This window comes from Paracoccus sp. FO-3, assembly GCF_006386455.1.
Taxonomy (GTDB): domain Bacteria; phylum Pseudomonadota; class Alphaproteobacteria; order Rhodobacterales; family Rhodobacteraceae; genus Paracoccus; species Paracoccus versutus.
In genome coordinates, this window is record NZ_VCBQ01000025.1 from 1 (window position 1) to 55,536 (window position 55,536).

Genomic DNA, 55,536 nt, shown 5'->3' on the forward strand with positions numbered 1-55,536 from the left:
TGAGCCTGGTGATGCATCGCGCCGCACCGCAGGTGCGGCGGCATCGAGGACGCAGGCATGGAAAACCCGCGCGCCAATTGCCGGCGGCGCCATTGTCTTTTTGCAGCGTGGTGATTTATCCGGCGATGCCGGCGGTCATCGCATTCAAGGATTATAATGTTGATGCGTGGCCATGTTTCCCCCGTTGGCGGCTGTCGCCGTTGTTATTCTTCGCGAATCTGACGGACGCGTTCTTTCCTGATAGGCGGGCGGGGGAATTGGCGTCAAACCAAACCTGCCTTTTACCGGGCGGGTCAAAGCCGTCCCCTATTCGACCCATAGGGCGCGGCTATCCGCAAGCCGGCGGATTCGGGAATAGCCAATGCCTATGCGCCCGCCGCGCTTTCCGATGCATGAAAAAACCCGCTGTAACCTTGGGGCGGGGCGGAAAAGACTGGGGCGACGAACCTTGGATATGCGGGCGAAAGATGGACGGCAGCACCTCCAGCACGAACCCTGTCGCTGCCGGCGCGCCGATGCGCCCGGCAGCGGATCCGCCGCCTGCCGCGCATCTTCACGCGACCTTCCTGATTGCCGGATTGTGCTGTTCGACGCTGATGACGGCCCGGCTGGTATTGCCCAGCATGGCGCTGGAGCAGGGCGCGGGGGCTGCGCTGACGGGATTGCTGGCGGCGCTGTTCACGCTGGCGCCGATGCTGCTGAACCTGCGCTTCGGCCGCTGGGCCGATCGCGTCGGCACCCTGCGGCCGGCCATGGTCTCGGCGGGGCTGATCGCGGGGGCAAGCATTCCCGGACTGCTTCGGCCCGGACTGGCGCAGCTGCTGCTGGCGGCGGGGCTGATCGGGGCGGGCACCATGTTCGCCCATGCGGTCGCCACCCGCGCCGTGGCCCAGTCCAGCCCGACCGAGGCGGCCAGGGCGCGCAACCTGGGCACCATGTTGCTGTTCTATGCGCTGTTCCAGTTCCTGGGCCCCATCGCCGGGGCCGTCGCCCTTGAGCAGGGCGGCGCAAGGCCGGCCCTGGCCGTCACCTGCCTGCCCGGCGCGCTGGCGCTGCTGCTGCTTGGCCGGGGGCGGCATGTCTTTCGCGGCCCGGCGGGGGCGACGCGCGCCATGCCGCGGCGGCGGGGCGACCTGGTGATGCTGCCGGACTTGCGGCGCTGGCTTGTGACCGGCAGCATGTTCGGGGCGGTGCTGACCGTCTATCCCTTCGTCGTCTCGGTCCATGCCGCCATGATCGGCCTGTCCACGACGCAGGCCAGCCTGGTGCTGGGCGCCTGTTCGGCGGGCACCATCGTCGCGCGGCTTTGCGTGGCGCCCGTCGTGCGGCTGGTCCGGTTGCCGCTGGCGCTGGCGGCGGCGCTGATGCTGGGCGCGCTGGTCTATGCGCTGCTGCCCGCCATGACGGGCCTTGGCCTGTTCCTGGCGGGCAGCGCGGTGCTGGGGCTGTCGCTGGGCATGGGAGTGCCCATCGCGCTGAGCCTGCTGATGGGCACCACGCCCGAAGGGCGGGCCAACGAGACCATGGGCCTGTCCATGACCCTGACCAATTTCATCCAGACGCTGTTGCCGCTGCTGCTGGGCACCACGGGCGAGCATCTGGGCGTGGCGGGCATGGTCTGGGCCATGGCCGCGGGCATGGCGGCATGCGCGGTGCTGGCCGCGCGCGGGCGCTAGGGCGGGCCGCGCGTGTTGACAGCCGGCGGGTGCGGCGCGATACCCGGACGCAGAAAATCCCCGGTTCCGCGCGGTATTCCATGGCCTTCAATCGCCTGCACCTGATCCGACAGGTCGATCTGTTCTCGCTGAAGCTGTTTCTGTCGGCGGTCGAGGAGCGACAGATCGGCCGCGCGGCCATGCGCGAGAACATCTCGGCCTCGACCGCGACGAAACGGATCCAGGATCTCGAGGAGATCGCCGACGTCAAGCTGTTCGAGCGGACTCCCTCGGGGGTGGTGCCGACCCCGGCGGGGCGCGTGCTGGAACGCTACCTGCGCGCGATCTTCGGCCAGCTGGACGATCTGCGCAACGAGATCTCGGCTTTCTCGGAAGGCGTGCGGGGCGATCTGGTGGTCGCCTCGGCGCGTTCGATCATCGCGCCCTTCCTCGCCAAGGAACTGGGCGATTTCAGCCGCGAGTTTCCCATGGTCGACCTGGTCGTGCAGGAGGTCGAGAACGCCCGCATCGTGCAGGCCGTGCTGGGGGGCGAGGCCGAGATCGGCGTCTTTGCCGCCGCGGCCGGGCTGGATCTTTCGGGCGCCGACGTGGTGCCCTATCGCGAGGACCGCATCGTCGCCGTGGTGCCGCGCGACCATGCGCTGGCCGGGCGCGAGTCGGTGCGGTTCAAGGACCTGATCGCGGAACGCTTCATCCCGGTGGCCGGCCTGCGCGAGGCGCTGGAGGCGGCGGCGGCCCGCAACCATGTCGAGTTCGCGCCGAAATACATGGTGCGCAGCGGCGGGGTGGCGACCAGCCTGGTGCAGGCCGGGCTGGGCGTGACCATCCAGCCCGAATGCCTGATCTATCGCGACATGCTCGACCAGGTCGCGGTCGTGCGGCTGGACGAGCCCTGGGCCAAGCGCCAGATCCTGATCGCCACCGCCCAGGGCAGGGTGCCGGGGCGCGCGGCCTCGGTGCTGATGGCGCAGCTTCTGGATCGCCCGCCCGCCTCGGCCTGATCGCGGCCTGGTCGGGGCCACAGGTTTTTCCGATAGCCTGCATCGCTTCGGCCTGCCGAGATTGTTCTGGCCTGCCGCCCGGCATTTGCATGAAAATCGGTGGCGATACCAGACGCAGGGACGGGATCGGCCCCTGCGCGTGAAAATCGCGATGATCCGCGAAATGGGAGGAAACGACATGAAACCGATCAGCCTGGCGCTGGCCGCCGCTTTCGGCCTAGCCACGATGGCGCAACCCGGCGCGGCGCAGGATGCCGTGCATCTGAAGCTCGCCCATGGTTATCCGGCGACGCATTTCCTGTGGGAACACGGGGTGGCGCGCTTCGTGGACCGCGTGGCCGAGCAGACCGGCGGCAAGGTGACGTTCGAGGTCTTTCCCAACAGTCAGCTGGGCAAGGACCAGCTTGCGCTGCTGTCCAGCGGGCTGGCCGATGTCGCGCTGCTGACCCCGGCGATCGCGGGCGGAAAGCTGCCCCTGACCTCGGTGACCGAGCTTCCCGGCCTGTTCGGCACCTCTTGCGAGGCGACCCGGAAGTTCTCGGAAATCGCCAAGGAGGGCGGGCCGCTCAACGAAGCCGAATACAAGCCGCTCAAGCTGCATGTGCTCTATGTGCTGACCGTCCCGCCCTATACGGTCATCACCACGAAAAAGCCGGTCGCCTCGCTTGCCGACATGTCGGGGCTCAAGATCCGGGTGGCGGGCAACGCCATGACCAAGACCGTCGGCGCGCTTGGCGGCGTGCCGGTGCAGATCCCCGGCCCCGAGATGTTCGACGCCCTGACCCGCGGCACGGTCGATGGCGCGCTTTATTCGCACATGGCGCTGCCCTCGCTGAAGCTCGATCAGCTGTTCAAGTATTCGGTCGGCGGCATGTCGCTGGGCGGCGGCAGCGTCGTGCTGGCCATGTCGGACCGGGCCTGGGAAGCGCTGCCCGAGGATGTGAAGGCCGCGATGAACGAGGCCGGCCCGATCACCGAGATCGAAAGCTGCAGCTGGCAGGACGAGCAGGAGGCGAGCTTCAGCAAGGAGCTGGCCGAAGAGCGCGACTGGCAGATCGCCACGCTTTCCCCCGAGGAAAAGGCGCAATGGGAGGCGCGGATCACCGAGGTCGCCAAGGACTGGGCGGCCGAGATGGAATCCACCGGCAAGCCCGGCGACGCCATCCTCGAGGCGTTCCGCAACGCCAAGGGGACCGAGTAGGCCGTGGCGCCGCCCGTGCTTTCCGTCGGCCGCGCCGGCGCCGTGGGCGTCCTTGAACTGGCCCGCCCGGACAAGTTCAACGCCATCACCCACGAGGTGTTTCGCCTGATGGCCGAGGCGCTGGACGCCTTCGAGGCGGAAGGCTCGGGCATCCGCGCGGTGCTGGTCTGCGCGCAGGGCCGGCATTTCTGCACCGGCGGCGACCTGGCCGAAGCGCAGTCGATGGAGGGCGACCCGGCGGCGCTCGCGCGCTACCTGGAGGACATGAACCGGGGGCTGTGCCGGCTCGAGGCCAGCCTGCTGCCGGTCGTGGTGGCCTGTCAGGGGCTGGCGCTGGCGGGCGGGCTGGAGCTGGCGCTTTGCTGCGACGTGGTCTTTGCCGCCGGCGATGCCCGTTTCGGCGACCAGCATGCGCAATACGGGCTGGTGCCGGCCTGGGGCGCGACCCAGCGCCTGCCGCGGCTGGTCGGCATGAAGCGGGCGCTGGACCTGATGTATTCCGGCCGCTGGATCGACGCGGCGACCGCCGAAGGCTGGGGCGTGGTGAACCATGTCGTCGCGGCAGAGGGGCTGCGCCAGGCGGCGCTGGACTATTGCGCGGATCTGGCGGGGAAAAGCCGGCCCGGACTGCGCGCCATGAAGGAGCTGGCGCGGGCCTCGGAAAGCCTGCCGCTGGAGCAGGGCTTGCGCTCCGAACAGGCCAGGGTGGTCGCCGTCATGCAGGGCCCGGACCCGCAAGAGGGGATCGCGGCCTTCCTGGAAAAGCGCGCGCCGCGCTTTAGCGGCTGACCAGCGCGCCGGGGTGTTCCGCCCTGGCGCCGCCCTGCCCCTGCCGCCCCAGCCCGCCGTCCAGGCAGGTCGTTATGATGAGATGGCAGACATCGTCGATGCTCATGCGGCTGGGGCGATACCATTCGATGCTGCGGCTCATCGTGCCGATCAGGAAGGGCACCACCAGGCGAATGTCCATGTCGTTGCGAATCTCGCCCTCGCGCATGCCTTCGGCGACAAGGTCGTGCCAGATCCGGGCATAGGCGCGGCGCTCCTCGCGCTTGCGGCGCTTGAGCGTCGGCGGCAGATGCTCCCACACGCGCATGAACGAGGCCGAGTTGTTGTCGCCGGACAGGAAGGCGGTGATATGCGCCCGCATCGCTGCTGCGATCCGGTCCCGCACCGGCGCCGAGGCGCCCAGTTCCGCCACCGCCTGCGTCACCGCATCCGAGACCATGGCGATGCTGGCGCTGAGCAATTCGTCGAGGATCTGTTCCTTGGACTTGAAGTGGTAGTAGAAGCTTCCCGCCTTCATGCCCACGCGGTCGGCCAGTTCCCGCAGGTTGCATTCGCCATAGCCCTTTTCGGCGAAAAGCCGGGCGGCGGCGGCCAGGATCTCGCCCCGAGTGGTCTCGGCCTTGCGGGGCTTCGGACGGCGCTTTGGTTCGGGGGGCGTTTCCGGCATGGTCCTGGCTTTGCTTGTCCTGTTCGGCCCTATTGATCAGCCGCGCGGAAACGGGTTTGTCAACCGCGGTCGTTGCGCCTTGGCATAGGCGTATCCTATGGCCGCGGCGGATCGCGCCGCCGTCGCGGGCCCAACCCGGCCGCCTGCCCCGATCAGCTCATCCCTGGCGGCTTCTTGCGGCGGGGTCGGGTCGCCGCTGGGCATCCACGCCGCGCGCGCCGACCCACACGCCGGTCGCGATCAGCTGCTCGACCTCGGCGCGCAGCAGATCCTGCACCGATTGCGCGGCCCGGCCCAGCGGCCGGGCGGCGTTCCAGGCCAGGTTGGCGCGCCGCCACAGCCGGGGTCGCGCAAAGCGGCGCACGGACACCAGGCCCTTCGCCGCCTCTTCGGCCACCGCATGCCAGGGCAGGACCGAACAGCCATAGCCATCCGCCACCAGCCGCTTGATGCAGGGATAGGAGTCGATCTCGATGGCGGGATCGACCTGCAGGCTCTCGGCGCGCAGGCTGTGCTCGACCATGCGGCGCAGGCCGTGGGCCTCGCTGGGCAGGATCAGCGGGCTGTCCGCCAGGATCGCCAGCCCCGCCTCGTCCGCCGGCGCGCCCGGCGGGGCAAGCAGGACCAGTTCTTCCTCGAGCAGGGGGGACGAGCGCAGGCCGGCTTCCCCGATCTCGCCGTAAAGCACGCCCAGTTCGATCCTGCCCTCGCGCAGCCAGTCGCGGACAAAGCCGCTCATCGCCTCGGCGACGACGATCTTGATGCGCGGATATTGCGCGCGCGCCCTGGCGATCAGCGGCACCGACAGGATCACGCTGATCGTGCCCGGCAGGCCGATGCGCACCACCCCCGAAGGCTGGTCGCCCAGGCCCCGCAACTCTTCCTCCAGGCTGTGCATCTCGGCCAGCAGGCCCCTGGCCCGCGCGGCCAGATGCAGCCCCGCCTCGGTCGGGGTCACGCCGCCTGCGCTGCGCAGCAGAAGCGTGGTGCCCAGTTCCTCTTCCATCTTGCGCACATGCAGCGACAGGGCCGGCTGGGCGACGCCCAGGCTGGCCGCGGCGCGCGAAAACGCGCCCTCGTCCACGATGGCAACGAAATAGCGCATTTGTCGCAGATCCACGTCGGCCTCATCGGTTGGCGGCTGGCGGGCATAGAAGCATGTCTTGCGCCGGATGGCGAGGCGGGGGCGGCCGCCTCAGCGCGGCATCCCGGCGGCGGCCGGGGCTGCCGCCTGCCGCCGATACTGCGTGGGCGAGCAGGCCATGATCCGCTTGAACGCCGTGCTGAACGAGCTTTCGGATTCGTAGCCCAGCGAAAAGGCGATGGCGGCGACGTTCTCGTTGCCGCTGCGCAGCCGGTCCGCCGCCATCAGCATCCGCCAGCGCGCCAGGTAGTCCATGGCCGTGCTGCCCACCAGCGCCTTGAAGCGCTGCGCAAAGACGGTGCGCGAGATCCCGGCGACGCGCGCCAGGTCCTCCAGCGTCCAGCGGCGGGCGGGCTGGGCATGGATGGCGGCGATGGCGGGGCTGATCTGCGGATCGGTCAGCGCCAGCAACCATCCCGGCGGCAGTTCGGTGGCGCTGTCCAGGAACAGCCGCAGCACCTGGACCAGCATCAGATGCGCCAGGTGGGTGGACATCAGCGCGCTGCCCGGCTGCCGGCCGCGCAGCTCGGCGGCCCATTGATCCAGCAGCCAGCGCAGCACCTCGGCCTGGGCCGAGGCCCTGGGAATGTTGACGATGGGCGGCAGCGCGTCGAACAGCACGGCGGCATGGCTGCCGGAAAAGGAAAAGCGGCCGCTGATCAGGAACACCTCGCCACCGCCGTCATGGACGGCGATCCCGTCGCGGGCGGCCGCCTCGAGGATGGCCTTGCCGCTTGCCGCCGGCAGGGCGAGGTCGGAGGACAGCACGAAGCCGTGGCCGCTGTTCAGCAGGAAGCAATCGCCCTCGTTCAGGCGGATCGGCTGTTGCTGCCCCTCGACCACGCCCCAGCAGCCGCCGCGCATGACGGCGGTGAACTTGATCCCCGCGTGCGGGGGGAAGGCGAAGGACCAGTCCCCTGCGGCATCGAAGCCGGCATAGAACTGACCTTGCGGCCGCAGCAGCGACAGCACGTCCGAAAGCGGGTCCATCCTGAAATCCGTACGATCGAATAAGAATAGCGGACTTTCTAGCATGGGTCGTTCGCAGATCAATCCCTATCTATGCCCTCGACCGAACGCCTTGCGCGTTCAGCCGCCCGTGGATGGGCGGTCCGGTCCCGTCATTCAAAGGAAAACCGACATGAAACGCTTGCAGGACAAGGTCGCCATCGTCACCGGCGCGGGCAGCGGCACCGGCATGGGCGCGGTGATCGCCCGCGTCTTCGCCGAGGAAGGCGCGACCGTCGTCGTGACCGCCAATGCCAACCGGCAGGAGAACATGGACCGGCTGGTCGCCGAGATCACGGCCAAGGGGCAGCGCGCCTCTGCGGCGGTGCTGGACGTGACGCGGCAGGACCAATGGGCCGCGGTCGTGGCCGATACCATCGACCGCCATGGCCGCATCGACATCCTGATCAACAACGCCGGCACGCCGGGGCCGCGCGACGGCAGCTGGGACAAGGCCACGGCCGAGGATTTCCACCATGTCATCGACGTGAACCTGAACAGCCAGTTCTACGGCATCAAGGCCGTCGCGCCGCAGATGGAGCGGCAGGGCGGCGGCGCCATCGTCAACATCTCCTCGGCCGCGGGCATCATCGTGTTCCCGGACGTGCCACCGGGCTACAGCGCCTCGAAAGGGGCAAGCCGCCACCTGACCAAGGCCGCGGCGGTGGATTTCGCCCGCCGCGGCATCCGCGTCAACGGCATCTATCCCGGCCTGATCGACACGCCCATGGCCACCCATTTCACCGAAGACCCCGAGATGCTGGAGGGCCTGCTGAGGGGCATTCCCATCGGCCGCGTCGGCACCTCCGAGGAAATCGCCAGGGCGGCGCTGTTCCTGGCCAGCGACGAAGCCTCCTACGTCATCGGCGCCGAGCTGGTGGTCGATGGCGGCCTGACCATCATCTGAGCGAAAGAAAGAACATGAGCTACCAACCGAAAACCTGGCTGATCACCGGCGCCTCGTCCGGCTTCGGCAAGGCGCTGGCCGAGGCGGTCGTCGCCCATGGCGACAATGCGGTGATCACCGCCCGCCGCCTCGACCGGCTGCAAGAGATCGCGCGCGGCCACGAGGATCGCGTGCTGCCGCTGGCCCTGGACGTGACCGATGCGGCTGCGCGCGACAGGGCGGTGGCCAAGACGCTGGCGCGCTTTGGCCGCATCGACGTTCTGGCCAATGTCGCCGGGCGCGGCGTGGCGGGCGCTTGCGAGGAGTTCAGCCTTGACCAGCTGCGCGAGCAGATGGAGCTGAACTTCTTCGCCGCGGCCGAGATGACCCGCGCCGTGCTGCCGCAGATGCGGGCGCAGGGCGCGGGCAACATCCTGACCGTCAGCTCCATCGCCGGGCTGGTGGCGATGAACGCGGCCGGCCCCTATTGCGCGGCGAAATTCGCCATCGAGGGCTGGACGGAATCGCTGGCCATCGAGGCCAAGCCCCTGGGCATCCACGTCACCCTGGTCGAGCCCGGCGCCTTCCGCACCGAATTCGCCGGCGACGCGAACATGCGCCCGGTCCATCGCATCGACGCCTGGCGCCCGATGGTCGAGACCTTCGAGGGCTATCTGGAAAGCTCGGCCGGCAAGCAGATGGGCGACCCGGCGAAGGCCGCGCAGCGGATGCTGGAGGTGGTGGCCAGCGACGCCCCGCCCACGCGCCTGATGCTGGGCCGCGACGCCTGGTCGATCTGGGACGCCACCATCGCCGGGCGCCTGGAAGACATGAACGCCTGGCGCGTGCGCGGCGAGGACACGGCTTTCGACGGTGCCGACGTCGTCGAGATCGCGCTTTAGGCAACTGCGCAACCCGCCGCCCATCGCGGCACTGACAATCTTTTCGTAAAGGACAATGACATGAGCAAGATCTGGTTCATCACCGGCGCCTCCTCGGGCTTCGGCAAGGCGCTGGCCGAGGCGGTTCTGGCGCGCGGCGACAGCGCCGTGCTGACCGCCCGCCGCGCCGCCCCGCTGCAAGAGATCGCGGCCGGCCACGGCGACCGCGCCCTTGCGCTGCAACTGGACGTGACCGACGCCGCCGCCCGCGGCCGGGCGCTGGCGCAGGCGACCGGGCAATTCGGCCGCATCGATGTGCTGGCCAATATCGCCGGCGCAGGCTCCTATGGCGCGCTCGAGGAATTCACCCCCGAGCAGATCCGCGCCCAGATGGAGCTGAACTTCTTTGCCGCCGCGGAACTGTCGCGCGCGGTGCTGCCGCAGATGCGTGCGCGGAAGTCGGGCCATATCCTGAACCTGACCAGCATCGCGGGCCTCGTGGCTTTCCCCGGCAGCGGCCTCTACAACGCGTCCAAGTTCGCGCTGGAAGGCTTTACCGAGGCGCTGCATCACGAGGTCAAGCCGCTGGGCATCCGGGTGACGCTGATCGAGCCGGGTGCCTTCCGCACCGGCTTCGCCGGCAGCGCGGCGATGAAGGCCGAGGGCCGGATCCAGGATTACGCGGCGCTGAATGCGGGGATGGAGGACTATTACGCCACCCAGGACGGCCAGCAGATGGGCGATCCGGTCAAGGCCGCGCAGGTCATCATCGACATGGTGGACGGCGACACGGCCCCGGTGCGGCTGATGCTGGGCGAGGACGCATACCAGCTGTGGGAAGGCGCCGTCGCCTCGCGCGCCCGCGACCTGGCGACCTGGCGCCAGCGCGGCGAGGATACGGCCATTCCCGGCGCGCTGAAGAACACCGCCCAGGCGCTGTAGGATCGGCCCCTGCGCCCAGGGCCCGGCGGATGGCATGACGGACGCCGCCTCCCGCGCGGGGGCGGCGTTCTTGCTGTCCGGCCGCCGGCCGCCGGCGACGGCATCGGCGAAGAAAGCTTCCCGTTGCGCGCCCCGCCGCGGCCCCGTCCGCGTCACATCCCGTCGAGGTAGCGTTCCGCGTCCAGGGCGGCCTGGCAGCCGCTTGCGGCGCTGGTGACGGCCTGGCGATAGATCTGGTCCTGCACGTCGCCCGCGGCGAAGACGCCGGGGATCGAGGTCTGGGTCGCCATGCCGTGCCGCCCGCCCTGGGTGACGATATAGCCGCCGTCCATCTCGATCTGCCCGGCGAAGAGGTCGGTGTTGGGATGATGGCCGATGGCGATGAAGACGCCGTCCACCGCGATCTCGTCGACGGTCCCGTCCGCGGTGCTGCGCAGCCGGACATGGGTCACGCCGCGGTCGTCGCCCAGAACCTCGTCGATCTGGCTGTTCCAGCGCAGGGTGATCTTGCCGGCGGCGACCTTCTCCATCAGCTTGTCCTGCATGATCTTTTCGCAGCGCAGCTTGTCGCGGCGGTGGACCAGCGTGACATGGCTGGCGATATTGGCCAGATACAGCGCCTCTTCGACGGCGGTATTGCCGCCGCCGACCACGGCGACCGGCCTGCCCTTGTAGAAGAAGCCGTCGCAGGTCGCGCAGGCCGAGACGCCGCGGCCCATCATCGCCTGTTCGGACGCCAGTCCCAGGTATTTCGCCGAGGCGCCGGTGGCGATGATCAGCGCGTCGCAGGTGTAGCTGCCATTGTCGCCCTGCAGCCGGATCGGCCGGGCGGCCAGGTCGGCTGCGTTGATGTGGTCGTGGACATAGTCCGTCTCGAAGCGCTCGGCATGTTGCTGGAAGCGGACCATCAGGTCGGGGCCCTGCACGCCCTCGGCATCGGCGGGCCAATTGTCTACGTCGGTGGTGGTCATCAGCTGCCCGCCATGCGCCATCCCGGCGATGAGCATGGGCCTGAGATTGGCGCGGGCGGCATAGATCGCGGCGGTATTGCCGGCCGGGCCCGAGCCCAGGATGATCAGTTTCGAATGGCGTTCCGTCATGGCAGTTCCTTGGTTGGGGTTGGTTCGGCCAGCAGCGCGGCAAGGCCGGGCAGTTGCTCGACCAGCGGCTGCGGATCGTCGAGGCAGCGCAGGTCCAGCCAGACCGCGCCCTCGGCGATCCGCCCGATCACCGGCAGCGGCAGGCGGCGCAGCGCCCGCGCGATCCGCTCGGCGCTGGCGCCCGGCGCGGGGATGCGCAAGGCCAGGCTCGGCAGCTTTTCCAGCGGCAGCGCGCCCGAGCCGATCTGCGCCTGCGAGGCCGCGATCTCGGGCGCATGGCCGGCCGGCAGGGCGGCGGCCAGCGCGGGCAGGATCGCCTGGGCCATGGCCTGCATCTCGTCGGGCCGCCGGGCCAGGTGGCGCAGGGTCGGCAGCCGGTCCGCCAGCCGGTCGGGGTCGCGGTAAAGCGCCAGCGTCGCCTCCAGCGCCGCCAGCCGCACCTTGTCGAGCCGCAGGGCGCGTTTCAGCGGATGTTTCGCGCACCGTTCCACCAGGTCGCGGCGCCCGGCGATGAAGCCCGCCTGCGGCCCGCCGAGCAGCTTGTCGCCGGAAAACGTCACCAGGTCCACGCCCTCGGCCAGCGCGTCCTGCACGCTGCGTTCATGCGGCAGGCCCCAGCGCGACAGGTCGACCAGCGTGCCCGAGCCCAGGTCGTCGACCAGCGGCAAGCCGTGCCTGCGCGCCACCGGCAGCAGGTCCGGGCAGCGCGTCTCATGCGTGAAGCCTAGCACCTGGTAGTTCGAGGGATGCACCTTCAGCAGCAGCGCGGTGTCGGGGCCGATGGCGCCTTCGTAGTCGCGCAGATGGGTGCGGTTGGTGGTGCCGACCTCGCGCAGGCGGGTGCCGGCGCTTTCCATGATCTGCGGCATGCGGAACGAGCCGCCGATCTCGATCAGCTCGCCGCGCGAGACGATGGTCTCGCGCCCCTGGGCCAGCGCCGCCAGCACCAGCAGGATGGCGGCGGCGTTGTTGTTGACGATGCAGGCGGCCTCGGCGCCGGTGATCTCGGCGACCAGCGCCTGCACGGCATCGTCGCGCTGGCCGCGCCGGCCGGCGTCGAGGTCGTATTCCAGCGCCAGCGGCCCGGTCATGGCGCGGTTGGCGGCCTCGACCGCTCGCGGGGCGTAGATCGCGCGGCCGAGATTGGTGTGCAGCACCGTGCCGGTCATGTTGAGCACGCGCCTCATCGCCGGCGCGTTGCGGCTGTCGAGCCTTTCCAGCGCGGCCCCGGCCACCCTCCGGGCGGCGCTTTCCCGGTCCTCGGCCTCTGCGGTGCCGGCCAGAAGCTGCTGGCGGTATTCGTCCAGCAATTCGCGGATGCAGGCCAGGCTGGCGGCATGGCCATGCGCCTCGACGCAGGCGCGGCCGGCGGGCGTTTGCACGATCTCGTGCAGGGGCGGCAGGGTGGAAAGCTTGGATTGCATCTGTCAGTCCTTTGGGTGCCGGGTTGCTGCGGCCATGATGCGCGGCCCGGCGGCGATGCGACAGGGTCTTGGCGAGGTCACCGGAACCTCGCCGCGGCCTGGGCGATGGCGGCGATCTTGTCGCAGGCGAGGTCGCCGCAGCAGATCGGGTTGTCGGCGAAGGTGGCGAAGCCGCAATCTGGATGCAGCAGCACCCGTTCGCGCCCGAAGAGCGCGATGGCGCGCGCGATGCGGGCGGCGATATCGTCCACCGCCTCGGCCGCCTGCAGCTTCTGGTTCAACACGCCCACGCCGATGCGCGCGTCCTCGGGCAGGGCCGTCAGGATCGACATGTCGCCCGCGCGCGGCGTCGCGGCTTCCAGCAGATAGGCGCCCGCGCGGACCTGGGCCAGGGTGTCGATCAACGGCGCATAGCTGCCGCTCAGCGCCACCGACTCGTCGGGGGTCCAGTTGCCGCGGCAGACATGCAGCGCGATGCGGTCGCGGTCGAAGCCGTCGAAGACCGCGTTCAGCAGGTCGCGGGCAAAGCCCAGCTCATGCTCGGGCGCCAGCGTTTCCGACAGCGCGCCGCACATGAAGCTGCGCTTGTTCTTGGCGCCGGAAAAGACCACGTCCGACAGCACCGGCTCGTCGAACTGGATCAGCGCGGCGCCGGCCTCGACCAGCTCGGCCAGTTCCTCGCGCAGGACGCGCACGATGTCGGCGGCGATCTCTTCGCGGCTGGCATAGGCGCGGTCCGAGATGCATTCCATCCACATGGTCCGGGTCAGCAGATAGGGGCCGGGCAGGGCGACCTTGACCGGCCTGTCGGTCAGCGCGCGGGCGAAATCGACCTCATGCGCGACGATGGGGCGGGTGCGGCGCAGCCGGCCGAAGACCGCCGGGTGGCGCACATCGCCGGCGGGGATGTCGAGCGCGCGCAGCTCGGCCTCGAACTCCTCGGGGTGGTCGACCAGGGGCAGCAGGTCGGTCAGCGGGATCAGCTGGCAGTTTTCCAGCCGGGTGGCGACGAAACTGGCATAGCTGTCGCGGCGCTGTTCGCCGTCGGTGACGACATCGGCGCCGGCGCGTTCCTGCGCGGCGACGGCCAGCCGCACCGCGTCGTCTGCGGTCTGGTGAAAGGCGGCCTCGGACAGGCGGCCCTCGACATGGGCGTGCATGGCCTCGACCATCCAGCGCGGCCGCGGCCACGAGCCCATGCCCATCACCGCCAGCGGCGGCACCGGCGGGACGGGGCGCGCTACCCGCGGCGGCAGGGGGGCCGGTTCGGCGGGAACGGCGGGCGGCGGCTCGGCCCGGCGTTCCGACAGCGCGCCCTTGCAGATCAGGAAGGATCGCTGCCTTCCCTCGCGATGGACCGACAGGAACGCGTTGCCGGTCATCCGGCACCAGGCCGGCAGATCCTCGTCGACCGAGATCTCGGTCGAGAGGATCTCCAGCAGGCCGCCGCGCGGCAGCGGGTCGATATGCTTGCGGATCAGCAGCAAAAGGCCGTTGCCGCAATCCAGGTCGCCGCCGTCGAAGGACACGTCGGGCGGCAGCGGATGGGGGGTGGTCATGGGCGGTTCCTCCGGCGAAAGGGGGCCGCCGGCTGCCCGGCGGGCCATGGGTCAGCCGCGGCGGCGGCGGGCCAGTTCATAGCCGATCGCGCCCGAGGCGATCACCGCCACGGCAAGCGTCAGCAACAGCGCGGGCGACAGCGGCGCCCCGGCCGGGACCGGCACCACCGAGGCGGTCATCGGCGCAGCCGCCGGGGCCGGGGCCACGCCGCCCTCGGGCCTGGCCAGCGTTTCCAGCGCGACCTGGGTGCCGTAGCTGCGCGCCAGCAGCACCCGGCCCAGATCCTTGAAGATCGACTGGCCGGTGACGCGGCCCTGTCCCAGCACCAGGTCCACATTGGCGATCTGCGGCCCGCCCAGATCGGCCGAGCGGTTGCCCTGCCTGTCCTCGACATGCCAGGAGGTGACGTGATCGCCCTCGACGCTGTTGACCACGACCTTGAAATAGCCCTCGGGCCCGTCGACGGACTGGCCGGGTTTCAGGCGGATTTCCTGCTTGTTGGTCAGCATGAAGCCGAAGGCGTGGCCGGTCGGGCAGGTCACGGGCCAGACCGCGAAACGCGGGTCGCGGGCGAAATCGGCGCCGTAGTCGAAGGCGAAGGCATCGCCGTAGACCTTGAGACTGACCTTGCCGCCCTCGAACGCCGCGGGCCAGGGCGACAGGAACGCCACCACGTCGCCATGCTCGAACACCAGCGCCTTGCGGGCGTCGTGGTCCTCGATCAGCCGGTCGGACAGCACCGGGCCGAGGGTCTTGGCGGCGACGACCGCGCCGCCCTCGACCAGTTCCACCGTCGCGGTGCCGGCGGCCTCATCCACCGCGGCGACGCGCAGGGTCTGCCCGCCCATGGTCCAGGCGTCGCCCGGCGCGGCGAGGCCCTTGAACACCTCGGTCTCGGCATAGGTCATGCGGTCCATCCGCACCCCGGCCAGCCAGTCGAACACCAGCGCCTCGCGGCTCATCTCGCGCAGCTTGCCCTGGTTGTAGAGCTGGGCGAAGGAATTGCCCCACCAGTTCGGTTCCGTGGTGGAAAAGGCGGGCGAGCCGAAGGCCCATTCCCAGTCGAGGCCGGAAATGGTGCGCACATGCAGGGTGTGGTTCACCATCTGCTCGTGCCCGATGCTGGCGTAGTAGTGATAGACGGTGCCGCCCACCGCCACCGCCTGGCCGGCGGGGATGGTCACGTCCTTCTGCATCACCACGGTCATGTCGTAGTCGATATAGGTCGCGGTCCGGCCCAGGATCGGCACCTTCTCGCCGCGCAGGGCGACCTCGCCGCCCCAGCTGTCCTCCAGATAGGCCAGCCCGCCCGGCGGGATGACGACCTCGCCGTTCTCGACCCGGCTCTGGCGGATCAGCACGCTGTCGTGCTTCAGCGAGCGGCGGTCGAAGTCGTCGAAGGTCTCGAGCCCCTGATGCAACCCCGGCAGGCCCGCGACATAGGCCGGGTTCACCCCGCGCTCGGTCGGCAATGAGAACGGTGGCGGGGCGATCTCGGCCGCGGCCATGGGGTTGGCCAGGGGCCAGCCGTCCCTGGGTGGGATCAGCAGGGCGGAATCCTCGGCATGGACGGGGGTGGCAAGGGCGGCCGCGCAGGCGAGGGAAAGGAAGATGCGTTTCATGGCCATCCCCTATGGATTCACGCGCCGCGCGGGCAGCGCGCAGGATCCGGCCCGGCGCGAGAGGAACAGCATCCCCCAGCCGGTCAGGGCCAGCGTGTTCACCAGCAACAACCATTTCGGCACGCCCGCCAACGCCGATCCGATGACGCCGAGGCCCACCACCGACAGCACCGGGGCAAGGCAGGACACGCAGACCGCGCCAAGCGCCATCAGCCCGCCGCCCGCCGCGATGGCGCCGCCGCCCTTGCGCCCGGTCCGCAGCGCAAAGACGGCGAAGGCCACCGCCACGCCCACCGTGGCCGCCGTCAGATATTCCTGCTTGCGCAGGAAACTGACGGCGAAGGCGCGGTTGCGGTCGAAGGTCAGGGTGCCGGAGGCGACGAACTCTTCCGGCAGGAAGCCGCAGTCGAGCGCGTCGGCGACCGACCTGGGCATCTCGAACAGCAGGAACGACAGGCCGACATAGGCGGCGCAGGCCAGCACGAAGGCCGCGAGCATGGGTTTCCAGCGGGTCATGTCAGTAGCAGATCGAGGGGGCGCCGTCGGACATGAACTCGACCAGCTTGGCACCGCCCACCACCTTGGCCCCCGCGATCAGGCTGTCCTCGTCCAGCCCGCGCTTCTTGAAGCAGGGCGAGCAGACGTAGATCTCGCCCCCGGCCTCGGCAAAGCTGGCCATCAACTCGGCAAGCGGCGCGAAGCCTTCCTCGTGGATGCCGTCGGCATAGCCTTTCTGCGACAGCCGGGTGCCCTCGATGGACAGGAAGACGACGGCCTCCTTGTCCGAGGCGACGGCGGCATTGGCCACCACGAAGCCGACGGTGGCCTTGTCGGTATTGTCGCGGGCGCAGCTGATCGAGACGACGAATTTTCCGGGCATGGGTTTCTCCTGATTGATGCGGGTCGGGTTCAGCTCCAGTCGTCGCGCGACCGGATCCAGAACGAATGGGTGGCCGGGTCGTGGCGCAGCAGGTCGCAACGCGTCATGCGGCACCAGGCGGGAATGTCCTCGGGCGCGCCGGGATCGGTGGCGACGACGCGCAGCACCCGCCCCGGCATCTTGCGCAAGCGGATGCGCAACAGCACCACCAGCTCGCCGCAGCCGAGCGCGCCGGCATCGAAGACGGTTTCGTCGGTCATTCCGGCTGGTCCTCGGCCAAGGCCCGGCTGCCGGATCGGGGCGATCCGGGGTTCGGGGCGGGATGGGGATGATGGAACGGCGCAGGCCGGCCTTTGCGGCACCGCGCGCGGTCAGGGCGTGTCCAGCTAATCCATCTGCAAGGCTCCTCCCTCGCATTGTCGCCTGCAGCTTGGTCGGGCCGGGCAAGGCTGTCAACCAAGGGCACAGCCCCGCCTATGAATGGCATAGGGGCGGCTGTTTGTTGCGCCCCGGCCTTGCGCCGTGGTTGGGTTCATGCATGCCCGCCCGCATCGGCGGGCGCGACCAGGAACGGAGAGACCCATGATCGAGACGCTGGAGCTGCGCGGTGACTTCCCGATCCTTGCGCGCAGGGTGAACGGCAAGCCGCTGTGCTATCTGGACAGCGCCTCTTCGGCGCAGAAGCCGCGGGCGGTGCTGGATGCGGTGATGTCCGCCTATGCCGAGGATTATTCCAACGTGCATCGCGGGCTGCACCACCTGTCCGCCGTGATGACCGAGCGCTACGAATCCGTGCGCGGCATCGTCGCCGATTTCCTGAACGCCGACGAGGACGAGGTGATCTTCACCTCGGGCGCGACCGAGGGGATCAACCTGGTCTCTGCCGCCTGGGCCGCGCCGCGGCTGGGGCCGGGCGACGAGATCGTGCTGACCGCGGCCGAGCATCACGCCAATGTCGTGCCCTGGCATTTCCTGCGCGAACGCCAGGGCGTCGTGCTGAAATGGGTCGATTTCGATGCCGGCGGCTGGCTCGACCCGCAGGCGGTGATCGACGCCATCGGACCGCGGACGCGGCTGGTCGCGGTCACGCAGATGTCGAACGTGCTGGGGGTCGAGGTCGACCTGGCCGCCATCTGCGCCGGCGCGCGGGCGCGGGGCGTGCCGGTGCTGGTCGATGGCGCGCAGGGCGCGGTGCATGCGCCGGTGGACGTAAAGGCCATCGGCTGCGATTTCTATGCGCTGGCGGGGCACAAGCTCTATGGCCCCTCGGGCTCGGGCGCGCTCTGGGTCCGGCGCGAGCGGGCGGCCGAGATGCAGCCCTATCGCGGCGGAGGCGACATGATCCGCGAGGTCACGCGCGAGGCCGTGACCTATGCCGCGCCGCCCCTGCGGTTCGAGGCCGGCACGCCGGCGATCGTCGCCCAGATCGGCCTGGGCGCCGCGCTGCGCTATCTCGGCGGCATCGGCATGGCGCGCATCCGCGCGCATGAGCAGGCCCTGGTCGCCCATGCGCAGGCGGAACTGGCCAAGGTGCCGGGGATCGAGCTGTTCGGCATGGCGCCGGGCAAGGGGCCGCTGTTCTCGTTCCGGCTGGAGCGGGTGGGATCGCCGCAGTGCCTGGCGGCGCTGCTGGACCAGGAGGGCATCGCCGTGCGCGCCGGCTCCTTCTGCTCGCAGCCGCTGATGGCGGCGCTGGGGGTCACGGCGCTGTGCCGCGCCAGCCTGGGCCTTTATACCACGCGCGAGGACATCGACCGGCTTTGCGCCGCGCTCTGCGCCCTGTAGCCATTGGCCCGACATGCCGCTGTGGCGACAGGCGGCGGCGCAGCAAAGCCGAAAGTCGCTGCGCCGCCCCTGTCGCGGCCCCTCGGGCAGGCATCCGGGACCGGAACGCCTGCCCGAGGGGCTTGCTCAGACCTCTTGCGCGGTCATCTCGTAGGAGAATGCCTTGGCGTCCAGCTCGTCCAGCCGTCCCTGGGCGTTCAGGCCCTGCGGATACATCAGGAAGGGCAGGGCCGGGGCGCCGTTCGCGCCGGGCAGGGTCACGTCGCTGGCGGTGTTATAGGCGACCCAGTTGCCTTCCCAATTGCCGAAAAGCGCCGCGTTGACGGGTGCGACCAGCGGGTCGGCCGGATCCTTGATCCAGCGGTCCGTCTCGGCCCGCATCACCTTCAGCACGTCCGCCGGGTCCATCGCCACCCAGCCGTGGCCCGCCAGCCAGACCTCGGCCCGGCAATGCTGCGCGCCGGTCACGTCGGGGCTGTTTGCGCCCAGCTGCTTGTAGCCGAAGGCCGAGGGCGCCACCCGCACGCCGTAGATGTCGCGCGCCGGCATGTCCGAGGCGCGGGCCAGCCCCACGAAAAGCCCGTTCAGGTCGGCGCATTTGCCGCCGAGCCCGGCCGAGGTCAGCGTGGCCTGGATGTCGCCCGGTCCGCAGCCGGGCGTGTCCAGGTTGCGATAGCAATGGTTGACGATCCAGGCATAGATCGCGGCGATTTTCTCGCGGTCGGTGGTGGCGCCCTGGGTGATCTCGCGCGCGCGGTCCAGCACCACGCCGTCCAGCGGCTTGAGGCTGGAGCCCTTCAGCGCGGCTTCCAGCACCGCCGGGTCTTCCTGCACCTCCGAGGTGCGGCTCCAGTCCACGGTGCGGTTGCGGGTCTGGATGCGGCTGACCAGCTCGACCGTGGGCTCGGCGACCGAGGCGTCGAAGCGCGCGTGCAGCATCCGCGCCCCGCTGGCCGGATCGGTGACGAAGGCGGCTTCGCTGGCATTGCCGGTCACGCTGTCGTCCAGCGAGCGCTGGTAGTCCGACTGGGCCGAGGGCACCGGCAGCCAGATCTGCGCGGGGCCCTGCGGCGCAAGCCTGACCCGCGTGCGCAGCTCGAAGCTGCGCCAGTCGCCGGGCGCGGGGGCGAAGCCGCGGGGTTCGGGCGCCGCCCGCAGCAGGCCCGGCACCGCGGGGATCGCGGCGGCGGCCAAGGCGAGTTTCAACATGTTGCGTCGGCTGGTGCTGGGCATGGTCTGGTCCTCTGGTTGCGGGAGGATGCCGGGATGATGCGGGGTGCTGCCGCAACTGCCATCGGAACCTCCGACGTTGCACGGGGTCGCGTTCGGCTGGACAGCCACGACACATGCAGCCTAGTCGGCGGCGGCCGGCACCGTCAACGAATCTGAAGCGGGCCTATGAATGCCATAGGAGCCAGGGGAGGCCGTTCCGGCACGTCGCCGGCCTTGCCCCATGCGAGCGCCCGCGCCGCGCCGACCCAGGGCCGGGCCTGTCCCCCCGCCATGCCTAGGCGCGCCGCGGCTTTGGCATAGGGGGCGCCTATGCGGCCGGGTCGGCGATTGCCTCACGGGCCGTTCTGCCGGATCATCCAGGGCACCAGGGCCATCGCGCCCCCCGCGTTTTCAGGAGGGAACCATGACGGAACGACTGTTTATCCATGATCCGCGCGCCAAGGCCCGCGATGCCGCGGCGCAGCTTTATCCCAAGATCAACGGCTTGCAGGGCAAGACAATGGTGGTGCTGAACAACCACTGGACCTGCATGGACGAGATGATCGACCATCTGGGCGCCGCGCTGAAGTCGCGCTATGGCGTCAAGGACGTGATCCAGTTCGACGTCCCGGTCAGCACCGCCGTCGACGAGGCCGTGATCGCCGAGGCCGCTCGGCTGGGCGATTTTGCCGTCGTCGGCCTGGCCAACTGAGGCTCATGCACGTCGTGGAGTGTCCATGACTGCATCGAATTGACCAAACGCGGAATCCCCTCGGTCGTCTTTGTCACCGAACGCTTCACCGCGCTTGCCAGGATGGCGCGCACGGGACGGGGAATGCCGGATCTGCCCACCATCGTCTTTCCGCTCAACCCGCAATTCTATGCGGAGGGAGAGGTGGCGCGCGTCACCGAAACCATCGTCGAGACCTATGTCGGCCTGATCGCACCGGGCGCTGTCGGGGCGGGGCGGCAAGGCGGGGGAGATACGGAATGAACCAGCAGAACGCCGCCATGATCGAGGCGCCGGCCGATCCGGCCGAGCTGTTCGACACGCTCTATCGCATGGGACTGACCGACGGCATGCCGGTCATCCCGCCCACCGACGACCTGGTGCAGCGGTTCATCGCCGCATCGGGCCGGCCCGGCTCGGACGAGATCGCCGTGATCCCGCCGGCCAACCATCTGGCCACCGTGACCGGGATCGCGGTCAACGCCGTCATGGCCGGCTGCCTGCCGGAATACATGCCGGTGCTGATCGCGGCGGTCGAGGCGCTGGTCGAGCCGCAGTTCAACCTGTTCGGCGTCGCCACCACCACCAACCCGGTCGGGCCGCTGATCCTGGTCAACGGCCCGGTCCGGCAGCAGCTGAACCTGAACTGCGGGCGCAATGCGCTGGGTCCGGGGCGGCGGGCGAATGCCACCATCGGCCGGGCGATCCGGCTGATCATGCTCAACATCGGCGGCGCCATCCCCGAAGAGGTGGACAAGGCCACCCTGGGCCAGCCGGGCAAATACACCATGTGCCTGGGCGAGGCCGAGGAGGAAAGCCCCTGGGTGCCCTTGCATGTCGAGCGCGGCTTCGAGCCGGAGGACAGCACCGTCACCGTGGTCGGCGTGCAGGACATCGGCAACATGTTCGTGTGCTTCCAGCAGGCCGAGAGCATCCTGCGCACGCTGGCCAGCGGCATGGTGTCCTTTGCCGCCAACAACATGCTGCTGGGCGAAGGCAACCCGATCCTGTTCCTCAATCCCGGCCATGCCGACCTGCTGGCCAAGCAGGGCTACGACAAGCCGCGCATCCGCGAGGAGCTGTTCCGCCGCGCCACCTTTCCGGCCAGCGAACTGCCCCAGGAGGTCAGCGCGGTCGAGCAGAACTCGCGCAACATCATCGACGGCAGGAACATGGTCACGGCCAGGGCCGAGGACATCCTGATCGCGGTGGCGGGGGGCCCCGAGGCCTATCACAACTCGTATTGCGCGACCTTCGGCAACATGGCGGTGACGAAGAAGATCCGGCTGCCCTGAACCAGGCGCGGGGTGCGCCCCGGCGCACCCTGACACGTCCCCGAACAAGGTTATGAAAACGTGTCCCTACTGGGCGCGTCCCGGCGCACCCTGACGCGCCTCAGTCGCCGGCCGGTTTCAGCAGCCGCGCCTTCAGGCGATAGCGGGCGATCATCTCGGCCAGCACCGACAGGATCATCCGCTCGACCAGCAGGCTGGCCGAGGAAACCGGCCGATCGCGCCGGCGCAGCAGATAGGCGGTATGGGTTGGCGCCGGCTCGCGGAAGGGGACCAGCACCAGCGTCCCGTTCGCCACCTCCTTGACCACCGCGGCATGGGACAGGACGATATGCGCGCTGGCCCGGCTGGCGAATGTCACCAGGCTCAGCAGCGAATCCAGCTCCAGCAGCGGTTTCAGTTCGCATTTATGCGCCTTGGCCAGGCGATCCAGCATCAGTCGCATCGGGTTCTGCTTTGCCGGCAGGACCAGCGGCAGATCCGCCAGGCGATCGAAGGCGATGGCCTTCTGAGCCAGGCCGTCGATGACCGGGCTTTCGCTCCAGTTGTCCGAGGCGGCGACCAGGAACAGCTCTTCCTCGAAGATCGGCTGCGCGGCGAAGGCGTCGAAATCCGCCCCGCCATAGCAGACCGCAAGGTCCAGCGCGCCGCTGGCCAGCTGCTCCAGCAGGACCGTGGTGGTCGCCTCGGTGATCTGCACGCGGATGTCGGGATGCTCGTGGGCGATGCTGTCGGCCAGCGGCACCGCCATCAGCCCGGTCAGCGTCATCGGCAGGCCGACCGCGATCTCGCGCCGGCTCTGGTGGCCCAGCTTCTGGACCTGCTCCAGCGCGGTGTCGATGGTGTCCAGCACCTGCCGCCCGGTCTCGGCCAGGGTGGCGCCGGCCTCGGTCAGGATCACGCCATGCTTGCCGCGCACCAGCAGCGCGGTGTCGAGATCCTGTTCAAGCCGGGACAGCGCCTCGGACAGCGAGGGCTGGGCGATGCCCAGCCGGGCGGCGGCGCGGGTGATGCTGCCGCATTCCGCCACCATGGCCACGTAGCGCAGCTGCCGCAGCTCCAGCCGCGGCGGCTTGTTGTCCACGGCCGTCATGGCCGGGCATGTCCGGCAAGCGCCGGTATGGCTGGTCGGGACATGCCGCGCCTCCTCCGCCCGCAACGGTCAGGCGAGCATTTGCAGGTCGCCGTCGATGCTGATCGCCTGCCCCGAGATCGAGCGCCCCCGCGGCGAGGCCAGATAAGCGATCATGTCAGCCACCTCCCCGGCCTTCAACATCCTTTTGATCGAGGCATGGGCCAGCCAATCCTGCGCCACCGCCTCGGGGCTGCGGCCCTGCGCCTGGGCATTCGCCGCCAGCACGCGCTGCAGCCGGTCGCCGTCGATGATGCCGGGCAGCACCGCGTTGCAGCGGACCCCAGCCGGTCCCAGCTCGCGCGAGAGCGTGCGGGTCAGGCCCAGGATGCCCGATTTCGCCGCGGCATAGGCCGAGCGGTTGGTAAAGCCGAACTTCCCCGCCGCCGAGGACAGGTTGACGATCGAGCCGTTCGCCGAGCGCCGAAGATGCGGCACGGCAAAGCGGCAGCAGTAATACTGCCCGAACAGGCAGACCCGCAGGCAATGTTCCCAGGCCGCGATCTCGGTTTCCTCGACCGGGGCCAGCGGCCCCGAGACGGCGGCATTGTTGGCGAGACAGTCGAGCCCGCCCATGGCCTGCACCGCCGCGGCCAGCATCCGCTCGACCGATTGCGGGTCGGCCACGTCGCAGGCGCCCAGCGACAGCCCGTCCTGCCGGCCAAGCCGGCCAAGCGCCGCCTCGTCGATGTCGCAGGCATGGACGCGCGCGCCCTCTGCCAGGAAACGGCGCACGATTTCCGCGCCCAGCCCCAGGGCGCCCCCGGTGACGACGACGCGCAACCCCTTGATGTCCAGATCCATTGCCGCCCCTCCCCTCGTCATGGCCCGGTCCCCCGCAAGCCTAGCGGCCTGGCCGTGGCGGGGAATACCGGCGCGGCCCGATGTCGATCATAGGCGGTGCCTATGCAGGTGCTTTCGTCGTAGGTGCGCGCTGGAAATTGCCGCATCATCCCTGCGTCCGGGTGGAGGAGACGCCCGATCGCCAGGCCCCGGCCGGCGAAGACAGATCAGGGAGGACATCATGATTTCATGGAAAGCCGTGTTCCGACAGGGCAGCCGCCTCGCCGGTCCCGCCGCGGCGCTGGCGCTGCTGGCCGGGCCCGCGATGGCGGAGGACACGATCACGCTGAAGGTCGCGCATCTGCTGCCGGCGGATGTCTATATCTGGAAGCAGGGCGGCCAGGTCATGACGGACGAGATCACCGCCAGGACCGGCGGCCGCGTCCGCTTCGAGGTCTATCCGGCGGGCCAGCTGGGCAAGGACATGCTGTCGGTGCTGTCCTCGGGCATCGCCGACATCGCCTTCTTCGTCCCGCAATATTCCCCCGACAAGCTGCCGCTTTCGACCGCGGGCGAGCTGCCGGGGCTTTACGATTCGTCCTGCGAAGGCACGCATATGGTCTGGGACATCGTGAAGCCCGGCGGCCTTCTGGGCGACAGCGAATACAAGGCGCAGGGCATGCGCGTGCTTTTCGCCAACGTGATCCCGCCCAACGTGCTGATGACCACCAGGGTCCGGCCCGAGGGGATCGAGGCGATCAAGGGGCTGAAGATCCGCGCGAACGGCAATGCCGTCGGCAAGACCGCCAGCCAGCTGGGCGCCGTGCCGATCCAGGCCCCGGTGGGCGAGCTTTACGATTCGCTCAGCCGCGGGACCATCGACGGGACGTTCTATCTCTATGTCAGCCTGCCCGACTTCGACCTGGAGAACCTGCTGAAATACTCGGTCCACGGCCCGCGCTTCGGCGGCAACCTGGTCGGCTTCGCCATCAGCGAGGCCAGCTGGAACAAGCTGCCCGAGGACGTGCGGCAGATCGTGGCCGAGGCCGGGCTGAAGGCGCAGGACCAGCTTTGCAGCTACGAGGATCGCGAAACCCTGGTGATCCGCGACCGGATCGTGGCCGAGAACGGCCATAGCGTCGTCGAGCTGACCCCCGAGCAGATCGTCCAGTTCGAGGAGAAATTCGAGGGCGTGGTCGCCGCCTGGGCGCAGGACATGACCAAGGCCGGGCTGGACGCGCAATCCGTGCTGGATGCGCTGAAGCAATAGCCCTGGGGGCGCGGTCCCCGTGCGGGATGGGCCAGGGGTGGCCGCGATGCCCCCGTGGCCCGCGCGGCCCGCCGGGGCCGGACGCAAGCCGGATCATCGACAACAATGGAGCGTGCCATGGTTTCCCGCAGCGCCATCTTTCTGCGCAACGGCCTGCCGCATCGGGCCCGGCCCGTGGCGGGGCGGCCATGATCGTCGCCACGGCCGGCCATATCGACCACGGCAAGACCACGCTGGTCCGTGCCTTGACCGGGATGGAGACCGACAGGCTGAAAGAGGAAAAGGCCCGCGGCATCTCGATCGAGGTCGGCTTTGCCCATCTGCCGCTGGACGACGGCCGCATGCTGAGCTTCATCGACGTGCCGGGGCACGAGCGCTTCATCCGCAACATGCTGGGCGGGGTCTATGCCGTGGGCCATGCCCTGCTGGTGGTGGCGGCCGACGACGGGGTGATGCCGCAGACCCGCGAGCATCTGCATATCCTCGGCCTGCTCCGGCTGCGCGACGGCACGGTGGTCATCACCAAATGCGACCGGGCCGGCCCCGACAGGATCGCGCAGGTCCGCGCCGAGGTCGACGAGCTGCTGGAAAGCGCGGGCTTCCCGCCCATTCCGCAGATCGCCGTCTCGGCACCGACCGGCGCGGGGATCGGGGCGCTGCGGCATCGGCTGGCCGAGGTCGCCGCCCTGGAAAGCCCGCCGGAACGGCAGGATGGTGCCTGGCCGCGCTTTGTCGTGGACCGCGTCTTCGTCGCCGCCGGCAGCGGCACGGTCCTGCGCGGCACCCTGCTGGCGGGAGAGGTGCGGATCGGCGACAGCCTGCAGGTCAGCCCCGCCGGCATCCGCGGCCGGGTGCGCAAGCTGCAGCGCCACGGCCAGCCGGTCGAGCTGGTCCGCGCGGGCGAGCGTTGCGCGATCAACCTGGCCAATCTCGACCATGCCTCGGTGGCGCGTGGCGATTGGCTGGTTCACCCCGAGGCCGATCACGTGACCGACCGCATCGACGTGCGCATCCGGGTTCTGCGGGGCGAGGCGCGGGCCCTGGCGCATTGGACGCCGCTGCATCTGCATATCGGCGCCGCCGACATCCCGGCCCGGCTGGCGCTGCGCCGCGGCGGCGCCATCGAGGCCGGGCAGGAGGCGCTGGCGCAGCTGCGGCTGGATCGCCCGGTCCATGCCGCGCATGGCGACCGGCTGATCATCCGCGACCAATCGGCCAGCCGGACCATCGGCGGCGGCTTCGTGGTCAATCCCTTTCCGCCCTCTCGCCGCAGCCGGCGGATCGCGGTTTTGCAGGCGCTGGACGGCCGCGACCGGCGGGCGGGCTTGCTGGCGCTTCTGGACGGCCTGCCGGACGGGGTGCCGATGGACTGGTTCGCCCGCATCCACACCATGCCGCTGCCGCAGGCGCTGGAGCTGCTGCCCCAGGGGGCGCCGCTGACCAGGACGCGCATCCCCACCGCCTTTTCCTTCCTGCGCGCCGAGCGGCTGGGCCTGCGCGCTGCCGAGGCGGTGGCGCGCTTTCACGCCGCCCGGCAGGATGCCAAGGGGATCGAGTTGAGCCGGCTGCACAAGGAAATCGCGCCCGGACAGGAGGCCGAGGTCTTTGCCGACCTGGTCCGGCAATGCGCCGCGGGTTGGGGGCTGGAACTGGTCGGCTCGCAATTGCGGCTGGCCGGCTTCGATTCCACGGCAAACCCGCAGGACAAGCAAAGCTGGTCGCTGATCTGGCCGATCCTGGAAGATGCCGGCTTCCAGATCCCCAGCGCCCGCGAACTGTCGGTCCAGACCAGCATCCCCTTGCAGAAGGTCCGCGACCTGCTTCACCGCAAGGCCGCCCTGGGCGAGGCGGTAAAGATCACGCCCGAGCGCTTTGCCCTGCCCGAAACCGTCGAGACGCTTGCCCGCAAGGCGGCCGAGACGGCGCGGCGGTCCGCGGACGGGCTGTTCAGCGCTGCGGACTACCGCGACGTGATCGGGACCGGGCGCGCCCTTGCCATCGAGATCCTGGAATGCCTGGACCGGCAGGGGGTCACGCTTCGCCAGGGCAATGTCCGCTTGCTGCGGGCCGGGCATGACGCGACGGCCGCGGCCGCGGCCGGGCCGGCGCATCCACCCCGCATCCAGAACAGGAGAACGAGATGAGCAATCCCTACGACATCTTCATCATCGGCTCCGGCGTCGCCGGCATGGCGGCGGCCGGGCAGGCCGCGCAACGGGGGCTCAGGGTCGCGCTGGCCGAAGGCGGCATGTTCGGCGGGCTGGTGCTGAACATCAACAGGCTCTGGCCCGGCCCCGAGGGCATGCCGGAATCCGGCGTCGACCTGTCGGCCGAGCTGATGATGCGCGCCACCGAGCTGGGGGTGGAAAACATCCCCGAACATGTGACCGCCATCGAGGCGGGCGAAGGCGGCGGCTGGACCGTCGTCACCGGCGCCGCACGCCACGCCGCGCGCAGCGTGATCGTCGCCAGCGGCGCCAGCCACCGCGCGCTCGGCATCCCCGGCGAGGCCGAGTTCGAGCATCGCGGCGTCTCGCATTGCGCCGATTGCGACGGCCCGATGGTGCGCGGCAAGCCCGGCATGGTGGTGGGCGGCGGCGATTCCGCCCTGCAGGAGGCGCTGATCCTGGCCGAATACTGCCCGGTCGTGCATCTGGTCCATCGCGGCGACCGCTTTACCGCGCGGCCGGATTTCGTCGAGGCGGTCGGGGCCGCTGCGCCGATCTCGGTCCGCTTCGGCACCGTGGTCGAGGCGCTGGAGGGCGCGGGCGGGCTTTCCCATGCCCGGCTGCGCGACCTGCGCAGCGGCGCCCAGGACCGGGTCGAGGTGCAGGGCTTCTTCGCCATGGTCGGGCTGGTGCCGAATACGGGCTTCCTGCCGCCGGGCGCGGTGCAGGGCCAGGAACCGCTGGCCGTCGACGACCATCTCGAGACATCGTTGCCGGGTATGTATGCCATAGGTGCGGTGCGCGCGGGGTTTGGCGGCGAGGTCGGCCATGCGCTGGAAGATGCGAACCGGGCCGTGGCGGCGATCTGCGCCCGGCTGCAGGCCGCCTGAGGGGCGGCGATGGAAGGGAAGCGTTCCTGGTGGGGCGGCCGGATTTCAAATCCGGTTGAGGCTGCGTCAGTCTTTGGTGGGTTCGACTCCCACTCCCTTCCGCCAATCGCCTTGCCGGAGGGTCCGGCGCAGGCCGGCCTGCCGGGCCGGGCCCCTGCCTGCGGATCCGGCTTTGCAGGTGTAGCGCGTCAAAAAACCGGCGCTTTGCGTCAAAAAAAACCGGCGCGGATGAAGGGAGGTTGAAGGCGCCTTCAAGCCTCGATCCTCGGCCAGCTATGCGCCAGACGCATGACGCGTCACCAAGATCGGCCCCCGTACCGCTCGCAGGGAGCCCTCCGGCGGGGGGCGTTGCAGCACGGTCTCCGGCTTGGTCCGTCCGCTGACAGCCTAGGCCCGCCCCTCATCCACCAGAGTCATCAGCGCCCGCTGTGCCGTCTCAGTGGCGCAGGTCGAGCCGCGCAGCCAGCGGCCCAGCGTCTGCTCTGTGGTGTGCAGCCGCGGCGCGGCAGCATAGGCGCTGCCGCCGTGCCGACCGATCCAGTCGCGCAGCACCTCGGCGAAGGGGCGGGGGTCAGATATTGGGGTCACGATATGCCTCACGCGCCCAATCGACTAGCCCGCGCGTGAATGCGTCGAACTCTGCCTCCGTCATCCTGGTGACGTGGCGGTGATCCGATGACGACGCTCGGCGCCAGGCCTCCGCCTTGCTGTTCGATATTTCGAGGCGAGCCGGACAAGACGCGGCGGATCTTCGTTCTGCACCGCATCCGGGGCCTTAGCTATCGCGAGGTGGCACAGCATATGGCGCTGTCGGAAAGCTCGGTGCAAAAGCACCTGGCGCGGGCGCTCTTCGAGGTCACGTGCCGGTTGCGGGAATACGAGGACGGCCGATGAAGGCGCAATCCGGCAAGGGCGCGCCGGCCGGCAATTCCGCCGCCAGGGCGCGGCTTCAGGCCCCCAGCAGCGCCATGCGGAAATCGCGGTCGCACAGGACGACCTCCTTCGTTCCCAGCGCCGCCGCGCGCATCAGCGCCCGCGAGGTCTGGACCTGCGCATATTCGACCGCCTGCGCCAGGCTGCGCCCGCTTCCCAGCGCCGCGGCGACAAGGCCGGCGAACAGGTCTCCGGTTCCCGCCATGGCCAGCGGCAGGTGCGGCGTCGGGTGGCGCGACAGGCCCTCGGGACCGTGGATCACGCTTTCCAGCATGTCCGGCGCCGTCTCGCGCAGCTTGCAGCCGGTGACGATCAGCCGCGCCTCGGGGGCCATGCGCAGGGCGCGGGCGGCGCGGGGGATGTCGGCCAGTTCCGCGATGGGCTGGCCGGTCAGCCAGGCGACCTCGAACGGGTTGGGCGAGGCGATGTCGGCCATGGGCAGCAGCCGGTCGCGGAAGGTGTCGGCGATCTCCCTGGGCACATAAAGCCCCGGCTGCTCGTCGCCCAGCACCGGATCGCAGTAATAGCGCAGCCGCGGGTTCGCCGCCTTGGCGCGGGCGACGAAATCGGCGGTCAGCCGCGCCACCTCGACCGAGCCGATATAGCCGGTCAGCAGGAAATCCGCGCGCTCGGGCAGGCCGCGGTCCCAGGCGCCCTGCAAGAGGTCGGCGAAGAAATCGCCCGGCAGGGCCCGGCCGCGCAGGGTCGGGTAATCCGGCGTGTTGGAAAAGATCACCGTCGGGATCGGCGCCACCTCCAGCCCGGCGGCCAGCATCGGAAAGACCGCGGCGGAATTGCCGACATGGCCCATGACCACCTGGCTCTGGATCGAGATCACCAGCGGCCGGCTCATGCGCTGCCCTCCAGCCGCCTGGACCAGTCCTCGACCCGCCCGCTCTCCAGCCGGCGGATGGCGTAGCGCCGCCAGCCCTCGGCCAGCACGTCGAGCCCGGCGATGCCCTGCAGCTCGCCCAGGTTCAGCCGGTCCACGTAAAGCGCATGCCACAGCCGGCCGAGCGTCCATTCCGGCGCCACCCGGTCGACCAGCTCCAGCCGGTCGCCGGGGGCGACCACGCCGGGCTGCAGGATGCGGTAATACCAGCCGGTGCGGCCGCTTTCCTGCACGCGCCGCGCCATGTCCGCGACCCCGAAGCGGCGATTCAGCTTCCAGCAGGGCTGCCGCCCCTGCGAGACCTGCACCAGCGCCGTGCCCAGCCGGAAGATGTCGCCCACCGCGACCTCCGCCTCGGTCGGCCCCTCGGTCGAGATATTCTCGCCAAAGGCGCCGGGCGCCCCCAGCAACCCCATGATTTCTCCGTTTTCCAAATACCCCACGGGGGTCCGGGGGTGTGAAACCCCCGGTGCTTCGGCCGGGCGCAGCCGCCCAAGTTCCTCGCGCCAGGCCGCATAATGATCGAAAGGATAGTGATGCACGGCCTTTTCCGGCCCGCCATGCACGCGGCGGTCGGCCTGTTCGTCGCCTTCGAGCCCCTCCGGGCCAAGCGCCAGCGGCCGGTCCACCGGGCGCTTGTCGATGCCGCTTTTCTGGTCGCTTCCGGGCAGGGGGGCGGCCTTGCCCGTCAGCAGGATGATCTCTGGCATGGTGTCCCTCTGCTCGCGCGTCGCCGCCAGATTAGCCAAACCCCCGCCAGGCTCAAGGGAGCGGGCGCGGCAACCTTCCTGCCCGCCCCTTGGGCAGAGCCGCCCGAAAACTGCCCGCCGGGCGGGCAGATCCCGCGCGGGGCGGCACGGCGACGGGGTGATGCGTTGCGGGCGTGCGGCTGCGATGGCACCTGCAAGGGCGGCACAGATCAGGAAGCAGATGGACAAGCGCCTTTCCATCGTCGTCATCGAGCCCGACCCCGAGCGCGCCGCCCCGATCGTGGACGGGCTGCGCGAGATCGGCGACCACGACATCCGCATCATCTCCGAGGAAACCGGGCTGGCGCGCCATATCGCCGAATGCCGGCCCGACATCGTGCTGATCGACCTGGCCAACCCCTCGCGCGACGTGCTCGAGGAGCTGGCGCTGGCCTCGGGCCCGACCGAGCGGCCGGTGGCGATGTTCGTGGACCGCTCGGACGAGCATCTGACGCGGGCGGCGGTCGAGGCCGGCATCTCGGCCTATGTCGTGGATGGGTTGCGGCCGGACCGGATCAAGCCGGTGCTGGACGCGGCCATCGCGCGCTTTCACATGTTCCAGCGCATGCGCGCCGAACTGGCCGCGACCCGCGCCGCGCTGGAGGAGCGCAAGGTGATCGACCGCGCCAAGGCGGTGCTGATGAAGGCGCGCGGCATCGACGAAGAGGCCGCCTATGCGCTGTTGCGCAAGACGGCGATGGACCAGGGCAAGCGCGTGGCCGAGATCGCGCAGCAGCTGGTCCTTGCCGCGGGGTTGCTCTCATGCCGCTGACGTCCCTGCGCCTTGGCTATGTGCCGCTGATCGACGCCGCGCCCCTGATCGTGGCGCGCGAGCTGGGCTTTGCCGCCGAAGAGGGGCTGGAATTCCAGCTGCTGCGCCTGGGCGCCTGGGCGCAGGCCCGCGACATGCTGGGCGCCGGGCTGATCGAGGCGGCGCATATGCTGGTGCCGATGCCGGTCGCGCAGGCGCTGGGTCTGGGCCCGGCGCTGCCGGAGCTGGACCTGGCGATGTTCCTGTCGCAGGGCGGGCAGGCGGTCGCGGTCAGCGCCGCCCTGGCCGCCAGGATGCGCGAGCAGGGCCACGACTTCGACTTCCGCGATGCCCGCAAGGCCGCCCATGCGCTGCATGAGGCCGCGCCCGGCCGGCTGCGGGTGGGCGTGCCCTTCCATTTCTCGACCCAGCTGGAACTGATCCGGCACTGGCTGGGCGCCAGCGGCTTCAGCCCGGCCCTGGAGGTCGTGACCGTGCCGCCGCCGCTGATGGCCGAATCCATGGCCGCGGGCGAGGTCGATGCCTTCTGCGTCGGCGAGCCCTGGGCGTCGAGCGCGGTGGACCGCGGCCTTGCCTCGCTGCTCTTGCCGGGCACCGCGATCTGGGCCTCGCCGCCGGAAAAGGGGCTGGTGCTGCGCCGCGACTTCACCGAAGGCCAGCCGCAGCTGACCGGCGCGCTGATGCGGGCGGTCTGGCGCGCCGGGCGCTGGCTCGACGAGCCCGAGAACCGCGATACCGCCGCCGAGATCCTGTCGCGGCGCGAATACCTGGACCTGCCGACCGAACTGGCCGAGCGCGGGCTGACCGGGCGGCTGCAGGTCACGCCCTCGGGCGAAATCCGCCATGTGCCGGGCTTCATCGCCTTCCATGCCGGGGCGGCGAACTTCCCCTGGAAAAGCCTGGCCGCCTTCTTTGCGCAGCGCATCGCCGCGCGGCATGGGCTGGACCCGGCGCCGGCGATGGAAAAGGCGATGGCGCATTTCCGCACCGATCTTTATCGCCAGCACCTGCGCGAGGCGGGGGCGGCGCTGCCCGGCGCCTCGGCGCGGCTGGAAGGCGCGCTGGCCGAGGACCGCGAGGTCGCGGCCGAAAAGGGCCAGATGATTCTGCGCGCCGATGCCTTCTTCGACGGCACCATCTTCGAGCCCCCTTTCGCCGGCTGAGCGTTTCGCGGGCAGGCCGGGCGCGATGCTGCCCGGCTTTCGGGCGGAACGGGCGGCGGATGCTGCGATGCCGCATCAAGGCTTGATCCGGCCGGCATCCTGACCCAATCTGGTCCCATGGCCCGGCGCAATGGCGTGCCACCGGCCCGCTCGCAATGATGCGGCACGGATTCCCGCAAGGGCGCGGAAATCCCTCCCCTCCGAAAGCGCAGTCCCGCTGCGGCGTCCCGCCGCCCTGGCCGCGCGCTTTCCGACAGCCTTCGCCATCAGCAACGCATCGGAGCCACCATGCCCGCCGTTTCCCCCGTTCCGCCCTCCGAGGCCAGCCGCGCGCTGGGCCTCTCGACCTTCGCCTTCACCATCTGCTTCGCGGTCTGGACGATCTTCTCGATCATCGGCCTGCAGATCCGCGAGCAGCTTTCCCTGACCGAGACCCAGTTCGGCCTGCTGATCGGCCTGCCGATCCTGACCGGCTCGCTGGTGCGCATCGCGCTGGGCGTGCTGACCGACCGGCTGGGCGGGCGGCGCGTCTATACGCTGACCATGCTGGCCGCCGCCGGCGCGACCTTCCTTCTGTCCCATGCCTCGACCTGGCCGCAGATGCTGCTGGCGGCGCTGGGCGTCGGGCTGGCCGGCGGCTCCTTCGCCGTGGGCGTCGCCTATGTCTCGCGCTTCTATGCCGAGGGGCGGCAGGGCACGGCGCTGGGCATCTTCGGGGTCGGCAATGTCGGCGCCGCCGTGACCAAGTTCGCCGCGCCCTTCGTCATGCTGGCGCTGGGCTGGCAGGCGACCGCGCAGATCTGGGCCGGCGCGCTGGCGCTGACCGCGATGCTGTTCTGGCTTTTCAGCAAGGACGATCCCGTCACCGCCGCAGGGGCCGGCCGCAAGGCGCCGCTGCGCGCCGAGTTCGCGCCGCTGCGCCAGGTCCGGGTCTGGCGCTTCTCGGCCTATTACTTCTTCAGCTTTGGCGGCTTCGTGGCGCTGGCGCTGTGGCTGCCGCATTACCTGACGCAGGTCTACGGCTTCGACATCGCCACCGCCGGCATGATCGGCGCGGCCTATTCCATCCCCGGCTCGATCTTTCGCGCTTATGGCGGGGTGCTGTCGGACCGGATCGGCGCGCGGACGGTGATGTATGCGACCTTCGCCGTCTCGCTGGCCGCGACCGGGATCCTTTCGATCCCCTCGGGCGTGCCGGTGCCGGTCTTCCTGGCGGTGATCTTCGTCCTGGGCTTCTTCATGAGCCTGGGCAAGGCCGCCGTCTACAAGCACATCCCCAGCTATTACCCCGGCCATGTCGGCGCGGTGGGCGGGCTCGTCGGCATGATCGGCGGCCTGGGCGGGTTCCTGCTGCCGCTGCTTTTCGGCTGGCTGCGCGACCAGACCGGGCTGTGGTCCAGCTGCTTCATGGCGCTGTTCCTGCTGGTCGGGGCCTGCGCGCTCTGGATGCATGCCTCGATCCGCCAGATGGGCCGCGCGCCCCTGCAAGCCGCCTGAGAAAGGAGTCACGCGATGAAGAAACTCGTCGTCATCGGCGCCGGCATGGCCTCGGGCCGCCTGCTGGAGCAGCTGTTCGAGGCCGCGCCCGGCGAATGGCATGTCACCCTGTTCAACGCCGAGCCGCGCGGCAACTACAACCGGCTGATGCTGTCGCCGGTCCTGTCGGGCGAAAAGACCTATGAGCAGATCGTCACCCATGACGCGGACTGGTATGCCGCGCATGGCGTCGACTGCCGCTTTGGCGAGCCGGTGGTCAGGATCGACCGGGCCAATCGCGCCGTCTATTCCAACACGGGCGGCGCGCCCTATGACGCGCTGGTCATCGCCACCGGCTCGGCGCCCTTCATCATCCCGGTGCCGGGCAGCGACCTGCCGGGCGTCGTGACCTATCGCGACCTCGAGGACACCAATGCGATGATCGAGGCCGGCGTCGCCGGCAAGGACGCGGTGGTGATCGGCGGCGGGCTGCTGGGCCTTGAGGCCGCGGCCGGCATGGCGGCGCGGGGGGCCAGCGTCACCGTCGTCCACCTGATGGGCCACCTGATGGAGCGGCAGCTGGACCCCGCCGCCGGCTACCTGCTGCAGCGCGACCTGGAGCGGCGCGGCATCAAGGTGCATTGCAAGGGCGCGACCAAGGCCATCCTGGGCCACGACCGGGCCGAGGCCGTGCTGCTGGAGGACGGCACCGTCCATGCCGCCGACCTGGTCTGCATGGCCGTCGGCATCCGCCCCGAGGTGCGGCTGGCCAATGACGCGCATCTGGAGGTCGAGCGCGGCATCGTCGTCGACGACGCCCTGCGCACCAGCGACCCGCATATCTTCGCGCTCGGCGAATGCGTCGAGCATCGCAGCCAGGTCTTTGGCCTTGTCGCGCCGCTTTACGACCAGGCCAAGGTGCTGGCCCGGACCCTGCTGGGCGAGGAAGCCGCGTTCCGCCCGGTGCAGACCGCGACCAAGCTGAAGGTGACGGGCTGCGACCTCTACAGCGCCGGCGATTTCGCCGAAGGCGAGGGGCGCGAGGACATCGTCTTTCGCGACCCCGGCCGCGGCATCTACAAGCGGCTGGTGCTGGAGAACGACCGCATCATCGGCGTCGTCATGTATGGCGACACCGCCGACGGCAACTGGTTCTATGGGCTGATGAAGGACGAAACCGACATCAGCGAGGTGCGCGACACGCTGATCTTCGGCCCGGCCTTCCAGGGGGGGACCACGCTGGACCCTATGGCGGCCGTTGCAGCCTTGCCACCTGAGGCGGAGATCTGCGGCTGCAACGGCGTTTGCAAGGGCACCATCGTCGATGCCGTTCTGGGCGGCGCCCACACGCTGGACGCCGTGCGCGCCTGCACCAAGGCGTCGGGATCGTGCGGCACCTGCACCGGGCTGGTCGAGCAGGTGATGAAGCTGACCCTGGGCGACGGCTTCGTCGCGCCCGTCCCCGCCGGCATGTGCAAATGCACCGACCACAGCCACGAGGACGTGCGGCGGCTGATCCGCTCGATGGGGCTGAAGTCGATCCCGGCCGTCATGCAGGAGCTGGGCTGGAAGACCGTGGGCGGCTGCCATTCCTGCCGCCCGGCGCTGAACTATTACCTGCTGGCCGAATACCCGCTGGACTATCGCGACGACCGCCAGTCCCGCTTTGTCAACGAGCGGAACCACGCCAATATCCAGAAGGACGGCACCTATTCGGTGGTGCCGCGCATGTGGGGCGGTGTCACCACGCCGGGCGAGCTGCGCGCCATCGCCGACGCGGCCGAGAAATATGCCGTGCCCATGGTCAAGGTCACGGGCGGGCAGCGCATCGACCTGCTGGGTGTGCGCAAAGAGGATCTGCCGCATATCTGGGCCGACCTGAACGCGGCCGGGCTGGTCTCGGGCCACGCCTATTCCAAGGGGCTGCGCACGGTGAAGACCTGCGTCGGCAGCGAGTTCTGCCGCTTCGGCACCCAGGATTCGACCGGGCTGGGGATCAGGCTGGAAAAGCTGCTCTGGGGGTCCTGGACGCCGCACAAGGTCAAGCTGGGCGTCTCGGGCTGCCCGCGCAACTGCGCCGAGGCGACCTGCAAGGACGTGGGCGTGATCTGCGTCGACTCGGGCTACCAGATCAGCGTCGCCGGCGCCGCCGGGATGGAGGTGAAGGAGACCGAGCCCCTGGCCTCGACCCCCTCCGAGGACGAGGCGGTCGAGATCATCACCGCCTTCGTCCAGCTTTACCGCGAACATGCGCGCTATCTGGACCGGCCCTATAAATGGGTGGCGAAGGTCGGGCTCGACTGGGTGAAGGCGCAGGTCGCGGACCTGCCGACCCGCCGCGCGCTGGTCGAGCGCTTCGAGGTCAGCCAGTCGGTCTATCGCCGCGACCCCTGGGCCGAGCATTCCACCACCACCGAGACGCCCAAATGGGCGCCCCTTGCCGATCTGACCCTGGAGGCCGCGGAATGACCATCTTTGTCGACATCGGAGCCCTGGACGACATCCCCCGCCAGGGCGCGCGGGTGATCCGCACCGCGCAGGGCTGCGTCGCGGTGTTCCGCACGCTGGACGACCGGGTCTTTGCCCTGGACGACCGCTGCCCGCACAAGGGCGGCCCGCTGTCCGAGGGCATGGTTCATGGCGATCGCGTGACCTGCCCGCTGCACAACTGGGTGTTCGACATGAACTCGGGCGCCGCGCAGGGCGCCGACGAGGGCGCGGTCCGCACCTGGCCCGTTCGCGTCGAGCGGGGCCGCGTCCTGATCAGCGCCGAACTCGTCTCCCGCTCGAACGCCGCCTGAGGAGTTGCATCATGTCCTACGTCAATCCTGCTGATTTCGCGAAGAAAATGATCGATGCCGGCGAGGCCAAGGTCTTCATGTCCACCAAGGACACCCTGATCCGCGCCTATATGGCCGGGGCGATCCTGGCGCTGGCGGCGGCCTTTGCCGTGACCGTCACCGTGAACACGGGCGAGCCGCTGATCGGCGCGCTGTTGTTCCCGGTCGGCTTCTGCATGCTCTACCTGCTGGGCTTCGACCTGCTCACCGGGGTGTTCACGCTGGTGCCGCTGGCGCTGATCGACCGCCGGCCGGGGGTGACGCCGCGCGGCATGCTGCGCAACTGGGGGCTGGTGTTCGCCGGCAATTTCGCCGGCGCCTTCACCGTCGCGGTCTTCATGGCGGTCATCGTCACCTTCGGCTTTTCCGAGGCGCCGAACGCGGTCGGCGAAAAGATCGGCCATATCGGCGAGGGGCGGACGCTCGGCTATGCCGCCCATGGCGCGGCGGGGATGCTGACGCTGTTCATCCGCGCGGTCATGTGCAACTGGATGGTCTCGACCGGCGTGGTCGCGGCGATGATGTCCACCACCGTCTCGGGCAAGGTCATCGCCATGTGGATGCCGATCCTGGTCTTCTTCTACATGGGGTTCGAGCATTCCATCGTGAACATGTTCCTGTTCCCGGCCGGGCTGCTTCTGGGCGGGCAGTTCACCATCATGGACTACATGATCTGGAACGAGATCCCGACCGTGCTGGGCAACCTGGTCGGCGGGCTGACCTTTGTCGGCGCGATGATCTATGCCACGCATCACAAGACCTCGCCCCGCCGCGCGGCGGATGCGGATGCCGGTGCCCGCCCCGAAGCCCCCGCCGTTCCCGCCGAGTGAGGGCCCCGATGCAGACCATCCGCACCACCTGTCCCTATTGCGGCGTGGGCTGCGGCGTGCTGGCCGCGCCGGACGGCCGCGGCGGGCTGGGCATCGCCGGCGACCCCGCGCATCCGGCGAACAAGGGCCGGCTCTGCGTCAAGGGCTCGGCGCTCGGCGAGACGGTCGGCCATGCCGGCCGGCTGCTCGCCCCGCGCATCCACGGGCGCGAGGCCGGCTGGGACGAGGCGCTGGACCTGGTCGCGCGCCGATTCACCGAAACCATCGCCGAACACGGGCCGGATTCGGTCGGCTTCTACGTCTCGGGGCAGCTCCTGACCGAGGATTACTATGTCGCCAACAAGCTGATGAAGGGCTTCATCGGCTCGGGCAACATCGACACCAATTCGCGGCTTTGCATGGCCTCGGCGGTGGCGGGGCACCGGCGGGCCTTCGGCTCGGACACGGTGCCGGGGCTCTACGAGGATCTGGAGCTGGCCGATACGGTGGTGCTGGTCGGCTCGAACCTGGCCTGGTGCCATCCGGTGCTTTACCAGCGGCTGGCCGCGGCGCGCGAGGCGCGGGGCACGCGGGTCGTGGTGGTCGATCCGCGCCGCACCGCGAGTTGCGACATCGCCGACCTGCATCTGCCGCTGGCGCCGGGTTCGGATGCGGCGCTGTTCAACTTGCTGCTGGCGGAAATCGGCAGAAGATCAGAGATCTGCGCCGACAACCTGGAAGGAATCGAGGATGCCATGACTGCGGCGCGCGAGACGCTGCCCTCGGCCACCGGGCTGGCGCACAGCCAGATCAGGCAGTTCCTCGACCTGTGGCTGCACAGCGACAAGGTGGTGACGGTCTGGTCGCAGGGCGTGAACCAGTCCGACAGCGGCACCGACAAGGTGAACGCGATCCTGAACTGCCACCTGGCCAGCGGCCGCATCGGCCGGCCGGGCATGGGCCCGTTCAGCGTCACCGGCCAGCCCAACGCCATGGGCGGGCGCGAGGTCGGCGGGCTCGCCAACATGCTGGCCTGCCACCTGGAGATCGAGAACCCCGCGCATCGCGCGGCGGTGCGCGGTTTCTGGAACGCGCCCCGCATGGCCGAGCGGCCGGGGCTGAAGGCCGTGGACATGTTCCGCGCGGTCGAGGACGGCCGGATCAAGGCGCTGTGGATCATCTGCACCAACCCCGCCGTGACCATGCCCGAGGCCGACCGCGTCGCCCGCGCCATCGCCGGCTGCGATTTCGTCGTGGTCTCGGACATCATGGCGCGGACCGACACCACGCGGCTGGCGCATGTCCTGCTGCCGGCGACCGGCTGGGGCGAAAAGGACGGCACGGTGACGAATTCGGAACGCCGCATCAGCCGCCAGCGCCGGACGCTTGCCCCCGCGGGCCAGGCGCGCGACGACTGGCGCATCCTGGCCGAGGTCGGGCGCCGCATGGGCTGGCCGGGGGCCTTCGGCTGGACCAGCCCGGCGCAGGTCTTTGCCGAACATGCCGCGCTGTCGGGCATCGCGGGCGGGTTGGGCAGCGATTTCGACATCTCGGCCCATGCCGGCATCGCCCAGGCGGAGTATGACGCGCTGGAGCCCTTCCTGTGGCCGCAATCGGCGCGCCGGCAGGGCGGGCGCTTCTTTGGCGACGGGCGGTTCCATACGCCCTCGGGTCGCGGGCGGCTGGTCGCGGTCACGCCGCGCGTGCCGCAGCCGGCTGGCGCGGATCGTCCGTTCCAGCTGAATACCGGCCGGGTGCGCGATCATTGGCACACGATGACCCGCACCGGCCTGTCGCCGCGCCTGTCGCGCCACCTGGCCGAGCCCTTCCTGGAGCTGCATCCCGGCGATGCCGCCCGGCTGGGCCTGGCGCCCGCCAGCCTGGCCGAGGTCGTAAGCCCGCATGGCCGCGCCGTGCTGCGGGTGCTGGTCAGCGACCGCGTGGCGCCGGGCCATCCCTTTGCGCCGATGCATTGGACGGGCGAGACCGCGCCCTCGGGCCGGGTCGATGCGCTGGTGCCGGGGACGGTCGATCCGGTCTCGGGCCAGCCGGCGCTGAAATCGGCGGCGGTGGCGATCCGGCCCCTTGCCGCGCGCTGGTTCGGCTTTGCCGTCTCGGCGGGTCCGATCCGCCCGGATTGCGCCTATTGGGCGCGGGCCACGCTGCCGCGGGGCGAGCAGGCCGAACTGGCCGGGCTGGAGCCGGTGCAGGACTGGACCGCCCATGCCCGCGCGCTGTTCGGCCTGCCGGACGAGCCGCTGGTGCTGCATGACCGCGCCCGCGGGCAGGTGCGGCTGGCCTTCCTGCGCGAGGGCCGCTTGCAGGCGGCGCTGTTCGTCGCGCCCGAGCCGGTGGGCCTGTCGCGCAGCCATGTCGCGGCGCTGCTGGGCGAAAGCGGGGCCGAGGCGCTGGCCGGCCGCCCCGGCGCCGACCGCCCGGACGAAGGCGCGCTGGTCTGCGCCTGCTTCGGCATCGGGGTGAACAGCATCGTGCGGGCCATCGCCACCCAGGCCCTGACCTCGGTCGAGGCGGTGGGGCAGGCGCTGCGGGCGGGCACCAATTGCGGCTCGTGCCGGCCCGAGATCCGCGCGCTGCTGGAGGCCGGCACCGCCCGCCGCACCGCCGCCGAATAGGGAATGGGCCGCGCCTATGCGCCGTCGCCGGCAAAGACCATGGCGCTGCCGGGCTGGACTGCGACGCGGATCAGGCTGCCCGGCGCGGGCAGGACCAGGCCGGGGATGCGGGATTTCATCGCCGCGCCGCCGGGTTCCAGCCGGATCTCGATCAGGCTTTCGCGGCCCAGATAGCGCGCGCGCTCGACCCGCGCCGGGGTGCCGCCGGCCTCGGCCGGGACCAGGTGCTGCGGGCGGACGGCGACCTCGGCCCGGCTGCCCTCGGCAAGGCCGGGGGCGGGAAAGGCGCCCAGCACGGTCTGCACCCGCCCGCCCGCCACCCGTCCCGCGACGATGTTCAGGTCCGAGAAGAAGGCCGCCACGCCACGGTCGGCCGGGCGGTTGTAAAGCTCGTCCGGGCGGCCTTCCTGGATCAGCCGGCCCCGGCGCATGACGGCGATGCGATGGCCCATCAGCATCGCCTCTTCGGGGTCGTGCGTGACCATCACCACTGCGGTTTCGGTTTCGCGCAGCAGGTCCAGCGCCGCGTCGCGCACCCCGTCGCGCAGCCGGTGGTCGAGGCTGGAGAAGGGCTCGTCCATCAGCATCAGGCAAGGGCGCGGCGCCAGGGCCCGGATCAGCGCCACGCGCTGCTGCTCGCCGCCCGAAAGCTCGTGCGGGTATTTCGCGGCATGGCCGGACAGGCCCACGCGCTCCAGCAGCGCGGCGATCCGGTCGCGGTCCTGCCGCGCCGGGCCGCGCAGGCCGAAGCCGACATTCGCCGCCACGTCCAGATGCGGGAACAGCGCGAAATCCTGGAACACCATGCCGACCGGCCGGCGTTCGGGCGGAAGGAAGGCGCCGGCGCCCGACATCGGCCGGCCGGCGATGCGGACGGCGCCGGAATCGGGCCGCTCGATGCCCGCGATCATGCGCAGCGTGGTGGACTTGCCGCAGCCCGAAGGGCCCAGCAGGCATGTCACCTGGCCCGGCGCCACGCGAAAGCCGACATCCTCGACCGCCGCCACGCCGGCGAAGCGGCGGCACAGCGCCTCGACCTCCAGCATGGGCAGGGACGGGGTGGCATCTGGCGCATCCACCTGGCTGGCCCAGTCGGGAGGGCTGGCGAATTGGTTCATCGGCATCCCTTCGTGACCGCAACCGCATGAGAATAGTTTACATTACTAATTAGTTTAGTAAACATGTCGAGAAATCGCAAGGAGGACAGGGAATGCGTGTCGGACTATCTGGAGTGATCGGTGTCCTGTTGGCGGCACAGGCCGTCGCCGCAAGTGCCCAGGAATTGAACCTTTACACCACGCGCGAGCCGAATCTGATCGAGCCGCTGCTGGCATCGTTCAGCGAAACCACCGGGGTGAAGGTCAATACGATCTTCCTCAAGGACGGCCTGCCCGAGCGGGTCGAGCAGGAAGGCGACGCCTCGCCCGCCGACGTGCTGATGACCGTGGACATCGGCAACCTGGTCGACCTGGTCGACCGCGGCCTGACCCAGCCGGTCGAATCCGAGGTGCTGGCCGCCGCCATCCCCGAGAACCTGCGCGACAAGGACGGCAACTGGTTCGCGCTGTCGCAGCGGGCGCGGGTGCTTTACGCCGACAAGGATCTGGACCTGGCGAGCTTTACCTACGAGGATCTGGCCAAGCCGGAATGGAAGGGCAAGGTCTGCATTCGTTCGGGGCAGCATCCCTATAACGTGGCGCTGACCGCCTCCTACATCGTGCATCACGGCGAAGAGGCCGCCAAGGCATGGCTGGAAGGCGTCAAGGCGAACCTGGCCCGCACCGCCGGCGGCGGCGACCGCGACGTGGCGCGCGACATCATGGGCGGCATCTGCGAGATCGGCATCGCCAATTCCTATTACGTCGGGCTGATGCGCAGCGGTGCCGGCGGCCCCGAGCAGGAGGAATGGGTCAAGGCGATCAAGGTCATCCTGCCCACCTTCGAGGGCGGCGGCACGCAGGTCAACGTCTCGGGCGCGGCGGTGGCCAAGCACGCGCCGAACCGCGACCAGGCGGTGCAGCTGCTGGAATACCTGGTCTCGGACGAGGCGCAAAGGATCTATGCCGAGGCGAATTTCGAATATCCGGTCAAGCCCGGCGTCGCGGTCAGCCCGGTGATCGAGGACATGGCGGGGCTTCAGGTCGACGGCACCGACCTGACCGAGATCGCCCGCCAGCGCAAGGCGGCGAGCGAACTGGCCGAGGCGGTCGGCTTCGACAACTGAGCCCGCCGCGGGCGCAGGCCGCATGACCCCGGAACTGACACGAGCCCCCCGCGTCCGCGCGGGGATGGGCTGGCAGGCGGCGGCACTGGCCGTCGCCGCGCTTGTCCTGCTGCCGGTTCTGGCGCTGGGGCTGTTCGCGCTGCGGGGCAGTCCGGGGCTCTGGGCGCATCTGGTCAGCAACGTGCTGCCGGTGGCGGCGCGGCAGACGGTGATCCTGCTGGTCGGCGTCGGCGCCATCGTCGCCACGCTGGGCACGGTCACGGCCTGGCTGGTCGCGGCCTGCGACTTTCCGGGCCGGCGCTTCTTCGGCTGGGCGCTGCTGCTGCCGCTGGCGGTGCCGACCTATATCGTCGCCTATGCCTATCTGGACCTCTTGCACCCGGTCGGGCCGGTGCAGGGCGCGATCCGCGGCTGGCTGGGCTATTCCAGCCCGCGCGAGTTCCGCCTGCCCGACATCCGCTCGATGCCGGGCTGCATCCTGCTCTTGGGGCTGGTGCTTTACCCCTATGTCTACCTGCCGGTGCGGGCGCTGTTCGCCATGCAGGCCGGCAACCTGCTGGATGCGGGGCGGAGCCTGGGGGCGGGGCCGGTCGCCGGCTTCCTGCGCGTGGCCTTGCCGCTGGCCCGGCCCGCCGTCGCCATCGGCACGGCGCTGGCGCTGATGGAGGCGATGAACGACATCGGCGCGGCCGAGTTCCTGGGCGTGCGCACGCTGACCGTCTCGGTCTATTCGACCTGGATCAACCGCTCGGACCTGCCGGGGGCGGCGCAGATCGCGCTGGCGATGCTGGCCATCACCATGGCGCTGGTGATGCTGGAGCGCCGCGGCCGCCGGCGCCAGCGCTATGCCGCGGGCGCACAGCCCCTGCGGCGCACGCGCCTGCGCGGCTGGCGCGCCTGGGGGGCCACGCTGGTCTGCGCGCTGCCGGTGGCCCTGGGTTTCGCGGCGCCGGCCTGGTATCTGGTCGGTGCGGCCTGGGCGCGCTATCGCTTTGCCGGGCTTTCGCCGCGCATCATCGAAGAGGCCGGCAACACCGCCCTTTTCGCCGCGCTGGCGACGCTGGTCGCGCTGGTGCTGGGCCTGGTCGTGACCGGGGCGGCGCGGATGCGGCCGGGGCGCCTGACCCGCAGCATGGCGCGGCTTTCGACGCTGGGCTATGCGGTGCCGGGCACCATCCTGGCCATCGGGCTTTTGCCGGTGATCGCGCTGGCCGACCGGCAGATCGCCGCCGTCTCGCAGGCGCTGCTGGGCGCGGGGCCGGGGCTTTTGCTGCTGGGGTCGGGCGCGGCGCTGGTCTATGCCTATGTCGCGCGCTTCCTCGCCATCGCCACCGGCGGGATCGAGGCCGGGCTGAGCCGGGTGCCCGCCTCGCTCGACCATGCGGCGCGGACGCTGGGCCGCAGCCCCGGCCAGGTGTTCCGGCAGGTGCATGTGCCGATCTCGCGCCCGGCGCTGGCGGCCTCGGGGCTGTTGATCTTCGTCGATTGCGTCAAGGAACTGCCCGCCACGCTGCTGCTGCGGCCGCTGAACTTCGAGACGCTCTCGACCCATCTTTACGGCGAGGCGGCGCGCGGCACCTATGAGGACGCCGCCATCGCCGCGCTGATCATCGTCGTCATCGGCATCCTGCCGGTGATGGTGCTGGCGCGGACGATTCGCCGGTGATTGCGGCAGATTGTCCCTTTTCTCCGGCCCCGATTTCTGACAGGGCTGCGCCCATGCGGGGTCGAAGCGGACATCGGACGACGAGGCTTGGACGCGGCACGGCGCTGCGGCGCCTGTGCTGCTGGCTGGCGGTGCTGCCTTTCCTGCTGTTCTCGCTGATCCAGCCCGGCACCATGTTCGTCCGCGACGCGCAGGGCAGCGTCGCCGTCGTGCTGTGTTCGGGCGAGGGGCCGGTCCAGATGGCCGTGGCGGCCGATGGCAGCCTGGTCCCGGCGGACGAGATGCCGCATGGCGATCCCCATGCCTGCGATTGGGCGCCGCATGGCCAGCCGGCGCTGCAAGGGGTCGTCGCCGATGCGCCCCGGCCCATGGCGGCCGCGGCGCGGCTGGCGCTTTGGCCCGCACCGCCGGCCCCGCCGCATGCCTCGGCCCTGCCCGAGCCCTCGGCGCGGGGGCCGCCGCGCCTCATCTGACGGAATCCTGCTTCGGCAGCCGGCGGGCCAGGGCCCGGCGGTGCCTTTCCCATCAGATGAGAACGATCATGCAAAAACCTGTTTTCGCCGCGCTTTGCGCCACGCTTCTTGGCCTTGCGGCCGGTCCGGCCCTGTCCCATGCCACGCTGGAGAAATCCGAGGCCCCGGCCGGCGCCGCCTATCGCGCGGTGATCCGCATCGGCCACGGCTGCGACGGCCAGGCCACCCAAACCCTGCGGGTGCAACTGCCCGATGGCTTCTACAACGCCAAGCCCATGCCCAAGCCGGGCTGGGCGCTGGAGACGGTCAAGGGCGCCTATGCCAAGCCCTTCGACAACCACGGCACGCAGATGACCGAGGGCACGCGCGAAGTGATCTGGTCCGGCGGCGCGTTGCAGGACGACTGGTATGACGAATTCGTCATCCGCGGCACCCTTGGCGCGGATGTGGCGCCGGGCACGGTGCTGTATTTCCCGACCGTGCAGGAATGCGCGGATGGCAAGGCCGACTGGACCGACGTCTCGGGCAGCAAGGACGTGCCGAACCCCGCGCCGGGGCTGACGGTCATGGCGGGCAAGGCGGGTCACGGTCATGGACACGGGCAGGGCCAGGCCGATCAGGCGGCGGATGCCGGGCCGGTGGTCCTGGGCGACCTGTCGCTCAGCGGCGCCTTCAGCCGCGCGACGCCCCCCGGCGCGCCGGTGGCGGGCGGCTTCCTGACCATCGCCAACGGCGGGGCCGAGGACCGGCTGGTCGCGGCCCATGCCGATTTCGCCGGCCGCACCGAGATCCATGAGATGGCGATGGAGGGCGAGGTGATGCGGATGCGCCAATTGCCCGAGGGTCTGGCGATCCCGGCCGGCGCCACGGTTGAATTGAAACCCGGCGGCTATCACCTGATGTTCATGGAATTGAAACAGCCGCTGGTCGAGGGCGAGACGGTGAACGTCACGCTGAGCTTCGAGAAGGCGGGCGAGGTCAGCCTGCCGCTGGCGGTCGGGCCGCGCAATGCCGGGGCGGCGCATCAAGGGGGTGGCCATGGCGGGCACTAAGGGCAAGTCCGGGTTGAAACCGCTGCGCTATGCGCTTTGGGCGCTGGTCGTGCTGGCGCTGGCCGGCTTGGGCTGGTTCCAGTTCGTCTCGCCCCGCTCGGGTTCGGGCACGGGCTCGATCGCCGATGCCGGGACGGCGGCGCTGGGGCGGGGCGACTACCGGCTGGTGGCGACCGACGGCACCGAGTTCAGCCAGGCCGCGCTGAAGGGCCAGCCCTCGGCGGTGTTCTTCGGCTTCACCCATTGCCCGGACGTCTGCCCGACCACGCTGGGCGACGTCGCCAGCTGGCAGGAGGAACTGGGCGAGGACGGCAAGAAGCTGCGGGTGTTCTTCGTCACCGTCGACCCCGAGCGCGACACGGTCGAGGCGCTGCGCGAATACGTGTCCTGGGTGCCGGGGGTGGTCGGCGTCTCGGGCGCGCCCGAGGAGGTCGCCAAGGCGGTCAAGGCCTTCCGCATCTATGCCCGCAAGTCGCCGCTGGAAGGGGGCGACTACACCATGGACCATTCCTCGACCATGCTGCTCTTTGACGGCAATGGCGATTATGCCGGGCTGATCGGCTATCAGGAGGACCGCGAGCGCGCCCTGGCGAGCCTGCGCCGCCTGCTGAACGGCTAGAGCCCCCGCGGCGCCGGTTTCCGGCGCCGCTTTCCCCAATCCGGCGGGTCTGGCCGGTTTTCGTCTCCGAAATGTTTTGGAAACCCGCACGGCGGCCGATTCTTGGCCTAGCGCCGGTGATTCGGCCGCGAAAGCGCCCTTGGCGGCGAAATGCGCCCTGCGATGTTAGCGTATGACATCCGCCGCCCCGCCCGGTCGCCGCGACACCCGCAGCGCCGATACGGTTTTCCCCAGGAAATGCATGGTTTTTTGCCACCTGTCGGAGGTTTCCGGCGGGGTCTGCCGGAATTATTGACCGGATCGGCCGGATGCGGTAGGAAATTCCCGAAAGGTTTCGGAACGGGGCGCAGGCAGGGGCGCCCGATGCTGCGAACGGTGCTGGGAGGCACCTTTACCAAGGGGAGGATGAGGATGGGAAAAATCAGCCGGGGCGCGCTGCGCCCGGTCGCATTGGCCGCGCTGCTGGGCAGCATCGCGCTGCCTGCCGTGGCGGACGAGCTGTTCTATGTCGCCGGCGGCGTGGGCAAGCAGGCCGAGCATTTCAAGGATCTGGTCAAGCCTTGGGAGGAACGCACCGGCCACACGGTGACGCTGGTGCCGATGCCGCAGTCCAGCTCGGACCAGTTCGCGCAATACCGGCTGTGGCTGGCGGCGGGGACGGCGGATGTGGACCTCTATCAGACCGACGTGATCTGGGCGCCGCAGCTGTCCGAATATTTCGTCGACCTGTCCGAGGCGGCCAAGGACATCCTGGGCGAGCATTTCCCCTCGGTCATCGAAAGCCAGACCTCGGACGGCAAGCTGGTGGCGCTGCCGCTTTATACCGATGCCCCGGCGCTTTACTACCGCACCGACCTGCTGGAGAAATACGGCAAGCCGGTGCCCAAGACCTGGGCCGAGCTGACCGAGACCGCCAAGCTGGTCCAGGACGGCGAGCGCGCCGAAGGCCAGGGCGACCTGTGGGGCTTCGTCTGGCAGGGCAATGCCTATGAGGGGCTGACCTGCAACGCGCTGGAATGGGTGAAGTCCTTTGGCGGCGGCCAGATCGTCGAGGCGGACGGCACCATCTCGATCAACAATCCGCAGGCGGTGGCGGCGCTGGAACTGGCGGCCGGCTGGATCGGCACCATCAGCCCGCGCGGCGTGCTGGCGCACAAGGAAGAAGAGGCGCGCGGCGTCTGGCAGACCGGCAATGCCGTCTTCATGCGCAACTGGCCCTATGCCTTCGCGCTGAGCGCGGGCGCGGACAGCGCGGTCAAGGGCAAGTTCGACGTGGCGCCGCTGCCCGCCGGCACCGAAGAGGCCGGCTCGGCCGCGACCCTGGGCGGCTGGAACGTCGCGGTGTCGAAATTCTCGACCAAGCAGGAGGCGGCGGTCGACCTGGCGCTTTATCTCGCCTCGGCCGAGGCGCAGAAGCGCCGCGCGCTGCTGGACGGCAACCTGCCGACCGTGGTCGCGCTTTACGACGACCCCGAGATCGCCGAGGCGGTGCCGCTGATCCCGCGCTGGAAAGAGGTCTTCGCCGATGCGGTGCCGCGCCCGTCGGGGCCGACCAAGAGCAAGTATAACGAGGTCTCGTCGAAATTCTGGTCGGCCGTGCATGACACGCTGTCGGGCAACGGCACCGCGGCCGAGAACCTGGAACTGCTGGAGCTGGACCTGAGCGACATGCAGGGTTCGGGCTGGTAAGGCGCTTGGCGGGGGCCGGCGCGCAAGCCCGCCGGCCCCGAGCGGCCCTTGCGGCCGATGAGGAGTTTCCCCCATGACTGACCCCATCGCGGGCCGCCCCGGCGGTCCCAGCCTGCGGCAGCGTCGGCAAAGGGCGGCCTTCTGGTTCCTGGCCCCCATGCTTTTCGCGCTGCTCTGCGTCGCGGCCTGGCCGCTGGCGCGCACCATCTGGTTCTCGTTCACCAACACCACGCTGTCGAACCTCTATGGCGGCGAATGGATCGGCTTCGACAACTACCTGTCGATGCGCACGCTGTCCTCGGGCCGGGTGGTCTGGCGCGGCACGCTGGTCGATCCGGCCTGGTGGAACGCGGTCTGGAACACCGTCCGCTTCTCGCTGATCTCGGTCGGGTTCGAGACGGTGCTGGGCCTGATCGTCGCCCTGGTGCTGAACGCCGAGTTCAAGGGCCGCGCCCTGGTGCGCGCCGCCATCCTGATCCCCTGGGCGATCCCGACCATCGTCTCGGCCAAGATGTGGGCCTGGATGCTGAACGACCAGTTCGGGATCCTGAACGACATCCTGCTGCGGCTGGGGCTGATCGGCGAGAAGATCGCCTGGACCGCCAGCACCGAGACGGCGATGACCGCCGTGCTGATCGTGGACATCTGGAAGACCACGCCCTTCATGGCGCTGCTGATCCTGGCCGGGTTGCAGATGGTGCCGCGCGACATCTACGAGGCGGCGCGGATCGACGGCATCCACCCGGTCAAGGTGTTCTTCCGCGTCACCCTGCCGCTGATCAAGCCGGCGCTGATGGTGGCGGTGATCTTTCGCATGCTCGACGCGCTGCGCATCTTCGACCTGATCTATGTGCTGACGCCGAACAGTTCGGCTACCAAGACCATGTCGGTCATCAGCCGCGAGAACATGATCGACTTCGACAAGTTCGCCTATGGCGCGGCGCAATCGACGCTGCTGTTCGCGATCATCGCCGTCTTCGTCAGCGCCTATATCTGGCTCGGCCGCGTGGACCTGGGCGGGGAGGGCTCGAAATGACCCGTCACAAGCTGCTGAAACAGATCGGCTTTTATGCGCTGGTCGTGGTGATCGTCGTCTTTTCGGTCTTTCCCTTCTACTATGCCGTCGTGACCAGCTTCGCCTCGGGGACGGCGCTGTTTCGGGTGAACTACCTGCCCGCGGGGTTCGACCTGCGCAACTACCAGGCGGTGCTGGGGTCGAAGAACTTCCTTTACTCCATCGGCAACTCGCTGGTGATCGCCACGGCCACGGTCGGGCTGTCGCTGTTCCTGGGCGTCACCGCCTCATACGCGCTGGCGCGGGTGCGGTTCCGGGGGCGGGGGCTCTTGCTGATGACCATCCTGGCCGTGTCGATGTTTCCGCAGATCGCGGTGCTGGCCGGGCTGTTCGAGCTGGTGCGCTTCCTGGGCATCTTCAACACCCATTGGGCGATGATCCTGTCCTATACGATCTTCACGCTGCCCTTTACCGTCTGGGTGCTGACCACCTTCATGCGCGACCTGCCGGTCGAGATCGAGGAGGCGGCGATCGTCGACGGCGCCAGCCCCTGGATCATCATCACCCGCGTCTTCCTGCCGCTGCTGTGGCCGGCGATGGTGACGACCGGGCTTCTGGCCTTCATCGGCGCCTGGAACGAGTTCCTGTTCGCGCTGACCTTCACCAGCACCGAAAGCATGCGCACCGTGCCGGTGGCCATCGGCCTGCTTTCGGGCGCGTCCGAGCAAGAGATCCCCTGGGGCCCGATCATGGCCGCCTCGGTCATCGTGACGGTGCCGCTGATCGTCCTCGTCCTCATTTTCCAGCGCAAGATCGTGGCGGGCCTGACCGCCGGCGGCGTGAAAGGTTGAACCATGGCCAAGATCGAGTTGAAGAACGTCACCAAGTCCTATGGCGGCTTGCAGGTCATCAAGGGCATCGACCTGGAGATCCGCAAGGGCGAGTTCATGGTCTTCGTCGGCCCCTCGGGCTGCGGCAAGTCCACGCTGTTGCGGCTGATCTCGGGGCTCGAGGAGATCACCACCGGCGACATGCTGTTCGACGGGCAGCGGGTGAACGACCTGGTGCCCTCGGACCGCGGCATCGCCATGGTGTTCCAGAGCTATGCGCTTTACCCGCATATGAAGGTCTATGACAACATGGCCTTCGGCATGAAGCTGGCCAAGGCCGGCAAGGCCGAGATCGACCGCCGCGTGCGCGAGGCGGCGCGGCTCTTGCAGATCGAGCATCTGCTGGACCGCCTGCCCAAGCAGCTGTCGGGCGGCCAGCGCCAGCGCGTCGCCATCGGCCGCGCCATCGTGCGCGACCCGCGCGTCTTTCTGTTCGACGAGCCGCTGTCGAACCTCGACGCGGCGCTGCGGGTGCAGACGCGGCTGGAGATCGCCAGGCTGCACCACGGCATGGAGGACGTGACGATGATCTACGTCACCCATGACCAGGTCGAGGCGATGACGCTGGCCGACCGCATCGCCGTGCTGCGCGACGGCAAGCTGGAGCAGGTCGGCACCCCGGCCGAGCTTTACGAACGGCCGAACTCGACCTTCGTCGCGGGCTTCATCGGCAGTCCCAAGATGAACTTCCTGACCGACGGCTTCGCCCATGCGCATGACTGCGCGACCCTGGGCATCCGGCCCGAGCATATCGACATCATCGAGGGCGGTCCCTGGTCGGGGGAGGTCGTCCATGCCGAGGATCTGGGCGCCGACCATTACCTTTTCGTCGAGATCGGCGCGGCCGAGCCCATGGTCGTGCGCCAGCCGGGCAAGCTGGCCTTGCCGCTGGGCACGCGGCTGAGCCTTGGGCCGCGCGAAGGCCACCTGCACCGTTTCGACGCCAACGACGCGCCGATCCGCTGAACCCACCACCCGTTCCCGCAGGGAACAACAAGGAGCGATGAATGACCATCCGAGTCACTGTCTGGGGCGAGAACGTCCACGAGCAGAAGAACAAGACCGTCGCCGGGATCTACCCGGACGGGATGCACAACACCATCGCCGCGGCGCTGAACCGCGATAGCGGCATCGCGGCCGGCAGCGTGACCCTGCAAGACCCCGAGCATGGGCTGACCGCCGAAAGGCTGGCCCAGACCGACGTGCTGATCTGGTGGGGCCATTGCGCCCATGGCGAGGTGCAGGACGCGGTGGTCGAGCGCGTGGCCGAGGCGGTCTGGTCCGGCATGGGCATGATCTTCCTGCATTCGGCGCATTTCTCGAAGCCCTTCAAGCGGCTGATGGGCACGCCCTGCAACCTGACCTGGCGCGAGGCGGGCGAGCGCGAGCGGCTGTGGCTGACCTCGCGCAACCATCCCATCGCCGCCGGCCTGCCCGATCATTTCGAGCTGGAGCACGAAGAGATGTATGGCGAGCCCTTCGGCGTGCCCGAGCCGCTGGAGACCGTCTTCGTCAGCTGGTTCGCGGGCGGCGAGGTGTTCCGCTCGGGCCTGACCTACAAGCGCGGGGCCGGCAACGTGTTCTATTTCCGCCCCGGCCACGAGACCTATCCGACCTATCACGACGCCAATGTGCAGCGGGTGATCCTGAACGCGGTGAAATGGGCGCATAACCCGGCCGCGCGCCTGGCCGAGCCGACCGTCGCGCCCAATGTCCCGGTCGAACAGGCGCTGGAGCCGATCGAGGAGCGCGGTCCCAAGCTGCACGCCGCCGGCGAAGAGGGCTATCGCTGATGGTCCGGCTTCTCGTCATCGGCACCGGCGGCATGGCGGCGAACCATGCCCGCGCCTTCGCCGCCATGCCCGGCGTCGAGCTGGTCGGCGGCGTCGATCCGCGGCCCGAGCCGCTGGCCGCCTTCAACGCCGAGCACGGCATCGCCCGCGGCTTTGCCAGCCTGGACGAGGCGCTGGCCTGGGGCGCATTCGACGCCGCGACCAACGTGACGCCGGATGCCGCGCATTACCCGACCACCATGCCGCTGCTGGCGGCGGGCAAGCATGTGCTTTGCGAAAAGCCGCTGGCCACCAATGCCGCCGATGCGGAGGCGATGGCCGAGGCGGCGGCGCGGGCGGGCGTGGTGAACATGGTCAATCTCAGCTATCGCGACGTGCCGGCGCTGCAAAAGGCCGCGGCCATGGTGCGCGCGGGCGAGATCGGCGAGGTGCGGCATTTCGAGGCGAGCTACCTGCAAAGCTGGCTGACCCAGCCCGGCTGGGGCGACTGGCGCACCGACCCGAAATGGCTGTGGCGGGTGTCGACCGCGCATGGCTCCAAGGGCGTGCTGGGCGACGTGGGCATCCATATCCTCGACTTCGCCACCTGTATCGCCGGCCAGGATGCAGCGCAGGTTTCCTGTCTGCTCAAGACCTTCGACAAGGCGCCGGGCGGGCGGATCGGGGACTATGTGCTGGACGCCAACGACAGCGCCACCATGCAGATCGTGCTGGAGAACGGCGCGCTGGGGACGGTGGCGGCGACGCGCTTTGCCAGCGGGCACCTGAACGACCTGCGGCTGCGGATCTACGGCGACCGCGGCGGGCTGGAGGTCGGCTTCGAGAACCGCGTGAGCCGGCTGCGCGCCTGCCTGTCGCCGGACCTGGAGACCGCCGCCTGGCACGAGGTCGAATGCCCGCCGGTGCCGACGATCTACCAGCGCTTCATCGCCGCGATCCGGGGCGAGGGGGCGGCCGATCCCGATTTCGCCCGCGGCGCGGCGCTGCAACGCCTGCTGGACCGGGCCGAGGAATCCTCGGTCGAGTCCGGCCTTAGCCTCGCTGTCTAGGCGCAACCGATCCGGCGGCGGCCTTCTCCTCCCTGCCGCCGCCGGACATCCCGCAAGGAGCATGGCATGACCCGGACCGTTCATCGCGCGCCCCGCATCCGCCTTGGCATGGTCGGCGGCGGGCAGGGCGCCTTCATCGGCGGCGTGCATCGCATCGCCGCCCGCATCGACGACCAGTATGAGCTGGTCGCGGGCTGCTTTTCCTCGACGCCCGAAAAAAGCGCGGCCTCGGCGGCGGAACTGGGCGTGGGCCGCGCCTATGGCGATTTCGCGCAGATGGCCATGCGCGAGGCGCGGCGCAAGGACGGGATCGAGGCGGTGGCCATCGTCACCCCGAACCACCTGCACGCCCCCGTCGCCCGCGCGTTCCTGAAACGTGGCATCCATGTGATCTGCGACAAGCCCTTGACCGCGACCCTGCCCGAGGCGCGCAAGCTGGCCAATGCCGCCGCGGATTCGGATGCGCTGTTCGTGCTGACCCACAACTACACCGGCTATCCGATGGTGCGGCAGGCCCGCGCCATGATCGCATCGGGCGAGCTGGGCGAGATCCGGCTGGTGCAGGTCGAATATGCCCAGGACTGGCTGGCCGAGCCCATCGAGCAGGCGGGCAACAAGCAGGCCGGCTGGCGCACCGATCCGGCGCAATCCGGCGCGGGCGGGGCCATCGGCGACATCGGCACCCATGCCTTCAACCTGGCCGGCTTCGTCACCGGGCTGGAGCTGGAGGCGCTGGCCGCCGACCTGCAAAGCTTCGTGCCCGGCCGTCCGGTCGACGACAACGGCCATGTGCTGCTGCGCTATCGCGGCGGGGCGCGCGGGATGCTGTGGTGTTCGCAGGTCGCCTCGGGCTGCGAGAACGCGCTGCGGCTGCGGGTCTATGGCAGCCGCGCCGGGCTCGAATGGGCGCAGGAGGAACCCAATGCCCTGTGGGTCACGCCGCTGGGCCGGCCGCGCTATCGGCTGTCGCGCGGCGGTGCCGGCACCGGGGCCGAGGCCGCGCGCCTGACCCGCATCCCCGCCGGCCACCCCGAGGGCTATCTGGAGGGCTTCGCGAACATCTATGCCGAGGCGGCGCGCGCCATCCTGGTCCGCCGCGACGAGGCCGCGCCCGACCCGGCGGTGGTCTTTCCCGGCATCCGCGAGGGGCTGGAGGGCGTGGCCTTCGTCGATGCCTGCCTGCGTTCCAGCAAGCGCAACGGCGCCTGGGTCGCGTTGGCGCTCTAGCAGGCTGCTGAAAAAGGATTTTAAGAGGGCACGCAGCAGAAATCGTTCTGGATCCAGCTAATATCGGCCCGGAAACGGGGTGTTTTCGGCAAATTTGAGGTGGATTTCCCGGTTCCCCGCCCGCACTGTCCTGTCGCAAGGACTTTTTCAGCAGCCTGCTAGGCCCCGGCAGAGCCCGGCATTCCGCGCGATTGTCGCGCCGGTCCAGCGCCGGCCATTGTTCATGCCGCCCCGGCCATGCTACCTCGCGCCGCGAGAATGGAGGCGCGCGTGATCCTTTGCGAATTCGGTCCTGACGGCAAGCCGGTCCTGTTCCGGGATCCGCGGGAAGTGCTGGTGGTCACGCGCCCCGAGGACGCCCTTGCCGCGCTCGACCATCTCGAGGCGCGGCGCCGGCAGGGGGCCTGGATCGCGGGCTACCTGTCCTATGAGCTGGGCTATGCGCTGGAGCCGGTGCTGGCGCGCGACATGCCGGCCGACCGGCGCACGCCGCTCATGGCCTTCGCCGTCCATGACGCGCCCGAGCCCGCGCCGGCGCTGCCCGCGGGCGACGCGGCCCGGCTGGCGCCGCTGGAGCCGATGATCTCGCCGCAGGATTATGCCGCGGCCTTTGCCCGCACCCGCGACTATATCGCGGCGGGGGATTGCTACCAGATCAACCTGACCTTTCCCATCCGCTCGCGCCTGATCTCCGGCTCGGCGTTGGAGCTTTACGCCGCGCTGGCCGCGCGCCAGCCGGTCGGCTTCGGCGCCTATGCCGATCTGGGGCAGGGGCCGGTGGTGGTCTCGCGCTCGCCCGAGCTGTTCTTTCGCCTGGATGCGCAGGGCCGGATCGAGGCGCGGCCGATGAAGGGCACCGCACCCCGCGACCCCGATCCGGCGCGCGACGCGGCCTTGGCGGCGGGGCTGGCGGCGTCGGAAAAGAACCGGGCCGAGAACCTGATGATCGTCGACCTGCTGCGCAACGACATCGCCCGCCTCTCGCGCGTGGGTTCGGTGCGGGTGCCCGAGCTTTTCGCCGTGGACAGCTTTGCCACCGTCCACCAGATGAGTTCGCGCGTGGTGGGCCAGCTGGAACGCCCGGCGGACCTGGGCGCGCTGTTGCGTGCGCTGTTTCCCTGCGGCTCGATCACCGGCGCGCCCAAGATCCGCGCCATGCAGATCATCCGCGAGGTCGAGCCGTTCCCGCGCGGCGTCTATTGCGGCGCCATCGGCTGGATGGCGCCGGACGGGGCGGCCTGTTTCTCGGTCGCGATCCGCACGCTGTCGGTCTGGCCGGATGGCGAGGTCACGCTGAACGTCGGCGGCGGCGTGGTGCAGGATTCGACCGCCGAAGGCGAATGGGAGGAGGCGCTATGGAAAGCCCGCTACGCGCAGGATCTGACGACCCCGATCTGAGGCTGATCGAGACGGTGCTGTGGGACGGCGCCGGCTGCCCCCGGATCCAGGGGCACCTGGCGCGGCTGGCGGCGGGGGCGCGGGCGCTTGGCTGGCCCTGCGACCTGCAGGCCGCCCGCGCGGCGCTGGTC

Annotated in this window: 52 protein-coding genes and 1 tRNA gene; 36 read left to right on the plus strand and 17 right to left on the minus strand. The window is 69.8% G+C overall.

Going from position 1 to position 55,536, the window contains the following annotated elements:
• Positions 1-467 precede the first annotated feature (467 nt).
• The 4 genes from FE811_RS09155 (at position 468) to FE811_RS09170 (ending at position 4,667) form a co-directional block, all read left to right on the plus strand.
• On the plus strand, positions 468-1,676 hold the full coding sequence (locus tag FE811_RS09155) for an MFS transporter (RefSeq protein WP_166435379.1): 1,209 nt from the start codon (positions 468-470) through the stop codon (positions 1,674-1,676).
• An 80-nt stretch (positions 1,677-1,756) separates the two neighbouring features.
• On the plus strand, positions 1,757-2,677 hold the full coding sequence (locus FE811_RS09160) for a LysR family transcriptional regulator (RefSeq protein WP_036760353.1): 921 nt from the start codon (positions 1,757-1,759) through the stop codon (positions 2,675-2,677).
• Positions 2,678-2,855: 178 nt separating this feature from the next.
• Positions 2,856-3,878: a TRAP transporter substrate-binding protein DctP gene (gene dctP, locus FE811_RS09165; RefSeq protein WP_166435380.1), complete on the plus strand. Its 1,023-nt coding sequence runs from the start codon at positions 2,856-2,858 to the stop codon at positions 3,876-3,878.
• A gap of 3 nt (positions 3,879-3,881) precedes the next feature.
• Complete coding sequence (locus FE811_RS09170) at positions 3,882-4,667, plus strand: enoyl-CoA hydratase/isomerase family protein (RefSeq protein ID WP_116220633.1); 786 nt, start codon at positions 3,882-3,884, stop codon at positions 4,665-4,667.
• On the opposite strand, the gene FE811_RS09175 is transcribed toward FE811_RS09170, so the two are convergent.
• The 3 genes from FE811_RS09175 to FE811_RS09185 form a co-directional block, all read right to left on the minus strand.
• Positions 4,657-5,334 (minus strand): TetR/AcrR family transcriptional regulator, encoded by a 678-nt coding sequence (locus FE811_RS09175; protein ID WP_116220634.1) that lies wholly within the window; start codon positions 5,332-5,334, stop codon positions 4,657-4,659. The two genes, FE811_RS09170 and FE811_RS09175, sit on opposite strands and share 11 nt — an antisense overlap.
• A 157-nt stretch (positions 5,335-5,491) precedes the next feature.
• Entirely contained in the window at positions 5,492-6,454 is a 963-nt protein-coding gene (locus tag FE811_RS09180) for a LysR family transcriptional regulator (RefSeq protein ID WP_140847267.1), read from the minus strand.
• A 75-nt stretch (positions 6,455-6,529) separates the two neighbouring features.
• Positions 6,530-7,468, minus strand: coding sequence for an AraC family transcriptional regulator (locus FE811_RS09185; RefSeq protein ID WP_116220635.1), 939 nt, complete (start codon positions 7,466-7,468; stop codon positions 6,530-6,532).
• 151 nt (positions 7,469-7,619) lie between these two features.
• On the opposite strand from FE811_RS09185, the gene FE811_RS09190 reads away from it, so the two are divergent.
• From FE811_RS09190 to FE811_RS09200, 3 genes are read left to right on the plus strand one after another with little or no spacing between them, the layout of a single operon-like run.
• On the plus strand, positions 7,620-8,393 hold the full coding sequence (locus FE811_RS09190) for an SDR family NAD(P)-dependent oxidoreductase (protein WP_114536659.1): 774 nt from the start codon (positions 7,620-7,622) through the stop codon (positions 8,391-8,393).
• A 14-nt stretch (positions 8,394-8,407) separates the two neighbouring features.
• Entirely contained in the window at positions 8,408-9,274 is an 867-nt protein-coding gene (locus tag FE811_RS09195) for an oxidoreductase (protein ID WP_116220636.1), read from the plus strand.
• Between the two features lie 60 nt (positions 9,275-9,334).
• On the plus strand, positions 9,335-10,195 hold the full coding sequence (locus tag FE811_RS09200) for an oxidoreductase (protein WP_036760371.1): 861 nt from the start codon (positions 9,335-9,337) through the stop codon (positions 10,193-10,195).
• Positions 10,196-10,347: 152 nt separating this feature from the next.
• Here FE811_RS09200 and trxB read toward each other — a convergent pair whose 3' ends face one another.
• The 7 genes from trxB to FE811_RS09235 all read right to left on the minus strand — a co-directional run bounded on the left by trxB (position 10,348) and on the right by FE811_RS09235 (position 17,041).
• Positions 10,348-11,295 (minus strand): thioredoxin-disulfide reductase, encoded by a 948-nt coding sequence (gene trxB / locus FE811_RS09205; RefSeq protein ID WP_116220637.1) that lies wholly within the window; start codon positions 11,293-11,295, stop codon positions 10,348-10,350.
• The gene (selA, locus tag FE811_RS09210) at positions 11,292-12,719 is read right to left on the minus strand and encodes an L-seryl-tRNA(Sec) selenium transferase (RefSeq protein ID WP_116220638.1); all 1,428 of its coding nucleotides are present in this window, start codon (positions 12,717-12,719) and stop codon (positions 11,292-11,294) included. The genes trxB and selA overlap by 4 nt, the downstream gene beginning before the upstream one ends.
• Positions 12,720-12,796: 77 nt before the next feature.
• On the minus strand, positions 12,797-14,278 hold the full coding sequence (locus tag FE811_RS09215) for a 5-methyltetrahydropteroyltriglutamate--homocysteine methyltransferase (RefSeq protein WP_116221661.1): 1,482 nt from the start codon (positions 14,276-14,278) through the stop codon (positions 12,797-12,799).
• Positions 14,279-14,329: 51 nt separating this feature from the next.
• Complete coding sequence (locus FE811_RS09220) at positions 14,330-15,901, minus strand: hypothetical protein (protein WP_140847270.1); 1,572 nt, start codon at positions 15,899-15,901, stop codon at positions 14,330-14,332.
• A gap of 9 nt (positions 15,902-15,910) precedes the next feature.
• On the minus strand, positions 15,911-16,417 hold the full coding sequence (locus FE811_RS09225; RefSeq protein WP_116220640.1) for a hypothetical protein: 507 nt from the start codon (positions 16,415-16,417) through the stop codon (positions 15,911-15,913).
• 1 nt (position 16,418) lies between these two features.
• A complete protein-coding gene (locus tag FE811_RS09230; RefSeq protein ID WP_116220641.1) occupies positions 16,419-16,781 on the minus strand; it encodes a DsrE family protein in 363 nt (120 codons plus the stop codon).
• Positions 16,782-16,810: 29 nt separating this feature from the next.
• Positions 16,811-17,041, minus strand: coding sequence for a sulfurtransferase TusA family protein (locus tag FE811_RS09235; protein ID WP_036760382.1), 231 nt, complete (start codon positions 17,039-17,041; stop codon positions 16,811-16,813).
• A 322-nt stretch (positions 17,042-17,363) separates the two neighbouring features.
• On the opposite strand from FE811_RS09235, the gene FE811_RS09240 reads away from it, so the two are divergent.
• On the plus strand, positions 17,364-18,566 hold the full coding sequence (locus FE811_RS09240; RefSeq protein ID WP_116220642.1) for an aminotransferase class V-fold PLP-dependent enzyme: 1,203 nt from the start codon (positions 17,364-17,366) through the stop codon (positions 18,564-18,566).
• Positions 18,567-18,692: 126 nt separating this feature from the next.
• On the opposite strand, the gene FE811_RS09245 is transcribed toward FE811_RS09240, so the two are convergent.
• Positions 18,693-19,799, minus strand: a complete 1,107-nt coding sequence (locus FE811_RS09245; protein ID WP_116220643.1) for a transglutaminase-like domain-containing protein — start codon at positions 19,797-19,799, stop codon at positions 18,693-18,695.
• Between the two features lie 403 nt (positions 19,800-20,202).
• Here FE811_RS09245 and FE811_RS09250 point away from each other — a divergent pair, with 403 nt between their 5' ends.
• The 3 genes from FE811_RS09250 to FE811_RS09260 are packed head-to-tail and all read left to right on the plus strand — an operon-like array spanning position 20,203 to position 21,803.
• The gene (locus FE811_RS09250) at positions 20,203-20,490 is read left to right on the plus strand and encodes a hypothetical protein (RefSeq protein WP_116220644.1); all 288 of its coding nucleotides are present in this window, start codon (positions 20,203-20,205) and stop codon (positions 20,488-20,490) included.
• A 39-nt stretch (positions 20,491-20,529) separates the two neighbouring features.
• Positions 20,530-20,772 (plus strand): hypothetical protein, encoded by a 243-nt coding sequence (locus FE811_RS09255; RefSeq protein ID WP_036753484.1) that lies wholly within the window; start codon positions 20,530-20,532, stop codon positions 20,770-20,772.
• On the plus strand, positions 20,769-21,803 hold the full coding sequence (locus FE811_RS09260) for a hypothetical protein (RefSeq protein ID WP_116220645.1): 1,035 nt from the start codon (positions 20,769-20,771) through the stop codon (positions 21,801-21,803). Before FE811_RS09255 ends, FE811_RS09260 begins: the two co-directional genes overlap by 4 nt.
• Before the next feature lie 100 nt (positions 21,804-21,903).
• On the opposite strand, the gene FE811_RS09265 is transcribed toward FE811_RS09260, so the two are convergent.
• Together FE811_RS09265 and FE811_RS09270 are read right to left on the minus strand one after the other, a co-directional pair.
• Positions 21,904-22,893: a LysR family transcriptional regulator gene (locus FE811_RS09265; RefSeq protein WP_036753478.1), complete on the minus strand. Its 990-nt coding sequence runs from the start codon at positions 22,891-22,893 to the stop codon at positions 21,904-21,906.
• Between the two features lie 69 nt (positions 22,894-22,962).
• Entirely contained in the window at positions 22,963-23,736 is a 774-nt protein-coding gene (locus FE811_RS09270) for an SDR family oxidoreductase (RefSeq protein ID WP_116221662.1), read from the minus strand.
• A 220-nt stretch (positions 23,737-23,956) separates the two neighbouring features.
• Here FE811_RS09270 and dctP (FE811_RS09275) point away from each other — a divergent pair, with 220 nt between their 5' ends.
• The 4 genes from dctP (FE811_RS09275) to FE811_RS27415 all read left to right on the plus strand — a co-directional run bounded on the left by dctP (FE811_RS09275) (position 23,957) and on the right by FE811_RS27415 (position 28,148).
• Positions 23,957-24,985 carry a TRAP transporter substrate-binding protein DctP gene (gene dctP / locus FE811_RS09275; protein WP_181180841.1) on the plus strand — a complete coding sequence of 343 codons (1,029 nt, stop codon included), beginning with the start codon at positions 23,957-23,959 and terminating at the stop codon, positions 24,983-24,985.
• 188 nt (positions 24,986-25,173) lie between these two features.
• Positions 25,174-27,129, plus strand: a complete 1,956-nt coding sequence (gene selB / locus FE811_RS09280) for a selenocysteine-specific translation elongation factor (protein ID WP_166435381.1) — start codon at positions 25,174-25,176, stop codon at positions 27,127-27,129.
• Positions 27,126-28,043: an NAD(P)/FAD-dependent oxidoreductase gene (locus FE811_RS09285; RefSeq protein WP_140847276.1), complete on the plus strand. Its 918-nt coding sequence runs from the start codon at positions 27,126-27,128 to the stop codon at positions 28,041-28,043. The genes selB and FE811_RS09285 overlap by 4 nt, the downstream gene beginning before the upstream one ends.
• Before the next feature lie 11 nt (positions 28,044-28,054).
• Positions 28,055-28,148: transfer RNA gene (locus FE811_RS27415), tRNA-Sec, on the plus strand.
• 282 nt (positions 28,149-28,430) lie between these two features.
• On the opposite strand, the gene FE811_RS09290 is transcribed toward FE811_RS27415, so the two are convergent.
• Entirely contained in the window at positions 28,431-28,631 is a 201-nt protein-coding gene (locus FE811_RS09290) for a hypothetical protein (protein ID WP_114536667.1), read from the minus strand.
• 87 nt (positions 28,632-28,718) lie between these two features.
• On the opposite strand from FE811_RS09290, the gene FE811_RS09295 reads away from it, so the two are divergent.
• Entirely contained in the window at positions 28,719-28,937 is a 219-nt protein-coding gene (locus FE811_RS09295) for an RNA polymerase sigma factor (protein WP_244294864.1), read from the plus strand.
• Between the two features lie 55 nt (positions 28,938-28,992).
• On the opposite strand, the gene pdxY is transcribed toward FE811_RS09295, so the two are convergent.
• Together pdxY and FE811_RS09305 are read right to left on the minus strand one after the other, a co-directional pair.
• Positions 28,993-29,829 carry a pyridoxal kinase gene (gene pdxY, locus FE811_RS09300; RefSeq protein ID WP_072462259.1) on the minus strand — a complete coding sequence of 279 codons (837 nt, stop codon included), beginning with the start codon at positions 29,827-29,829 and terminating at the stop codon, positions 28,993-28,995.
• Positions 29,826-30,578 (minus strand): MOSC domain-containing protein, encoded by a 753-nt coding sequence (locus tag FE811_RS09305; protein WP_116220649.1) that lies wholly within the window; start codon positions 30,576-30,578, stop codon positions 29,826-29,828. The genes pdxY and FE811_RS09305 overlap by 4 nt, the downstream gene beginning before the upstream one ends.
• 220 nt (positions 30,579-30,798) lie before the next feature.
• On the opposite strand from FE811_RS09305, the gene FE811_RS09310 reads away from it, so the two are divergent.
• The 7 genes from FE811_RS09310 (at position 30,799) to FE811_RS09340 (ending at position 40,310) form a co-directional block, all read left to right on the plus strand.
• Complete coding sequence (locus FE811_RS09310) at positions 30,799-31,389, plus strand: ANTAR domain-containing response regulator (protein WP_036753460.1); 591 nt, start codon at positions 30,799-30,801, stop codon at positions 31,387-31,389.
• On the plus strand, positions 31,380-32,552 hold the full coding sequence (locus FE811_RS09315) for a CmpA/NrtA family ABC transporter substrate-binding protein (RefSeq protein ID WP_116220650.1): 1,173 nt from the start codon (positions 31,380-31,382) through the stop codon (positions 32,550-32,552). Before FE811_RS09310 ends, FE811_RS09315 begins: the two co-directional genes overlap by 10 nt.
• 288 nt (positions 32,553-32,840) lie before the next feature.
• Positions 32,841-34,049: a nitrate/nitrite transporter gene (locus FE811_RS09320; protein ID WP_116220651.1), complete on the plus strand. Its 1,209-nt coding sequence runs from the start codon at positions 32,841-32,843 to the stop codon at positions 34,047-34,049.
• Positions 34,050-34,064: 15 nt separating this feature from the next.
• Positions 34,065-36,497 carry a nitrite reductase large subunit NirB gene (nirB, locus tag FE811_RS09325; RefSeq protein ID WP_116220652.1) on the plus strand — a complete coding sequence of 811 codons (2,433 nt, stop codon included), beginning with the start codon at positions 34,065-34,067 and terminating at the stop codon, positions 36,495-36,497.
• A complete protein-coding gene (gene nirD / locus FE811_RS09330) occupies positions 36,494-36,829 on the plus strand; it encodes a nitrite reductase small subunit NirD (protein ID WP_036753448.1) in 336 nt (111 codons plus the stop codon). Before nirB ends, nirD begins: the two co-directional genes overlap by 4 nt.
• Before the next feature lie 11 nt (positions 36,830-36,840).
• Positions 36,841-37,698, plus strand: a complete 858-nt coding sequence (locus FE811_RS09335) for a formate/nitrite transporter family protein (RefSeq protein WP_116220653.1) — start codon at positions 36,841-36,843, stop codon at positions 37,696-37,698.
• Between the two features lie 8 nt (positions 37,699-37,706).
• The gene (locus FE811_RS09340; protein WP_116220654.1) at positions 37,707-40,310 is read left to right on the plus strand and encodes a nitrate reductase; all 2,604 of its coding nucleotides are present in this window, start codon (positions 37,707-37,709) and stop codon (positions 40,308-40,310) included.
• A 14-nt stretch (positions 40,311-40,324) separates the two neighbouring features.
• Here the strand turns inward: FE811_RS09340 and FE811_RS09345 are convergent, their stop codons facing one another.
• Complete coding sequence (locus FE811_RS09345) at positions 40,325-41,428, minus strand: ABC transporter ATP-binding protein (protein WP_116221663.1); 1,104 nt, start codon at positions 41,426-41,428, stop codon at positions 40,325-40,327.
• Between the two features lie 92 nt (positions 41,429-41,520).
• Here FE811_RS09345 and FE811_RS09350 point away from each other — a divergent pair, with 92 nt between their 5' ends.
• The 13 genes from FE811_RS09350 (at position 41,521) to FE811_RS09410 (ending at position 55,405) form a co-directional block, all read left to right on the plus strand.
• Complete coding sequence (locus tag FE811_RS09350; RefSeq protein WP_036753436.1) at positions 41,521-42,534, plus strand: Fe(3+) ABC transporter substrate-binding protein; 1,014 nt, start codon at positions 41,521-41,523, stop codon at positions 42,532-42,534.
• Positions 42,535-42,556: 22 nt separating this feature from the next.
• A complete protein-coding gene (locus tag FE811_RS09355) occupies positions 42,557-44,200 on the plus strand; it encodes an iron ABC transporter permease (RefSeq protein WP_116220655.1) in 1,644 nt (547 codons plus the stop codon).
• Positions 44,201-44,253: 53 nt separating this feature from the next.
• Complete coding sequence (locus tag FE811_RS09360) at positions 44,254-44,673, plus strand: hypothetical protein (protein ID WP_116220656.1); 420 nt, start codon at positions 44,254-44,256, stop codon at positions 44,671-44,673.
• A 68-nt stretch (positions 44,674-44,741) separates the two neighbouring features.
• Positions 44,742-45,725: a DUF1775 domain-containing protein gene (locus FE811_RS09365; RefSeq protein WP_166435382.1), complete on the plus strand. Its 984-nt coding sequence runs from the start codon at positions 44,742-44,744 to the stop codon at positions 45,723-45,725.
• Positions 45,712-46,344, plus strand: a complete 633-nt coding sequence (locus FE811_RS09370; RefSeq protein ID WP_116221664.1) for an SCO family protein — start codon at positions 45,712-45,714, stop codon at positions 46,342-46,344. Before FE811_RS09365 ends, FE811_RS09370 begins: the two co-directional genes overlap by 14 nt.
• Positions 46,345-46,755: 411 nt before the next feature.
• On the plus strand, positions 46,756-48,033 hold the full coding sequence (locus FE811_RS09375) for an ABC transporter substrate-binding protein (protein WP_036753426.1): 1,278 nt from the start codon (positions 46,756-46,758) through the stop codon (positions 48,031-48,033).
• Between the two features lie 73 nt (positions 48,034-48,106).
• On the plus strand, positions 48,107-49,069 hold the full coding sequence (locus FE811_RS09380; RefSeq protein ID WP_028713855.1) for a carbohydrate ABC transporter permease: 963 nt from the start codon (positions 48,107-48,109) through the stop codon (positions 49,067-49,069).
• Entirely contained in the window at positions 49,066-49,899 is an 834-nt protein-coding gene (locus FE811_RS09385) for a carbohydrate ABC transporter permease (RefSeq protein WP_036753423.1), read from the plus strand. Before FE811_RS09380 ends, FE811_RS09385 begins: the two co-directional genes overlap by 4 nt.
• A gap of 3 nt (positions 49,900-49,902) precedes the next feature.
• Positions 49,903-50,904, plus strand: a complete 1,002-nt coding sequence (locus tag FE811_RS09390; RefSeq protein ID WP_036753420.1) for an ABC transporter ATP-binding protein — start codon at positions 49,903-49,905, stop codon at positions 50,902-50,904.
• Positions 50,905-50,945: 41 nt separating this feature from the next.
• Positions 50,946-51,731: a ThuA domain-containing protein gene (locus FE811_RS09395; protein WP_116220658.1), complete on the plus strand. Its 786-nt coding sequence runs from the start codon at positions 50,946-50,948 to the stop codon at positions 51,729-51,731.
• Positions 51,731-52,780, plus strand: coding sequence for a Gfo/Idh/MocA family protein (locus tag FE811_RS09400; protein WP_116220659.1), 1,050 nt, complete (start codon positions 51,731-51,733; stop codon positions 52,778-52,780). Before FE811_RS09395 ends, FE811_RS09400 begins: the two co-directional genes overlap by 1 nt.
• A 66-nt stretch (positions 52,781-52,846) precedes the next feature.
• The gene (locus FE811_RS09405) at positions 52,847-54,007 is read left to right on the plus strand and encodes a Gfo/Idh/MocA family protein (protein ID WP_116220660.1); all 1,161 of its coding nucleotides are present in this window, start codon (positions 52,847-52,849) and stop codon (positions 54,005-54,007) included.
• 270 nt (positions 54,008-54,277) lie between these two features.
• Positions 54,278-55,405, plus strand: a complete 1,128-nt coding sequence (locus tag FE811_RS09410; RefSeq protein WP_166435383.1) for an aminodeoxychorismate synthase component I — start codon at positions 54,278-54,280, stop codon at positions 55,403-55,405.
• Positions 55,406-55,536: the final 131 nt, after the last annotated feature.

Coding starts and splice junctions, on each gene's coding strand:
- dctP (WP_166435380.1), top strand. CDS start 2,856: ATGAAACCGATCAGCCTGGCGCTGGCCGCCGCTTTCGGCCTAGCCACG.
- FE811_RS09245 (WP_116220643.1), bottom strand. CDS start 19,799: ATGCCCAGCACCAGCCGACGCAACATGTTGAAACTCGCCTTGGCCGCC.
- FE811_RS09265 (WP_036753478.1), bottom strand. CDS start 22,893: ATGACGGCCGTGGACAACAAGCCGCCGCGGCTGGAGCTGCGGCAGCTG.
- FE811_RS09395 (WP_116220658.1), top strand. CDS start 50,946: ATGACCATCCGAGTCACTGTCTGGGGCGAGAACGTCCACGAGCAGAAG.
- FE811_RS09345 (WP_116221663.1), bottom strand. CDS start 41,428: ATGAACCAATTCGCCAGCCCTCCCGACTGGGCCAGCCAGGTGGATGCG.
- FE811_RS09365 (WP_166435382.1), top strand. CDS start 44,742: ATGCAAAAACCTGTTTTCGCCGCGCTTTGCGCCACGCTTCTTGGCCTT.
- FE811_RS09340 (WP_116220654.1), top strand. CDS start 37,707: ATGCAGACCATCCGCACCACCTGTCCCTATTGCGGCGTGGGCTGCGGC.
- FE811_RS09370 (WP_116221664.1), top strand. CDS start 45,712: ATGGCGGGCACTAAGGGCAAGTCCGGGTTGAAACCGCTGCGCTATGCG.
- FE811_RS09185 (WP_116220635.1), bottom strand. CDS start 7,468: ATGGACCCGCTTTCGGACGTGCTGTCGCTGCTGCGGCCGCAAGGTCAG.
- FE811_RS09190 (WP_114536659.1), top strand. CDS start 7,620: ATGAAACGCTTGCAGGACAAGGTCGCCATCGTCACCGGCGCGGGCAGC.
- dctP (WP_181180841.1), top strand. CDS start 23,957: ATGATTTCATGGAAAGCCGTGTTCCGACAGGGCAGCCGCCTCGCCGGT.
- selA (WP_116220638.1), bottom strand. CDS start 12,719: ATGCAATCCAAGCTTTCCACCCTGCCGCCCCTGCACGAGATCGTGCAA.
- FE811_RS09335 (WP_116220653.1), top strand. CDS start 36,841: ATGTCCTACGTCAATCCTGCTGATTTCGCGAAGAAAATGATCGATGCC.
- FE811_RS09250 (WP_116220644.1), top strand. CDS start 20,203: ATGACGGAACGACTGTTTATCCATGATCCGCGCGCCAAGGCCCGCGAT.
- FE811_RS09295 (WP_244294864.1), top strand. CDS start 28,719: ATGACGACGCTCGGCGCCAGGCCTCCGCCTTGCTGTTCGATATTTCGA.
- FE811_RS09260 (WP_116220645.1), top strand. CDS start 20,769: ATGAACCAGCAGAACGCCGCCATGATCGAGGCGCCGGCCGATCCGGCC.
- nirD (WP_036753448.1), top strand. CDS start 36,494: ATGACCATCTTTGTCGACATCGGAGCCCTGGACGACATCCCCCGCCAG.
- FE811_RS09390 (WP_036753420.1), top strand. CDS start 49,903: ATGGCCAAGATCGAGTTGAAGAACGTCACCAAGTCCTATGGCGGCTTG.
- nirB (WP_116220652.1), top strand. CDS start 34,065: ATGAAGAAACTCGTCGTCATCGGCGCCGGCATGGCCTCGGGCCGCCTG.
- FE811_RS09155 (WP_166435379.1), top strand. CDS start 468: ATGGACGGCAGCACCTCCAGCACGAACCCTGTCGCTGCCGGCGCGCCG.
- FE811_RS09160 (WP_036760353.1), top strand. CDS start 1,757: ATGGCCTTCAATCGCCTGCACCTGATCCGACAGGTCGATCTGTTCTCG.
- FE811_RS09200 (WP_036760371.1), top strand. CDS start 9,335: ATGAGCAAGATCTGGTTCATCACCGGCGCCTCCTCGGGCTTCGGCAAG.
- FE811_RS09175 (WP_116220634.1), bottom strand. CDS start 5,334: ATGCCGGAAACGCCCCCCGAACCAAAGCGCCGTCCGAAGCCCCGCAAG.
- FE811_RS09405 (WP_116220660.1), top strand. CDS start 52,847: ATGACCCGGACCGTTCATCGCGCGCCCCGCATCCGCCTTGGCATGGTC.
- FE811_RS09355 (WP_116220655.1), top strand. CDS start 42,557: ATGACCCCGGAACTGACACGAGCCCCCCGCGTCCGCGCGGGGATGGGC.
- selB (WP_166435381.1), top strand. CDS start 25,174: ATGATCGTCGCCACGGCCGGCCATATCGACCACGGCAAGACCACGCTG.
- pdxY (WP_072462259.1), bottom strand. CDS start 29,829: ATGAGCCGGCCGCTGGTGATCTCGATCCAGAGCCAGGTGGTCATGGGC.
- FE811_RS09320 (WP_116220651.1), top strand. CDS start 32,841: ATGCCCGCCGTTTCCCCCGTTCCGCCCTCCGAGGCCAGCCGCGCGCTG.
- FE811_RS09380 (WP_028713855.1), top strand. CDS start 48,107: ATGACTGACCCCATCGCGGGCCGCCCCGGCGGTCCCAGCCTGCGGCAG.
- FE811_RS09195 (WP_116220636.1), top strand. CDS start 8,408: ATGAGCTACCAACCGAAAACCTGGCTGATCACCGGCGCCTCGTCCGGC.
- FE811_RS09270 (WP_116221662.1), bottom strand. CDS start 23,736: ATGGATCTGGACATCAAGGGGTTGCGCGTCGTCGTCACCGGGGGCGCC.
- FE811_RS09215 (WP_116221661.1), bottom strand. CDS start 14,278: ATGACCACCCCCCATCCGCTGCCGCCCGACGTGTCCTTCGACGGCGGC.
- FE811_RS09360 (WP_116220656.1), top strand. CDS start 44,254: ATGCGGGGTCGAAGCGGACATCGGACGACGAGGCTTGGACGCGGCACG.
- FE811_RS09235 (WP_036760382.1), bottom strand. CDS start 17,041: ATGACCGACGAAACCGTCTTCGATGCCGGCGCGCTCGGCTGCGGCGAG.
- FE811_RS09240 (WP_116220642.1), top strand. CDS start 17,364: ATGATCGAGACGCTGGAGCTGCGCGGTGACTTCCCGATCCTTGCGCGC.
- FE811_RS09230 (WP_116220641.1), bottom strand. CDS start 16,781: ATGCCCGGAAAATTCGTCGTCTCGATCAGCTGCGCCCGCGACAATACC.
- FE811_RS09400 (WP_116220659.1), top strand. CDS start 51,731: ATGGTCCGGCTTCTCGTCATCGGCACCGGCGGCATGGCGGCGAACCAT.
- trxB (WP_116220637.1), bottom strand. CDS start 11,295: ATGACGGAACGCCATTCGAAACTGATCATCCTGGGCTCGGGCCCGGCC.
- FE811_RS09385 (WP_036753423.1), top strand. CDS start 49,066: ATGACCCGTCACAAGCTGCTGAAACAGATCGGCTTTTATGCGCTGGTC.
- FE811_RS09225 (WP_116220640.1), bottom strand. CDS start 16,417: ATGACCCGCTGGAAACCCATGCTCGCGGCCTTCGTGCTGGCCTGCGCC.
- FE811_RS09310 (WP_036753460.1), top strand. CDS start 30,799: ATGGACAAGCGCCTTTCCATCGTCGTCATCGAGCCCGACCCCGAGCGC.
- FE811_RS09375 (WP_036753426.1), top strand. CDS start 46,756: ATGGGAAAAATCAGCCGGGGCGCGCTGCGCCCGGTCGCATTGGCCGCG.
- FE811_RS09350 (WP_036753436.1), top strand. CDS start 41,521: ATGCGTGTCGGACTATCTGGAGTGATCGGTGTCCTGTTGGCGGCACAG.
- FE811_RS09285 (WP_140847276.1), top strand. CDS start 27,126: ATGAGCAATCCCTACGACATCTTCATCATCGGCTCCGGCGTCGCCGGC.
- FE811_RS09305 (WP_116220649.1), bottom strand. CDS start 30,578: ATGCCAGAGATCATCCTGCTGACGGGCAAGGCCGCCCCCCTGCCCGGA.
- FE811_RS09315 (WP_116220650.1), top strand. CDS start 31,380: ATGCCGCTGACGTCCCTGCGCCTTGGCTATGTGCCGCTGATCGACGCC.
- FE811_RS09220 (WP_140847270.1), bottom strand. CDS start 15,901: ATGAAACGCATCTTCCTTTCCCTCGCCTGCGCGGCCGCCCTTGCCACC.